The sequence below is a fragment of the Limimaricola hongkongensis DSM 17492 genome, assembly GCF_000600975.2.
GTDB classification, from domain to species: domain Bacteria; phylum Pseudomonadota; class Alphaproteobacteria; order Rhodobacterales; family Rhodobacteraceae; genus Limimaricola; species Limimaricola hongkongensis.
On the sequence record NZ_CM002676.1, the window covers coordinates 57,079 to 103,367 of the forward strand.

Annotated in this window: 41 protein-coding genes and 1 pseudogene (1 of these 42 running past the window's edge); 18 read left to right on the forward strand and 24 right to left on the reverse strand. The window is 69.7% G+C overall.

Annotation, left to right across the window (positions count from 1 at the left end):
* On the forward strand, positions 1–443 hold the 3' portion of the coding sequence (locus tag LOKHON_RS00645; protein WP_017929772.1) for an SDR family oxidoreductase. 232 nt of this gene lie to the left of the window's left edge; the window shows 443 of its 675 coding nt (coding positions 233–675); its start codon lies beyond the left edge, outside the window; its stop codon occupies positions 441–443.
* A 15-nt stretch (positions 444–458) separates the two neighbouring features.
* Here LOKHON_RS00645 and LOKHON_RS00650 read toward each other — a convergent pair whose 3' ends face one another.
* From LOKHON_RS00650 to LOKHON_RS00675, 6 genes are all read right to left on the reverse strand, one after another.
* Complete coding sequence (locus tag LOKHON_RS00650; protein WP_033315713.1) at positions 459–770, reverse strand: hypothetical protein; 312 nt, start codon at positions 768–770, stop codon at positions 459–461.
* A 140-nt stretch (positions 771–910) separates the two neighbouring features.
* Positions 911–1,384 carry a hypothetical protein gene (locus LOKHON_RS00655; protein WP_017929774.1) on the reverse strand — a complete coding sequence of 158 codons (474 nt, stop codon included), beginning with the start codon at positions 1,382–1,384 and terminating at the stop codon, positions 911–913.
* Between the two features lie 162 nt (positions 1,385–1,546).
* Complete coding sequence (locus LOKHON_RS00660) at positions 1,547–1,765, reverse strand: DUF1127 domain-containing protein (protein ID WP_017929775.1); 219 nt, start codon at positions 1,763–1,765, stop codon at positions 1,547–1,549.
* Positions 1,766–1,926: 161 nt separating this feature from the next.
* Entirely contained in the window at positions 1,927–2,961 is a 1,035-nt protein-coding gene (tdh, locus tag LOKHON_RS00665; protein ID WP_017929776.1) for an L-threonine 3-dehydrogenase, read from the reverse strand.
* Positions 2,962–2,975: 14 nt separating this feature from the next.
* The gene (locus LOKHON_RS00670; RefSeq protein WP_017929777.1) at positions 2,976–4,160 is read right to left on the reverse strand and encodes a glycine C-acetyltransferase; all 1,185 of its coding nucleotides are present in this window, start codon (positions 4,158–4,160) and stop codon (positions 2,976–2,978) included.
* A gap of 122 nt (positions 4,161–4,282) precedes the next feature.
* The gene (locus LOKHON_RS00675) at positions 4,283–5,716 is read right to left on the reverse strand and encodes a helix-turn-helix domain-containing protein (RefSeq protein WP_017929778.1); all 1,434 of its coding nucleotides are present in this window, start codon (positions 5,714–5,716) and stop codon (positions 4,283–4,285) included.
* A 159-nt stretch (positions 5,717–5,875) separates the two neighbouring features.
* Between LOKHON_RS00675 and LOKHON_RS00680 the strand changes: the two genes are divergently transcribed.
* From LOKHON_RS00680 to LOKHON_RS00690, 3 genes are all read left to right on the forward strand, one after another.
* Positions 5,876–7,399, forward strand: coding sequence for an aldolase/citrate lyase/malate synthase family protein (locus LOKHON_RS00680; protein ID WP_017929779.1), 1,524 nt, complete (start codon positions 5,876–5,878; stop codon positions 7,397–7,399).
* Positions 7,400–7,461: 62 nt separating this feature from the next.
* Positions 7,462–9,090, forward strand: a complete 1,629-nt coding sequence (locus LOKHON_RS00685; RefSeq protein WP_017929780.1) for an isocitrate lyase — start codon at positions 7,462–7,464, stop codon at positions 9,088–9,090.
* Between the two features lie 307 nt (positions 9,091–9,397).
* Entirely contained in the window at positions 9,398–9,811 is a 414-nt protein-coding gene (locus tag LOKHON_RS00690) for a hypothetical protein (protein WP_060490106.1), read from the forward strand.
* A 23-nt stretch (positions 9,812–9,834) separates the two neighbouring features.
* On the opposite strand, the gene LOKHON_RS00695 is transcribed toward LOKHON_RS00690, so the two are convergent.
* Positions 9,835–10,518 carry a hypothetical protein gene (locus LOKHON_RS00695; protein WP_017929782.1) on the reverse strand — a complete coding sequence of 228 codons (684 nt, stop codon included), beginning with the start codon at positions 10,516–10,518 and terminating at the stop codon, positions 9,835–9,837.
* 127 nt (positions 10,519–10,645) lie between these two features.
* On the reverse strand, positions 10,646–11,815 hold the full coding sequence (locus LOKHON_RS00700; RefSeq protein WP_017929783.1) for an acetyl-CoA acetyltransferase: 1,170 nt from the start codon (positions 11,813–11,815) through the stop codon (positions 10,646–10,648).
* Positions 11,816–12,103: 288 nt separating this feature from the next.
* Between LOKHON_RS00700 and LOKHON_RS00705 the strand changes: the two genes are divergently transcribed.
* Positions 12,104–14,281: a DEAD/DEAH box helicase gene (locus LOKHON_RS00705; protein WP_017929784.1), complete on the forward strand. Its 2,178-nt coding sequence runs from the start codon at positions 12,104–12,106 to the stop codon at positions 14,279–14,281.
* Between the two features lie 83 nt (positions 14,282–14,364).
* Here the strand turns inward: LOKHON_RS00705 and LOKHON_RS00710 are convergent, their stop codons facing one another.
* Positions 14,365–14,793, reverse strand: coding sequence for an Lrp/AsnC family transcriptional regulator (locus LOKHON_RS00710; protein ID WP_017929785.1), 429 nt, complete (start codon positions 14,791–14,793; stop codon positions 14,365–14,367).
* A 123-nt stretch (positions 14,794–14,916) separates the two neighbouring features.
* On the opposite strand from LOKHON_RS00710, the gene LOKHON_RS00715 reads away from it, so the two are divergent.
* On the forward strand, positions 14,917–15,972 hold the full coding sequence (locus LOKHON_RS00715) for an ornithine cyclodeaminase (protein WP_017929786.1): 1,056 nt from the start codon (positions 14,917–14,919) through the stop codon (positions 15,970–15,972).
* Positions 15,973–16,066: 94 nt separating this feature from the next.
* Here the strand turns inward: LOKHON_RS00715 and LOKHON_RS00720 are convergent, their stop codons facing one another.
* Together LOKHON_RS00720 and LOKHON_RS00725 are read right to left on the reverse strand one after the other, a co-directional pair.
* Positions 16,067–17,299, reverse strand: coding sequence for a urate hydroxylase PuuD (locus tag LOKHON_RS00720; protein ID WP_017929787.1), 1,233 nt, complete (start codon positions 17,297–17,299; stop codon positions 16,067–16,069).
* 103 nt (positions 17,300–17,402) lie between these two features.
* Positions 17,403–18,437, reverse strand: a complete 1,035-nt coding sequence (locus LOKHON_RS00725) for an NAD-dependent epimerase/dehydratase family protein (RefSeq protein WP_017929788.1) — start codon at positions 18,435–18,437, stop codon at positions 17,403–17,405.
* Positions 18,438–18,574: 137 nt separating this feature from the next.
* Between LOKHON_RS00725 and LOKHON_RS00730 the strand changes: the two genes are divergently transcribed.
* Both LOKHON_RS00730 and LOKHON_RS00735 read left to right on the forward strand, forming a co-directional pair.
* Positions 18,575–19,342, forward strand: coding sequence for a DUF2793 domain-containing protein (locus LOKHON_RS00730; RefSeq protein WP_051059671.1), 768 nt, complete (start codon positions 18,575–18,577; stop codon positions 19,340–19,342).
* Positions 19,297–19,920, forward strand: coding sequence for a pyocin knob domain-containing protein (locus LOKHON_RS00735; RefSeq protein ID WP_017929789.1), 624 nt, complete (start codon positions 19,297–19,299; stop codon positions 19,918–19,920). The genes LOKHON_RS00730 and LOKHON_RS00735 overlap by 46 nt, the downstream gene beginning before the upstream one ends.
* Here LOKHON_RS00735 and LOKHON_RS00740 read toward each other — a convergent pair.
* From LOKHON_RS00740 to LOKHON_RS00750, 3 genes are all read right to left on the reverse strand, one after another.
* Positions 19,917–21,038: a polysaccharide biosynthesis/export family protein gene (locus tag LOKHON_RS00740; RefSeq protein WP_026147626.1), complete on the reverse strand. Its 1,122-nt coding sequence runs from the start codon at positions 21,036–21,038 to the stop codon at positions 19,917–19,919. The genes LOKHON_RS00735 and LOKHON_RS00740 overlap by 4 nt on opposite strands.
* 77 nt (positions 21,039–21,115) lie before the next feature.
* Positions 21,116–21,607 carry a metal-dependent hydrolase gene (locus LOKHON_RS00745; RefSeq protein WP_162561743.1) on the reverse strand — a complete coding sequence of 164 codons (492 nt, stop codon included), beginning with the start codon at positions 21,605–21,607 and terminating at the stop codon, positions 21,116–21,118.
* Between the two features lie 93 nt (positions 21,608–21,700).
* Positions 21,701–22,411: a hypothetical protein gene (locus LOKHON_RS00750; RefSeq protein ID WP_017929792.1), complete on the reverse strand. Its 711-nt coding sequence runs from the start codon at positions 22,409–22,411 to the stop codon at positions 21,701–21,703.
* 134 nt (positions 22,412–22,545) lie between these two features.
* Here LOKHON_RS00750 and LOKHON_RS00755 point away from each other — a divergent pair, with 134 nt between their 5' ends.
* The 3 genes from LOKHON_RS00755 (at position 22,546) to LOKHON_RS00765 (ending at position 25,124) form a co-directional block, all read left to right on the forward strand.
* The gene (locus LOKHON_RS00755) at positions 22,546–23,946 is read left to right on the forward strand and encodes a phosphomannomutase (protein WP_017929793.1); all 1,401 of its coding nucleotides are present in this window, start codon (positions 22,546–22,548) and stop codon (positions 23,944–23,946) included.
* A gap of 98 nt (positions 23,947–24,044) precedes the next feature.
* Positions 24,045–24,512: a preQ(1) synthase gene (gene queF / locus LOKHON_RS00760; RefSeq protein ID WP_017929794.1), complete on the forward strand. Its 468-nt coding sequence runs from the start codon at positions 24,045–24,047 to the stop codon at positions 24,510–24,512.
* A 234-nt stretch (positions 24,513–24,746) separates the two neighbouring features.
* Positions 24,747–25,124: a DUF2934 domain-containing protein gene (locus tag LOKHON_RS00765; RefSeq protein ID WP_017929795.1), complete on the forward strand. Its 378-nt coding sequence runs from the start codon at positions 24,747–24,749 to the stop codon at positions 25,122–25,124.
* 63 nt (positions 25,125–25,187) lie between these two features.
* Here the strand turns inward: LOKHON_RS00765 and LOKHON_RS00770 are convergent, their stop codons facing one another.
* Positions 25,188–26,297: a ParB/RepB/Spo0J family partition protein gene (locus tag LOKHON_RS00770; protein ID WP_017929796.1), complete on the reverse strand. Its 1,110-nt coding sequence runs from the start codon at positions 26,295–26,297 to the stop codon at positions 25,188–25,190.
* Positions 26,298–26,302: 5 nt separating this feature from the next.
* A complete protein-coding gene (locus tag LOKHON_RS00775) occupies positions 26,303–27,598 on the reverse strand; it encodes an AAA family ATPase (protein WP_017929797.1) in 1,296 nt (431 codons plus the stop codon).
* A gap of 520 nt (positions 27,599–28,118) precedes the next feature.
* Between LOKHON_RS00775 and LOKHON_RS00780 the strand changes: the two genes are divergently transcribed.
* On the forward strand, positions 28,119–28,805 hold the full coding sequence (locus LOKHON_RS00780) for a hypothetical protein (RefSeq protein ID WP_026147627.1): 687 nt from the start codon (positions 28,119–28,121) through the stop codon (positions 28,803–28,805).
* Between the two features lies 1 nt (position 28,806).
* Here LOKHON_RS00780 and LOKHON_RS00785 read toward each other — a convergent pair whose 3' ends face one another.
* Positions 28,807–29,148, reverse strand: a complete 342-nt coding sequence (locus tag LOKHON_RS00785; RefSeq protein WP_017929799.1) for a hypothetical protein — start codon at positions 29,146–29,148, stop codon at positions 28,807–28,809.
* A gap of 171 nt (positions 29,149–29,319) precedes the next feature.
* Between LOKHON_RS00785 and LOKHON_RS00790 the strand changes: the two genes are divergently transcribed.
* Positions 29,320–31,638: an FdhF/YdeP family oxidoreductase gene (locus LOKHON_RS00790; protein WP_036082229.1), complete on the forward strand. Its 2,319-nt coding sequence runs from the start codon at positions 29,320–29,322 to the stop codon at positions 31,636–31,638.
* Here the strand turns inward: LOKHON_RS00790 and LOKHON_RS00795 are convergent.
* Both LOKHON_RS00795 and LOKHON_RS00800 read right to left on the reverse strand, forming a co-directional pair.
* Positions 31,622–32,347: a metallophosphoesterase gene (locus LOKHON_RS00795; protein ID WP_033315699.1), complete on the reverse strand. Its 726-nt coding sequence runs from the start codon at positions 32,345–32,347 to the stop codon at positions 31,622–31,624. The two genes, LOKHON_RS00790 and LOKHON_RS00795, sit on opposite strands and share 17 nt — an antisense overlap.
* A gap of 133 nt (positions 32,348–32,480) precedes the next feature.
* Complete coding sequence (locus LOKHON_RS00800) at positions 32,481–32,753, reverse strand: hypothetical protein (protein ID WP_017929802.1); 273 nt, start codon at positions 32,751–32,753, stop codon at positions 32,481–32,483.
* 156 nt (positions 32,754–32,909) lie between these two features.
* Between LOKHON_RS00800 and purU the strand changes: the two genes are divergently transcribed.
* On the forward strand, positions 32,910–33,767 hold the full coding sequence (purU, locus tag LOKHON_RS00805) for a formyltetrahydrofolate deformylase (protein ID WP_017929803.1): 858 nt from the start codon (positions 32,910–32,912) through the stop codon (positions 33,765–33,767).
* On the opposite strand, the gene LOKHON_RS00810 is transcribed toward purU, so the two are convergent.
* The 5 genes from LOKHON_RS00810 to LOKHON_RS00830 all read right to left on the reverse strand — a co-directional run bounded on the left by LOKHON_RS00810 (position 33,768) and on the right by LOKHON_RS00830 (position 40,258).
* Complete coding sequence (locus tag LOKHON_RS00810; RefSeq protein WP_017929804.1) at positions 33,768–35,036, reverse strand: AI-2E family transporter; 1,269 nt, start codon at positions 35,034–35,036, stop codon at positions 33,768–33,770.
* Complete coding sequence (locus LOKHON_RS00815; RefSeq protein WP_017929805.1) at positions 35,017–35,796, reverse strand: SDR family NAD(P)-dependent oxidoreductase; 780 nt, start codon at positions 35,794–35,796, stop codon at positions 35,017–35,019. The genes LOKHON_RS00810 and LOKHON_RS00815 overlap by 20 nt, the downstream gene beginning before the upstream one ends.
* An 88-nt stretch (positions 35,797–35,884) precedes the next feature.
* Positions 35,885–37,327, reverse strand: coding sequence for a mannose-1-phosphate guanylyltransferase/mannose-6-phosphate isomerase (locus LOKHON_RS00820; RefSeq protein WP_017929806.1), 1,443 nt, complete (start codon positions 37,325–37,327; stop codon positions 35,885–35,887).
* Between the two features lie 159 nt (positions 37,328–37,486).
* Positions 37,487–39,097, reverse strand: a complete 1,611-nt coding sequence (locus LOKHON_RS00825) for a GMC oxidoreductase (protein WP_017929807.1) — start codon at positions 39,095–39,097, stop codon at positions 37,487–37,489.
* A 9-nt stretch (positions 39,098–39,106) separates the two neighbouring features.
* Positions 39,107–40,258 (reverse strand): DegT/DnrJ/EryC1/StrS family aminotransferase, encoded by a 1,152-nt coding sequence (locus tag LOKHON_RS00830; protein WP_017929808.1) that lies wholly within the window; start codon positions 40,256–40,258, stop codon positions 39,107–39,109.
* 524 nt (positions 40,259–40,782) lie between these two features.
* Between LOKHON_RS00830 and LOKHON_RS00835 the strand changes: the two genes are divergently transcribed.
* The 4 genes and pseudogenes from LOKHON_RS00835 to xrtE all read left to right on the forward strand — a co-directional run.
* A complete protein-coding gene (locus LOKHON_RS00835) occupies positions 40,783–42,090 on the forward strand; it encodes a UDP-glucose dehydrogenase family protein (protein ID WP_017929809.1) in 1,308 nt (435 codons plus the stop codon).
* Positions 42,091–42,345: 255 nt separating this feature from the next.
* Positions 42,346–44,628 carry an SdrD B-like domain-containing protein gene (locus LOKHON_RS00840; RefSeq protein WP_026147628.1) on the forward strand — a complete coding sequence of 761 codons (2,283 nt, stop codon included), beginning with the start codon at positions 42,346–42,348 and terminating at the stop codon, positions 44,626–44,628.
* 161 nt (positions 44,629–44,789) lie between these two features.
* Positions 44,790–44,972, forward strand: a complete 183-nt coding sequence (locus tag LOKHON_RS16025; RefSeq protein WP_017929810.1) for a VPEID-CTERM sorting domain-containing protein — start codon at positions 44,790–44,792, stop codon at positions 44,970–44,972.
* Positions 44,973–45,171: 199 nt separating this feature from the next.
* Positions 45,172–46,272 (forward strand): annotated as a pseudogene (gene xrtE, locus LOKHON_RS00420) (exosortase E/protease, VPEID-CTERM system); the annotation flags it as partial.
* Positions 46,273–46,289 lie beyond the last annotated feature (17 nt).

Consider the following 46,289-nt stretch of genomic DNA (forward strand, 5'->3'; position numbering starts at 1 on the left):
TCGACGCGGCCTTTGCCAATGCCGGGACCGGGCTCGACACGCCCGGCACGGTGGAGGGCGATCCCGAGGAATGGCGCAAGATGGTGGATCTGAACATCATGGCGCTGCTCTACACCGCGCGCGCCGCGCTGCCCGAGCTGAAAAAGCGCAAGGGGCATCTCGTGCTGACCGGGTCGGCGGCGGGCAAGCGGCACATCGCGGGTTCGATCTACGGCGCGACCAAGTGGTTCGTGCACGGCTATGCCGGCAACATGAGCGAGGAGATGCGCGACTGGGGCGGGCGTTGCACGGTGATCGCGCCGGGCATGGTCGACACGCCGTTCTTCTCCGAGCCCAAGCCCGGCAAGATCCGGCCCGAGGACATCGCCCGCGCGGTGGTCTTCGCGCTCGACCAGTCCGAGACCGCCGACCTGCGCGAGATGTTCATCATGCCGACCGGCTGATCCGGTGCCCCGGTTTCAGCCCAGCTCCCCATCGGGCGGGGCCGCGACGGTATGGAATTCGGAGCCGTAGCCGACAATGCAGCTGATCCCCGCCGGGTCGGTGAGCAGCACGGTATAGCTGCCGTTTTCCGGGTTGGACCAGATTTCGAGCATCCGCTGCCGCGTCTCGACCGTGGTTTCGAGACCGGCGGCGGTCAGCGCCTCGGAGTAGCGATCCTTGAGCCTCTCGACGATGTGATCGCGCGGGGCGCAGCCCATCGCCGCCGCCGGGGGCGCGGTCGCCGCCATGCCGAACAACAGCGCCGTGGTCACCAGCCGTTTGAACATCAGATCCTCCATGGTTCCACAACTGCGGATCGAGGAGGAGATGCTGTGGAGACAAACGCCCCCTCATACCAAATATGGAGCGGGCAGCCGCAAGGTCCAAAACAAGTCCGATCAACAGATGCGGAACCGCCCAGTATCCGTCAGGGCATCGTGACTTCGCCGGTCACCATGTTGGTGTAGTCGCCGCCCTCGCCGCCGGCGTCGAACGTGCCGCCGCCTTCGGCTTCGGCCCATTTGCCGGTGCCGCCCCGCACCATCCAGTCGCCGGTGATCCGGCCCTCCTCGCCCATCCCCGTGACCGTCCATTCCATCACCGCCATGTCGCCATCGGCGTCGGAATAGTGGCAATAGCCACTGCCCTGCATCGCGCCGACATCGACCAGCGCGGCGCCGAAGCACGGGCCGGACAGGCTGGCGAAGGGGCTATCGGGATCGGTGGTCTCGAAGCCGTCATATTCGACCTGGTTGTGCACGACCATCATGCCTTCGCCCACCGGCATCTGCATGCTGTTGGGCGTGCCCTTGCCGACGCCCTCGACGCTGATGGTCTCGGCCTGTGCCGTCCCCACCCCGACGGCACCGACAAGCGCCGCGCTCATGACAAACATCTTCATCGTTACACCTCCTGCTGGGCGGACCACGGCAGGCGGACCGCCTGGCCCCAGCTTAACACGAACCGGCCCCGAAACGGGCGCAAACGCAAAACGGCGGCCGTCCCGTGCCGGGACGACCGCCGTTTCGGCGCCCCGTCGGTGACGGGGCAGGTCCATGCGCGATCAGGCGGCGCGGGCCGCGTCGCGGGCGATGGTGTTGATCATGCCGCGGGCGATGCCGAGATCGGCAAGATCGCGGTCGCTCAGCTGGCCCAGCTCGCGCTGGGTCTGGCGGTACACCCGGTTGCGCTCGATCGCGGCCTTGAAGCGCGCGGTGATCGCGGTCAGGCCGAAGGTTTCGGTGTTGAAGGTGGTGCGCTGGTCGATGGTGGCGGTGGCCATGTCAGTATCCTTGGTTCGGGTCCGTTATGCGGCCCTTGTCGCGGGCCTGATCGGCGTGGCGCGTATCGCCGCGTCGTTGACCCCAAATTGGTAGCGGTAACGGCGAATGAAAACCCCTGCCCGCCGTAGACCCGCCATGCATCCCGTGCATGGGCGCGGTCTCAGCGCGCGGCGGTCCAGTCGAGCACCACCTTGCCCGACGATCCGCCGCGCATCGCCTCGAAACCCGCGACGTAATCGGCCACCGGCATCCGGTGGGTGATGACACCCCGCACGTCGAGCCCGTTCTCCAGCATCGCGATCATCTTGTACCAGGTCTCGAAGATCTCGCGGCCATAGACGCCCTTGATGGTGATCGCCTTGAACACGATGCGGCTCCAGTCGACCGGCGATTTGCCCGGCGGGATGCCGAGCATGGCGATCCGCCCGCCCATCACCAGCCGCTCGACCATCTGGTCGAGCGCGCGCTGGTTGCCCGACATCTCCAGCCCGATGTCGAAGCCCTGCTTCATGCCCAGACGCGGCACCACCTCGGCCAGATCCTCCTGCGCCACGTTGACCGGCACCACGTCGGCCACCTGTGCTGCGAGCGCGAGCCGGTCGGGGTTGATGTCGGTGATGACGACATGGCGCGCGCCGACATGGCGGGCGACGGCGGCGGCCATGATGCCGATCGGGCCCGCGCCGGTGATCAGCACGTCCTCGCCCACCAGATCGAAGGACAGCGCGGTGTGCACGGCATTGCCGAGCGGATCGAGGATCGCGCCGATCTCGTCGTCGATGGCATCGGGCAGCGGCACCACGTTGAAGGCCGGAAGCCGCAGGTACTCGGCAAAGGCGCCCTGTTCGTTGACGCCGATGCCGCGCGTCTCGGGGTCGAGGTGGAACTTGCCCGAGCGGCTCTGGCGCGACTGCTTGCCGATCAGGTGCCCTTCGCCCGAGCAGCGCTGGCCGATGGCGAGATCGGTGACGTTGGACCCCAACTCGACGATCTCGCCCGCGAATTCATGCCCCGTCACCAGCGGCACCGGCACGGTGCCCTGCGCCCAGTCGTCCCAGTTCCAGATGTGGACGTCGGTGCCGCAGATCCCGGTCTTGTTGACCCGGATCAGCACGTCGTCGGGGCCGATCTCGGGCACCGGGACGGTCTGCTGCCACAGCCCCTCTTCCGGCTTGGCCTTGACCAGCGCGGTCATGCCGTTGGGGCGGCTCACGAGATCACGCCCAGCTCGCGGCCCGCCTGCCCGAAGGCCGAAAGCGCCGCGTCGAGATCCGCGCGCGTGAGCGCGGCGTTCATCTGGGTGCGGATGCGGGCCTTGCCCTTGGGGACCACGGGAAAGAAGAAGGCCGAGACATAGACGCCCAGCTCGTCGAGCCTCGCGGCCATCTTCTGCGCCAGCTTGGCGTCGTGCAGCATCACGGGAATGATCGGATGCTCGCCCGGCAGGATCTCGAAGCCGAGATCGGTCAGGCCCTTGCGCCAGTATTCGGCGTTCTCGAAGAGCCGCGCGCGCAGATCGTCGCTCTGCTCGACGAGGTGCAGCGCCTCGAGCCCGGCGGCGCAGACCATCGGCGGCAGCGCGTTGGAAAAGAGATAAGGCCGCGCGCGCTGGCGCAGCAGGTCGATGACGGGCTGCGGCCCCGCGATATAGCCGCCGATGGCGCCGCCAAGCGCCTTGCCCAGCGTGCCGGTCAGCAGGTCGGCCTTGACGCCGAAATGCGCGGGCGTGCCCGCCCCCTTGGGCCCCATGAAGCCGGTGGCGTGGCAGTCGTCGACCATCATCAGCGCCTCGTACTTGTCCGCGAGCGCGCGGATCTCGTCGAGCTTGGCGAGATAGCCGTCCATCGAGAAGACGCCATCGGTGGCGATCATCACGTGGCGCGCACCGGCCTCGCGCGCCTCCTTCAGCTTGGCTTCAAGGTCGGCCATGTCGGAATTGGCAAAGCGGTAGCGCTTGGCCTTGCACAGGCGGATGCCGTCGATGATCGAGGCGTGGTTGAGCGCGTCGGAGATCACCGCGTCCTCGGGGCCGAGGAGCGGTTCGAACAGCGCGCCGTTGGCGTCGAAGCAGGCGGCGAAGAGGATGGTGTCGTCATGGCCGAGATACTCGGCCAGGCGTTTCTCCAGCTTGCGGTGCAAATCCTGCGTGCCGCAGATGAATCGCACCGAGGCCATGCCATAGCCGTGCCGGTCGAGCGATTCCTTGGCGGCGTGGATCAGGTCGGGGTGGTCGGCGAGGCCGAGATAATTGTTGGCGCACAGGTTGATGACCTCGCGCCCGGCGAGATCGACCCGCCCGCCCTGCGGCGAGGTGATCTCGCGCTCGGTCTTCCAAAGCCCTTCCTCGCGGATCTCCCCGAGCCGGGTTTCGATGTCGTGCAGGAAGCGGGTCATGAAGGGTCCTTTCCGGGCGCTGTAGATGCCAGAGTCTATGCCCGCGCGCGCCGCTTGCAAGCTCTGCCGCCACGGCAGGGCCTGGGCGGGCGGATCGGCGCGAAAGCCAAGCCTGCAAAGGCTCAGCCTTCGCCCTCGAAGCGGTAGATCGCCAGCCCGCGCTCGCTCTCGTCGATCTCCAGACGGCGGTTGACCGGGGCATGGGCGCGGCTGGCGCAGTTGGGGCGTTCGCACAGGTAGCAGTTGATGCCGATGCCGGTCGGCGTGATCCGGTCGAGATCGAGCCCCTCGGCATGGGCCAGCCGCGGCGCGTAGGCGACGTCGCAGCCCAGCCCGATCGCCAGCCGCGTCGCGGGCTGGCCCAGCGTGCCGCCATGCCGCGTCACGGTGCGCGCGATCGAGAAATACCGCGCCCCGTCGGGCATGGCGATCGCCTGCGTGTGCACCCGGTCGGGCGCCTCGAAGGCGGCGTGGATGTTCCACAGCGGGCAGGTGCCGCCAAAGGAGGAGAACGGAAACCGACCGGCGCTGAACCGCTTGGAGATGTTGCCCGCCTGATCGACCCGCACGAAGAAGAAGGGCACGCCGCGCGCGCCGTCGCGCTGCAGCGTGGTCAGCCGGTGCGCGACCTGTTCGTAGCTGGTGCCGAAACGGTGGCTCAGAAGCTCCACGTCGTAGCGCGCCGCCTCGCAGGCGGCGAGGAACCGCGCATAGGGCATCAGCAGCGCGGCGGCGAAGTAGTTGGCAAGGCTGACCCGCGCCAGCGCCAGCGCCGAGGGGTCCGTCAGCCCCGACCCCGCGATCTCGTCGGCGATCTCCTGTCCGAATTCCATCCGCGCCAGCAGCACCGCCATCTGGAACCGGCGGCTCGGCTGGCTCAGAAGCTCGGACAGGCGCAGCTCGCCGCGATGCGCGACATGCTGCCGGAGCCGCCCGGCCATCACGTCGGGCGGCAGGATGCGCACCCGGATGCCGTGCCCGCGCAGCCGCTCGGTCAGCGCGATATGCGGCTCGCTGCGGTGCAGAGACATCTCGTCGGCCATGGCCTCGGCGGCGCGGTCGAGCGCGTCGACATGGTTGCGCCGCTCGAACAGCCAGGCGCGCACCGCCTGCACCGCGCGGCTGCCCTCCTCGAGCACCTCGACCTTGTCGCGATCGGCGAGCGGGTTGGTCTCGGACTGGCGGCTCAGGATCATCTGGCGGTAGCGGTCATGCAGCCGCACCAGCGCCGCCGCGACGTTCGGCGCCGCCGACAGCGCCTGTTCGATCTCGACCCGGCCGACGCGCGCCTCGAGCGCCGGATCCTTGAGCGCCGCCGCGAGATCGGCGGCGAGCTGCGCGTCGGTTTCCGGGGCCAGCTCGCTGACATTGATGTCAAAGGCTTCGGCCAGCCGCATCAGGAGCTTGGCCGAGGCCGGGCGCTGGTTGCCCTCCATCAGCGTCACGTAGCTGGCCGAGACGCCGAGCCGCGCCGCCATGTCGGCCTGCGTCAGCCCGAGCGAGACGCGCAAGGTTTTCAATCGCGGGCCGATCAGCAGCTTTTCCCGGTGTTCCACCACGACATACCTAACAATGTTTCATCATTATTGGTTACATAACTTACAAGATTACCCGCTCGCAACTTAATTATGCTGCAACTGCGTCATGACCCTACTAACCTTACAGACAGCAAGACGCCGTTCCGTCGCGGCGTCCCCAACAGGAAGGTTTCGCAGATGCCCCTCGATCTCGTCCCCGCCCCCGCCGCGCCCAAGCCGGTTCTGCTGCGCGACGTGCCCGGCGCCTCTGCCGTCCTCACCGAAGAGGCGCTGGCGCTGGCCGCCGAATTGCAGACCCGTTTCGCGCCCCGGATGCAGGCGCTCGACGTCGCCCGCGCCCGCCGGCAGGAGCGCGCCGATGCCGGCCGCCTGCCCGACTATCTCGAAGAGACCACCGCCACCCGCAAGGGGATCTGGAGCTGCGCCCCGGCGCCCGAGGCGCTGCGCGACCGCAGGCTCTGTCTCGTCACCGGGGCCGAGGCGGGCGCGCTGGCCACGGCGCGCGGTGCGGGCGCCTCGGCGATGATCGTCGATCTCGACGAGGCGACGGCGCCGGGTTTCGCCAATCTCGTCGCCGGGATCGCCGCGCTGACGGCGACCGCCGACGACCCGCTGCCGATGCTGATCCGCCCGCGCCCGCTGGAGCGCGACGAGCCGGCGCTGCTCATCGGCGGGCACCCGGTGTCCGCGGGGCTGTTCGATCTGGCGCTGATCGTCACCCATCTCGCCGCGCCGCTGTCGGCGCGCGGCATGGGGCCGTGGCTGCAGATCGGCGGCATCGACAGCCACCGCGAGGCGCGGCTGTGGTCCGAGATCCTCGCGATCTGCGAAACGCGGGCCGAACTGGCGCCGAACACGCTGCGCGCCGAAGTGGCGATCGAGACGGTCAATGCCGGCTTCGAGATGGACGAGATCCTGTGGGAGCTGCGCGACCGCGCGGTCGGGTTGACCTCGCGCGCCGCCCCGCTGGCGGCGTCGTATCTGCGGCTGATGCGCGCGCATGAAGCGGCGCTCTTGCCCGCGACGCTCGATCCGCAGGCGGCGTTTCTGGGGACCTGCGCCGCGCGCATGGTCAAGGTCGCGCATCGCCGCGGCACCCATGCCATCGCCGAGGCCCCCGCAGGCACCGATCCGGCGCTCCTGCGCGGCCCGCTCGACGAGGGTTGCGACGGGCTGCGGCTCGATGCGCCCGACCGGATCGCGCCGGCCCGCGCGGCGGTGGAGCGCGCCCTGCCCGGCGCGCACCAGATCGGCCGCCCGCGCCAGTATTTCCGCATCAGCCCCGAGATGCTGCTCAAGCCGCAGGCCGGACCGGTCACCGAAGCGGGGCTGCGCGGCACCGTCCATATCGCCATCGCCGCACTCGCCGCCTGGATCGCCGGGCGCGGCCCGGTGCGGATCGAGGACGGTCTGCACGGGCTCGCCTCCGCCGATCTCGCCCGGGCGCGGCTTGGCCAGTGGCTCGCCCATGGCGCGGCGGTCGAGATGGAGGCGGGCGACAGCCGCCGCATGACCGCCGACTGGCTGGCCGCGCTGATCCACGAGGAAATCGTGGCGCTGGTCGAATGGCTGGGCCCGCACAGCTTCCATCGCGGCCGCTACGCCTCGGCGGCGCGGATCGTGCAGGAAGCGGCCTGCGCCAGCCCGCAGCCGGACCATGTCGTCCGCCTCGCGGCGCCGCTGCTCGACACGCTCGACTGATCATCGCCGGGGGGCGCCATGCCCCCCGCCCCACCCACACCCATCCCGAAGGACCACAGGACATGACCGACACCACCCCGCCGCGCCGCCAGAGCTATGCCGCGCGCCGCGCCGCCCTCCAGAGCCGTTTCCCGGACGGCACCGCCCCCGGCGGCGTCGGGCTCGACGACATCGTGCAACTGCAGATGCAAAACAGCTACGACACCCATCTCGACATCGCCCGCGACATGGCGCGCGTGATGCGCGCCGACATGGCCGCCTATGACGCCGACCCCGAGCATTTCACGCAAAGTCTGGGCTGCTGGTCGGGCTTTCACGCCCAGCAGATGATCCGGTCGGTCAAGCGGCTGCGCGGCACCACCAAGGGCGCCTATGTCTATCTTTCGGGCTGGATGGTCGCGGGCCTGCGCAACCGCTGGGGCCACCTGCCTGACCAGTCGATGCATGAAAAGACCGCCGTGGCCGACCTGATCGAGGAGATCTACGTCTCGCTGCGGCAGGCCGACGAGGTCGAGATGAACGACCTGTTCCGCGCGCTGAGCGCCGCGCGCAAGGCGGGCGACGCGCAGGCCGAGCGCGAGGCCATCGCCGCCATCGACGGCTTCGAAAGCCACGTCGTGCCGATCATCGCCGATATCGACGCGGGCTTTGGCAACGAGCACGCGACCTATCTTCTGGCGCGCGAGCTGATCCGCGCCGGGGCCTGCTGCCTGCAGATCGAGAACCAGGTCTCGGACGCCAAGCAATGCGGCCACCAGGACGGCAAGGTGACCGTCCCGCGCGAGGATTTCATCGAAAAGCTGCGCGCCTGCCGGCTGGCCTTCGAGGAGCTGGGCGTCACCGACGGCGTGATCGTCGCGCGCACCGACAGTCTCGGCGCCGGGCTGACCCAGAAGCTCCCGGTGAGCCGGGCCCCCGGCGACCACGCGGCCGAATACCTCAAATGGGTCGAAACCGAGAGCTTCGCGGACCAGCCCGCCGAGGGCGAGATCGCGCTGTGGCGCGATGGCGGCTGGCAGCAGCCCGCCCGCCTGCCCAACGGGCTGGTGCGCTTCAAGGAAAACACGGGCCGGGCCCGCGTGATCGAGGATTGCGTGGCCTCTCTCAATGATGGCGGCGCGGATCTCATCTGGATCGAGACCGACACGCCCAACGTCGCCGAGATCGCCAGCATGGTCGACGAGATCCGGCGCGCGGCCCCGCACGCCAAGCTGGTCTACAACAACTCGCCCTCGTTCAACTGGACTTTGAACCTGCGCAAGCAGGTCCGCGCGGACTGGATCGCCGAAGGCCGGATCGCCGAGGCCGATTATCCCGACGGCACCGCGCTGATGAAGGCCGAATTCGACGCGACCGATCTGGGCCGCGAGGCCGATGCCCGGCTCAGGCGGTTCCAGCACGACATCTCGACCAAGGCGGGGGTGTTCCACAACCTGATCACCCTGCCGACCTTCCACCTGACCGCGAAATCGGTGGACGAGCTGTCGCGCGGCTATTTCGGCGAAGACCGGATGCTGGCCTATGTCGCCACCGTGCAGCGCGAGGAGATCCGCCGCGGCATTTCGGCGGTCAGGCACCAGCACGAGGTCGGCTCGGATCTCGGCGACAGCTTCAAGGAGATGGTCGGCGGCGAACGCGCGCTCAAGGCCGGGGGGCACGCCAACACCATGAACCAGTTCGCCGCCGAATGAGGTGTCGGCCCGGTCGGGCCTGACCGGGCGATGCTCTCGGACGCCGCTCCCCCGCTCGGGGGGGGCGGCGTCGTCCTGCGCGCGATCCGAATCGTTCCTGCCCCGCCCCTGCCGCCTTTCGGTCGCACCGGGGCGACAGCCCCGCCACACCGCCGCAGGACCGCTTCGAAAGCGGGCAGGCGCCCTGAAACCGGGCAGGCGCATGCGCTGTTTCAAGCCGAAACCCCGCCGCTTGATGCAGGTCATGGATCGCGGGCCAAAGACCTGTCACGCTGCCATCGTGTCGATCTCGCATGGGAGGCTTGAGATGACCGACAGACCCGCCGACACCGACCCCGCCGCCGAGGCGGCGCCGAAGGCCCTGGCCGCGCCGCAGATGCAGCATGTCCTCACGGCCCAGACCCGGATTCTCGATGAAACCGGCAGCTTCGCGGCTGCGTGGTTCAGGCGGCGGCACGTGATGGCCGAGGCTCTCGGCGGTCTCGCCGCCGAGATCGCGGGCGCGGGCGGCGATCCCGCGCGGATCACCGACGCCGTGGCGCGCTGGCAGGAGGGGGCGCGCGACCGCCTGACCGCGGATATGCGCGACTGGCTGGCGCTGTGCACCAGCTGCACCGGGCACCTGGTGCGCGAGGTGAACGAGGCCGAAGGCGAAATCCTTGAAACCACGGTCGATTTCACCCGGCGCGCCGGACGGACGAAGCACGCCACGCCTGTCTGACGGGCTGGCCCGCCGGGCCGGTCTCAGCCGGCCATGCTGAGACGGTGCCCGCCCGTTTCGGGCGGCGCGGCGGCGGCGCGATAGGCCGCATGCGCGGCCTGCCCCGGTTGCAGCGAGTCGACCGCGGTGTCGGCGGCGCCAGCCCCGGCGCCGCCGGGGCCGATCGCGGAGATCAGGTTTTCGAGCTTCATCCTGCCTCGCAGCGCGATCGCCGCGGCCCGCGCCGCGTCGACAGTCTCCGGAACGGGGCGTCCGGCCGATGCGGGGGCACGGTCCGCCACCCCGAGCAGGCTGGCCCCGAGATCGGCGAGCGCGGCGCGCCCCGCCGCCAAGCTGTCATCGGCCGCGACGCTCGGCGTTCGGGTGGCGACATCGGCGACCGGACTGGCCGGTTCCCGTGTGGCGGGCGCCTCGGGCGTTTGCGCCGCCGCGCCGACCGGGGTTGTGGCCGTGGCCGTGGCCGTAGCCGGGGCTGTGGCTTCGGCGGGCGGCACGACAGGTGCGGCGGTCGGCGCAGTGGGCGGCACGAGCGCGACGGGCTCCGGGACATCGACGACGATGGCGGGCGCGGCGGCGACGGGGGCCGGCTTGGCGGCGGGCTCCGGGCTGGCCGAAGTTCTGGCCGCGCCGTCGCGGGCCTCGCGGAGCGCGGCGATGATGTCCTTCCAGGAAAAACCGCCGGGCTGGGCGTTGAATGAAAGCGGCATGCCTGACCTCCTGAGGTTGAACAGGGACCAGTTGGCGCCTCGATTAAGGCAAAATCCGCGCCATTCCGCGACAATACGATAGCGTATGCAAATACGCTTTGGGATAGGTCGACCGGCGCGAACCGCCTCAGCCGACCCGTTCGAGCAGCGAGACATAGCTCGCCACCGCCGCGCCGCCCATGTTGAACACCCCCGCAAGCCGCGCGTCCGGCACCTGCATGCCGCCCGCCTCGCCCATCAGCTGCATCGCCGCCATCACATGCATCGACACGCCGGTCGCGCCGATCGGGTGGCCCTTGGATTTCAGGCCGCCCGACGGGTTCACCGGCAGCCGCCCGCCCTTGAGCGTGACGCCCTCCTCGATCACCCGGTGCCCCTGCCCCGGCGCCGCGAGGCCCATCGCTTCGTATTCCAGAAGCTCGGCGATGGTGAAGCAGTCATGCGTCTCCACCAGATCGAGATCGTCGAGCGTCAGCCCGCCCATCTCCAGCGCCTTGGCCCAGGCCCGCTTCGGCCCCTCGAAGGCCAGCACGTCGCGGCGGCTCATGGCGAGGATGTCGTTGACCTGCGCGCGGGCCCGCACGGCGATGGCACGGCGCATCGTCCTCGCCGTCTCGGCATCCGCCAGCACCAGCGCCGCCGCCCCGTCCGACACCAGCGAGCAGTCGGTGCGGCGCAGCGGGGCCGCGACGTAAGGATTGCGGTCGCTCACCGCGTTGCAGGCCTCAAAGCCGAGATCCTTGCGCATGTGGGCATAGGGGTTCTCGACGCCGTTGGCGTGGTTCTTGGCCGCGATCCGGGCCAGCGCCTCGGAGCGGTCGCCATAGGTCTGGAAATAGCCCTGGGCGATCCGCCCGAAGATCCCGGCAAAGCCGCCGGGCGTGTCGCCTTCCTCCTCGCGCCACGAGCAGCCCAGCAGGATGTCGCCCACCTCCGGCCCCGGCGTGGCGGTCATCTTCTCGGCCCCCACCACCAGCGCGATCCGGCCCCGGCCCGCGGCGATGAAATCCATCGCGCCGTTGAGCGCCGCCGAACCGGTGGCACAGGCGTTCTCGTAACGCGTGGCGGGCGCGTGGCGCAGCCCGTCCTCGCCCATCGCCACCAGCGAGGCCTGGAAATCCTGCCGCGAAAAGCCGTTGTTGAACACGCCCGCGAAAACCCCGTCGACCTCCCCGGCGCCGATCCCGGCATGATCGAGCGCCGGTCCCGTGACCTCCGCCATCAAGGCCGCCGTGTCCGGCGCCTCGCTCTTTCCGAAGACGCTGTGCGCCCAGCCCACGATCTGCGCCTCGGCCATGGCCCGCTCCCTTTTGTCCTGCGCCGCCCTCCCGCGGCGCGGCCATGCTCTGCGCCCGCACGGGCGGGCGCAAGCCCCGCGCCGGAACTTCTGCGCGACTCTTCGCCTGCCGGTCCTCGCCTGTCAGCGCGGGCGCGGATCGGCGGCGCGCCCGCGCAGGGCGGGATTGCGCCGAAAGCCGCTATACAACGCCGCGTTTTGCGCGTAAGGGTCCGCCTTTGACGTGGCCCGACGGGCCGCCCCCGGCCCGATATGGGCCGCCTTCCAGACCAACGGACCTTTTCTGACATGATGCAGACCCTCAGGGACGCGCTCGACGCGCGCGGCTACGACACGCTCACCCCGGTGCAGGAGGCCGTCACCGCAGCGGAGCTTGCCGAGCGCGACCTGCTGGTCTCGGCGCAGACCGGCTCGGGCAAGACGGTGGGCTTCGGGCTCGCCATCGGCCCGACCATCCTCGACGATGACGGCCAGCTCGGCCGCGCCGCCGCCCCCGTGGCGCTCGCCATCGCGCCGACCCGCGAACTGGCCAGCCAGGTGATGCGCGAGCTCGAATGGCTCTATCGCGGCGCCGGGGCCCGCATCGCCACCGCCATCGGCGGCATGGAAATCCGCGACGAGCGCCGCGCGCTCGACCGCGGCGCGCATTTCGTCGTGGCCACGCCGGGCCGTCTTGCCGATTACGTGCGCCGCGGCGCGATCGACCTGTCGGACATCCGCGCCGTCGTGCTCGACGAGGCCGACGAGATGCTCGATCTCGGTTTCCGCGAGGATCTCGAATTCATCCTCTCGGCCTGCCCCGAAAGCCGCCGCACGCTGCTCTTCTCGGCCACCGTGCCCGCGGCGATCGCCAAGCTCGCCAAGGATTTCCAGAACGACGCCGAGCGCGTCGTCGTCGCCACCAAGGGCGGCCAGCATGCCGACATCTCCTACAAGGCGATGCAGGTGGCCCAGGGCGACGAAGAGGCCGCGATCATCAACGTGCTGCGCCACCAGGACGCGACCAACGCCATCGTGTTCGCCAACACCCGCGCCATGGTCGCGCGCCTCACCGCGCGGCTGTCGAACCGCGGCTTTTCGGTGGTGTCGCTGTCGGGCGAGCTGACCCAGAACGAGCGCACCCACGCGCTGCAGGCGATGCGCGACGGGCGGGCCCGGATCTGCGTGGCGACCGACGTGGCCGCGCGCGGCATCGACCTGCCGGACCTGGAGCTGGTCATCCATGCCGAGCTGCCCTCGAACTCCGAGACGCTGCTGCACCGCTCGGGCCGCACGGGCCGCGCGGGGCGCAAGGGCGTCAGCGCGCTGATCGTGCCGATGAAGGCGCGGAAGAAGGCCGAGCGTCTCCTGGGCACCGCCAAGCTCTCGGCCGACTGGACCGTGCCGCCCTCGGCCGAGGACATCCTCGCCGCCGACGAGGCGCGGCTGCTCGACGATCCGATCTGGGGCGCCGAGGTGGCCGAGGACGCCAAGGTCTTTGCCGCCAAGCTGCTCCAGCGCCACGCGCCCGAAACCATCGCCGCGGCCTATCTCGCGCTCTACCGCGCCCGCCGCTCGGCCCCCGAGGAGCTGCTGCCGCCCGACACCAAACCGCAAAAGCGCCCCGCCGCTGCCTTCGGGCCGGGCAAGTGGTTCTCGCTGTCGGTGGGCCGCGCCGAGCGGGCCGAGGCGCGTTGGCTGCTGCCGCTTCTGTGCCGCGCCGGTGACATCTCCAAGGACGCGATCGGCGCGATCCGCATTCAGGACAACGAGACCTTCGTGGAGATCGCCGAGGCGTCGGTGCCGGGCTTTTTGCGCGCCATCGGCCCCGACATGTCGCCCGAAGAGGGCCTGAAGATGACCGCGCTCGACGCCGCGCCGGACCTGTCGCGCGGTCCCCGGCCCGAGCGCGGCCCCCGGCCCGAACGCGGGCCGCGGCCCGACCGTGGCCCCCGCCCGGATCGCGGCCCCCGCCCCGACCACGCGCCCCGGTCCGAAACCGGTGACGCGCCCGCGCGCCCGGCCCCCGACGCCCCGGCGCCGCAGGCCGCGCCCTCCGACGACCGCCCGCCGCGCAAGCCGCGCGCCGACAAGCCCGCCGGTGAGCGCCCCTACAAGAAGGCCGAGGGCGCGCCCGCCGACAAGCCGTGGAAAAAGCGCGACGCGCCCGCAGGCGACAAGGGCGGCGACAAGCCGTGGAAGAAGAAGGACACGAAACCCTTCGACCGCAGCCGCGACGGCGCCGTCTCGGATCGGCCCGGCAAGCCCACTGGGAAGCCGGGCGGCAAACCCGGTGCGAAGCCCGCGGGCAAGCCCTTCGCGAAACCGGGCGCCAAGCCCGGCCCGCGCGCGGCCAGATCCGACGGCCCGGCCAAACCGCGCGGCGCTTCCGACACCTCGCGCCGCTTCACGCCGCCGGGCAAGCCGGGCGTCAAATCCGACAAGCCCCGCAAGGGCGGCTACGACACCCCCAAGCGCGGCAAGTAAACCGCCCCCCGAGGGGCTTTGAATTGGGCGCCCGTCCGGCCGGACGGGCGCCCTTTCGCGTTCGGGGCACCGCCGCGCGCGGCCTAGCCCGCCCGGTTCAGCAGCAGGCAGGTCTCCGAGTTGAGCACGCCGGGGATCTCGCGGATGTCGCCCAGCACGCGGTCGAATTCCGACAGCGACGCCGCCTCGATCCGCGCCACGAGATCCCACGCGCCATTGGTCGAATGCAGCTCCGACACCTGCCGCATCCGCCGCAGCCTTGCCGCGACGCCGCGCGCCTGCGGGCCCTGAAGCTCGATCAGCATCACCGCGCGGATCAGGTCATCGGCATCCGGCGCGCCCAGCTCGACCGTGAAGCGGCGGATCGCGCCGGTGCCGCGCAGCCGGTCGATCCGCGCGCTCACCGTGGCGCGCGACAGCCCCAGCTCGGCGGCCAGCGCCACGACGGGCATCCGGGCGTCCTGCTGCAACAGCGCCAGCAGGCGGCGGTCGGTCGGATCGAGCTGGGTCATGTGCATTCCGTCGGTTGACTGCGCAGAATGTAAGAAGAACCATGCGTCATGCGCAATCCGCCCCCTCCCCATGCGCGTGGGAATGCGACAGGATCGGGCAAAACCGCCGCACAGGAGTGACAGATGACCGACGCCCCCGCCCCGTCCAAGCTTGCCATGGTCCCCTTCGTCTCGGTGGCGCAGATGATGGAAATGGTGAACAGCATCGGGCCGCGCCGGATGATGGCCGAGCTGGCCGAGTACATCGAGGCCGATTTCCGCCGCTGGGAGCTGTTCGACAAGACGCCGCGCGTGGCCAGCCATTCGCCCGAGGGGGTGATCGAGCTGATGCCGACCTCGGATGGCGAGACCTACGGCTTCAAATACGTCAACGGCCACCCGTCGAACCTCAAGCGCGGCTTCCAGACCGTCACCGCCTTCGGCGTGCTGGCCCGGGTCGACAATGGCTACCCGATCCTGCTGTCGGAAATGACGGTGCTGACCGCCTTGCGCACCGCCGCCACCTCCGCCGTCGCGGCGCGCCATCTCGCGCCCAAGGGCGCCAGGACGCTCGCCCTGATCGGCGCGGGCGCGCAATGCGAGTTCCAAGCGCTGGCCTTCCAGGAGATGCTCGGCATCGAGAAGATCCGCATCTACGACATCGACCCGGCGGCGACCCGCAAGGCCGCGGCCAACCTCGCCGAGAGCGGGCTCGACATCACCACCTGCGAGACCGGCGAAGAGGCGGTCGCGGGGGCCGAGATCATCACCACCTGCACCGCCGACAAGCAATACGCGACGATCCTGACCGACAACATGGTCGGGCGCGGCGTCCACATCAACGCCATCGGCGGCGACTGCCCCGGCAAGACCGAGCTGCATCGCGACATCCTGCTGCGCTCGGACATCTTCGTCGAATACCCCGAGCAGACCCGGATCGAGGGCGAGATCCAGCAGCTCGACCCGGACCACCCCGTGACCGAGCTGTGGGAGGTCATCACCGGCAAGAAGGAGGGCCGCCGCGGCGCCGACCAGATCACGCTGTTCGACAGCGTCGGCTTCGCGACCGAGGATTTCTCGGCGCTGCGCTACATCCGCGACCAGCTCGACCGCACCGGGCATTATGCGATGCTCGACCTTCTGGCCGACCCCGACGACACGCGCGACCTGTTCGGCATGGTGCGCCGCGCCAAGGGGTGAGGCGACGGGCGGCGACGGAAACGAAAAGGGGCGCGGTCCGATCGGACCGCGCCCCTTTTTCTTCGGCGCCCCCCGGAAGCGGCGGGCTTGGATCTCAGGCCCCCTGCCCGGCCTTGAACCACCGCACCAGCGCGCGGCGGTCCTCATCCGAGATATCGGTGATGTTGGCGGGCGGCATGGCGTGGCTGACGCCAGCCTGCAGGTAGATCGCCCGCGCATTCTGCGCGATGTCCTGCGGCGTCTCCAGAACCACCCCCTTGGGCGCCCAGCGAATGCCGTCCCAGACCGGCTCGCGCGCGTGGCACATCGAACAGCGGCCCACCACGATCCGCTCCGCCTCGTGGAACCCCTCGGCTTGCGCAAAGCGCTGCTCATAGGCGGTCATCGGGCGCGCCTCGGCCTCCTCAAAGGAGCCCCACATCGGCGCGGTCGAGAGCCATGCGAGGATCAGGAACAGGATGACGGTGACGCCCCATGTCCAATGCGGGCCGCGGCCCGTCGCGTGCATGGTGTTGAAGTAATGCCGGATCGTCACCCCCATCAGGAAGACCAGCGCCGCGATGATCCAACTATACTCGGTGGCGAAGGCGAGCGGGTAATGGTTCGACAGCATCAGGAACACGACCGGCAGGGTCAGGTAGTTGTTGTGGGTCGAACGCAGCTTGGCGATCTTGCCGTATTTCGGATCGGGCTTGCGCCCCGCCTTGAGGTCCGCCACCACGATCCGCTGGTTCGGCATGATGATCAGGAACACGTTCGCGGTCATGATCGTCGCGGTGAAGGCGCCCAGATGCAAAAGCGCCGCGCGCCCGGTAAAGACCTGGTTGTAGCCCCAGCTCATCGCGACCAAGAGCGCGAAGAGCAGCACCATCAAGAGCGTCGGGCGATTGCCCAGGCCCGATTTGCAAAGCCGGTCATAGACCAGCCAGCCGATGGTGAGCGATCCGGCCGAAAGCGCGATCGCCTGCCACACCGCGAGATCGGCGCGCGACGGGTCGATCAGATACAGCTCCGCCCCGACCCAGTAGACGATCATCAGGAGCGCCGCGCCCGACAGCCACGTCGCGTAGCTTTCCCATTTGAACCATGTCAGGTGCTCGGGCATCGCGTCTGGCGCCACGAGGAACTTGCGGATGTGGTAAAAGCCGCCGCCATGCACCTGCCACTCCTCGCCATGCGCGCCGGGCGGCAGGTCGGGGGCCTTGCGCAGGCCGAGATCGAGCGCGACGAAGTAAAAGCTCGACCCGATCCAGGCGATGGCGGTGATGACGTGAAGCCAGCGCACGGCAAAGCCGGCCCAGTCCCACAGGATTGCGAAATCGTGCATCTTTCTCCCTCGTATTGGCGATGCCCACCCTAGCGGCGCGCCGCCGCCGCCGCCAAGCCGCGCCGCGGCAGAGCAGTTTCAAACGAAACCCGACAATCAAGGATCAGGCCGCGTAATGCGCCCTGTACCACGCGACGAAGCGCGCCACGCCTTGCGCCATCGGCGTCTTGGGCAGCTTGCCGATCAGCGCCTCCTGCAGCGCGGTGTCGGCCCATGTCGCGGGCACGTCGCCGGGCTGGATCGGCATCAGGTTGCGCCGTGCCTCGCGCCCCGTCGCCGTCTCGATCGCGGCGATGAAATCGTCGAGCCGTTGCGGCGCGCCATGGCCGAGATTGACGACCCGCCACGGCGCCACCGGCGACAGGCTGTCGCCGGGGGTGGCCGCGCCGCGCGCCTTCGGTGCCTGCGGCGCGCGGTCGGCCAGCCGCACCAGCCCCTCGACCAGATCGTCGACATAGGTGAAGTCGCGCCGCATTTCGCCGTGGTTGTAGACGTCGATCGGCCGGTCTTCGAGGATCGCGGAGGTGAACTTGAACAGCGCCATGTCGGGCCGCCCCCATGGCCCGTAGACGGTAAAGAAGCGGAACATCGTGGTCGGGATGCCGTAAAGATGCGCATAGCTGTGCGCCATCGCCTCGTTCGCCTTCTTAGTGGCGGCATAGAACGACATCGGCAGGTTCGCGGCCATGTCCTCGCGATACGGCATCTCGGTCTCGGCGCCATAGGCCGACGAGGTCGAGGCCATCATCAAATGGCGGCAGGGATGGCGGCGCAGCGCCTCGATCAGGCGAAAGCTGCCGATCAGGTTGGCCTCGACATAGCTTTCGGGCGCCTCGATCGAATGCCGCACGCCCGCCTGCGCGGCCAGATGCACGACGATCTCGGGCCGCGCGCGCGCGATCAGATCGTCGAGCAGGCCGGGGGTTTCGACCCGCCCCTCATGGGCGGTGAAGTTCGGACCTTCGAGCCGCGCATGACGCGCCCGCTTCAGGGCGACGTCGTAGTAATCGGTGAAGGCGTCGAGCCCGGTCACCCGGTGGCCCGTCTCCAGAAGCCGGGCGCACAGGTGATAGCCGATGAACCCGGCGGAGCCGGTGACAAGCACCCGCGGGGCCTGCGCGTCGTCGCGATCCATCATCTCGGCTCTCCCGGCTCGGTCCACTGCATTGGAGCGCCAATGTGCCATCCATGCAAGAAATGCAACGCGCGCCCCGCTCACCGGGTCTTTGCCGGTCGGTCCTATCCTCGCCATGTCGCACCGCCCAAGAGGATCCCATGACCCAGATTTCGGCCATCCTGTCGCTGCCCTACATCCAGCCCGGACAGGCGCAAAAGCACGTCACCCACAACGAGGCGATCTGCCGGCTCGACGCGCTGGTGCAGCCCGTCGTCGCGGATCGCGACCGGGCCGCCCCGCCGGACGCCCCCGCAACCGGCGCGCGCCACATCGTCGCCGCTGGCGCCGGGGGCGACTGGGCCGGCCATGACGGCGAGATCGCGGTCCGGGAGAACGGCGCTTGGGGGTTCGAGACGCCCCTGCCCGGCTGGCGGGCGCATTGCCTCGCCGAGGACGCGGAGCTGAGCTTCGGCGCGCAGGGCTGGCAGGCGCCGGGCGACCGGCCGCTGCGCGCCGCGCGGATCGGGATCAACGCCACGCCCGATGCCACCGACCGGCTCAGCCTGTCGGCGGATGCGACGCTGCTGAACCATGACGGCGCGGGGCACCGGCTCAAGCTGAACCGCGCGGGCGTCGGCGACACCGCGTCTTTGCTGTTCCACACCGGGTTTTCGGGCGGCGCCGAGATGGGGCTGGCGGGCGAGGCGGATTTCTCGATCAAGACCAGCGCCGATGGCGCGGGCTGGACCACGGCGCTGCGGCTGTCGGCCTTGGATGGGCGCGCCACCGGCGCGGCGGTGCAGTCGGATGCGCGCGACGCGACGCCGGGGCGGCTCATGGCGGTGGGGGATTCGGCATCGGCGCGGGCGCGGCGCCGGAGGTGGCGGATGCCGACACGGCGCTGGCGGGCGGGATCTATGCGATGACGCTGCCCGCGCCCGGCGCGCCGGCGGGCACCGGCGGCGCGGCGGTCCTTTGGGTCGCGGCGCAGGCGCCGGGCGAGGTGGCGCAGCGATTGTGCGAAACCGCCACGGGCCGGGCCTGGCGGCGGGCGCGGTCGGGCGGCGTCTGGCAGGGCTGGCGCCGCGAGATCGGGCAGGCGGACCTGCTCGGGCCGGTGGCGTTCGAGGCCGGGCTGCCGAGCGGGGCGGTGTTCGAAAGCGGGACGACGGCGGCGGGCCGCTATTTGCGGCTTGCCGACGGCACGCAGATCGCCTGGGCCGAGGCGGCGCTGTTCGCGCAGGTCTCGGCCGACCGGCTGGAGCATGTCTGGAGCTTTCCCGCGCCGTTTTCGGACACGCCGCAGGTCGGCGCCACGCTGCCCGGCGCCGAGACGGGCTATACCGGCGCCGGGCCCGGCGATCTCGGCGGGCTGATGCAGGAGACGGGGGCGGCCTCGGCGGCGCTGCGGCTGCCAAGGGTGGCGGGCGCGCCCGCTTTCGCGGCGGGCGCGCAGGTGGCGGGCGTGCGCCTGATGGCCGTCGGGCGCTGGAGCGCGGTTTAGAGACCGGCGCCGACCCGGCTCGCCAGGCCGAGGCTGGTGCCCAGGATCGAGAAGATCGTCTGCGCCGAGGTCACCGGGCTTTCGGTGGCATAGACCAGGTCGCCGGGCAGGATCTCGAACTCGCCGGCGCTGAACAGCCCATCGGCCGAGGTCAGGTCGATGGTGAAGACCACGCGCGGCTGGTCCGGGCCGCCCGCCCCCGGCGTCACCGCCCCCGCCGGGTAACGGCGCAGCACGAGGATGCCGCCGGGATCGGCGCGGCTGTCGGAAACGCCGCCGATGATCGCCATCGCCTCCAGCGCGTCGAGCCGGTCCTCGGTGAAGTAATGCACGCTTTCGCTGCCGGCGGCGCCGAGCGACAGGAACTTGCGGTCATCGGCCTCGACATGGATCTTGTCGCCGCCGCGCAGCGTGGTGTCGAGCCGCGGGTTGTCGAGCAGCCGCTCGACCGAGGTGCCGAAGATGCGCCCGTCGCGGACCAGCCGGATCTGCGGGTTGCGCAGACCCTTGTCGATGCCGCCGCCCTCGGCGATCAGCCCCATGACCGTGAAATCATTGTCGGGCAACGGAAAGCTGCCGGGCTGCGCCACCCCGGCCACGAGGCTGACGGTGTTCTGGCGGCCCTCGCTGAAATCGAGCTGCACCTGCGCCGACGGGGTCACTTCGGCGTATTCCGCCTCGACCCGGTCGCGCGCGGTCTCGGGGCTCATGCCCGACAGCTTGATCGTGCCGACATAGGGCAGGAACACGGTGCCGCCCGCGCCGACGCGCTGTTCGGGCAGCGCCACGAAGCGTTGGCCCGGCGCGGTCAGAAGGCCGTTTTCCTCGGTGCTCCAGATGGTGATCGCAAGGCTGTCGCCGGGCGCGATGATCCGGGTGTCGGGCTGGTCGACCCGTTCGATCCACGAATGCCCCGTGCCGCCCGCGCCGGGCCAGGCCGCATAGACCGGCAAGAGCGCCCGCGTCACCGGCGCGACTTCGAAATCGCGCGCCGCCGTGTCGCCGATGGCCTGGGTCTGCAGGATCTCGCTGCGCAAGGCCGCGCCGCGTGGCAAGGAGCCACACGCCGCCAGCAAGAGAGCCATCCCGAGCAGAACGGGAAGTCGCGTAGATGCCATGCCGATGATCCGCTGCCTGCGTTGTTTTGCGCCAACCTACCGCAGCGGCGGCGGCAAGGAAACACCAGCCCGCACCGTCAGATCAGCGCCCAGCCGATCTGTGCCGCGTAAAGCGCCATCCATGGCAGGATCACGAGGTTTTCGAGCGCGCCGTTCACCTTGACCAGCCGCAGCCCGGTCTTGCGGTCGCTCAGCGGCCACAGCAGCGGCACGCCCGCGCCGCGCGCGGTGAACCGCGTGCCATGCCCGTAGCTGATCGCATCCGCCGCCAGATGGGTCAGGATCCCCGCCCCGAGCGCCAGCGCCACCGGCGGCGACACCAGCCACATCAGCGCCGTCGCCAGCAGCACGAACGCCGCCGAATGCGTGCCGCCGCGATGGCCGAAGACCTGCAGCACCAGCCGCGACAACGGCCACAGCCTGCGGCCGAGCTTGCTGTAGGGGGTGTCGACATCCGGCAGGATCGCCCCGAACAGCGCCGCCGCCATGATCGGCAGGCCGAGCCCCGGCGTCTGCGCCGCAAGCTGCACCCCCGCCACCGCGCCGAGCGCCAGATGCGTCCGTCCCATCATCGCCGCCAATTCCCCTTTCGTTCCATCGGGACGCCCCATGTAACGGCTCTCGCGCCGAAGGCCAGAGCCAAGGGGGCGGGCGGCGTGGCGTCAGCGGGCGGATTTGGGAATGAATTCGTAATAGAACGGGTCGCTGTCGATGAAGCGGTAGAGCGCATCGGCCCCGGCCTCGTTCTGCACCGGGAAATTGCGTCCCCCCTTGCGCGCCGCGGCCAGAAGCGACCGAACCGCCGCCGCGCTGTCGGCGCCCCAGATCCCGTCCACCGCCCCCGACAGGAACCCCGCGTCGCGCAGCCGGCCCTGCACGTTGCGGCGGCGATACTCCGGCAACCGCGCGAATGCCTCTGCCGCGCCCTGCGCCCGCTTTTCGGCGCGGCTGTCATCGTTCCCGCCACCGGTGTCGGGCGTCGCGGCGGGCGCCTGTCCAAGCGCCGTGCGCAAATCGCGCAGCGCCGCGTCCCCCGCCTCCGGGCTGTTGGCCGACGCGGCGCGGGCCTCGGCGCGGAAGATCCCGATCGAGGTCAGCAATTGCCGCTCGATGCAGGCGGTGTCGCCGTCGCAGGCCTGGCGGCGTTCGAGCTGGCGGTCGGCGATGGAGCGCGCTTTGGTCTCGCCGATGCGGTCGGCCAGATCGTCATAGACCTCGGTCATGCGCAGCTCCAGCGAGGCGAGCCCGGAGGAGGCGCAGATCGCGCGCTCGGTCGCGGTGCGGGCGTCGTCGCAATCGAAGGAGGGCTGTGCCGACGCGGCGGCGGGGGCCAGCGCCGCGAGGGCGCAGGACAGGATGATCGCTCGGGGCATGGCGGCGTTCCTCGTCATTCGGATATGCCGTCTCAATCGCCGGACCCGGGTGGCTGTTCCCCGGCGCCGCGCTTGCCGCGTTGCAAGGCGGCTGACATAAACCGCGCGACAATCGCTGCACGAACAGGACGCCCATGCCCCCCAAATTCGGAACCAGCGGCCTGCGCGGCCTCGTCACCGATCTTAGCGACGATCTCGTCCATGGCTATGTCCGGGCCTTCATCGCCGCCTGTCCGCATGGCGGCGCCGTGCATGTCGGGCGCGACCTGCGCGACAGCTCGCCGCGCATCGCGGCCACGGTGATCGCGGCGGTGCGCGGCGCCGGGCTGCGTGCGGTCGATTGCGGCGCGGTGCCGACGCCCGCGCTCGCCATGGCGGCGATGGCGCGCGGCCACGCGGCGGTGATGGTGACCGGCAGCCACATCCCCGCCGATCGCAACGGGCTCAAGTTCTACCTGCCCAGCGGCGAGATCGCCAAGCCCGACGAGACGGCGATCCTCGCCGCGCGCGATGCGGGCGGCGCGCCGGACGCGCCCCAAGGCGCGTTCGAGCGCGACGAGGCCTGCGCCGCGCGCTACGTCGCGCGCTATGCCGAGGCGTTCGGGCCACGGGCGCTCGCCGGGCTGCGCATCGGCGTCTTTGAGCACAGCTCGGTCGCGCGCGACACGCTGGCCGAGGTGATCGCCGCGCTTGGCGGTGACGTGGTGCGGATTGCCCGCTCCGACCGATTCATCCCCGTCGACACCGAAGCGGTGGACCCCGACATGCGCGCGGCGCTGGCGGGCTGGGCCGCCGCGCACCGGCTCGACGCGATCGTGTCGACCGATGGCGATGCCGACCGGCCGATGGTGACGGATGCGCATGGCGCGATGATCCCCGGCGACCTTCTCGGCCCGCTCACCGCGCGGCACTTGGGGGCGCGGGTGGTGGTGACGCCGGTGTCGTCGAACACGCTGGTCGAGGCGATGGAGGGCTTTGCGCTGCGCAGGACCCGGATCGGATCGCCCTTCGTGATCGCGGGGATGGAGGCGGCGTTGCAGGAGGACGCGCGCGCGCGGGTGATCGGTTACGAGGCCAATGGCGGTTTCCTGCTCGGTTTTGCGGCGCAGGGCCCCGAAGGCAAGATCGCGCCGCTGATGACCCGCGACGCGGTGCTGCCGATCGTCGCGCCGCTTGCGGCGGCGCGGGCCAAGGGGGTGGGCCTGGCCGAGCTGGCGGCGCGGCTGCCGCCGCGCTTCACCGCCGCCGACCGGTTGCAGGGGGTGGCGTCCGAGCGGTCCATGGCGCTGATCGACGCGCTGCGCGCCGACCCGCAGGCGCGCGCGGCCTTCTTCGACACCGGCAGCGCCGAGACCGGGATCGACGAGACCGACGGGCTCAGGGTCAGCTTCGCCGACGGGGCGGTGGTGCATCTGCGCCCGTCCGGCAACGCGCCCGAATGCAGGCTCTATACCGAGGCCGACAGCGCCGGGCGGGCGCAGGATCTTCTCGCGCGGCATCTGGAGCGGCTGGCCGCGCGGCTGTCGGCGGCGTGAGCTTTTGCGGCGGGGTCTTGCCGGGCCCTGCCGCGCGCGGCATTAGGCGGACCGCCCCCTGCCCCCATATCGTGGGCGTGACGCGCCAGGAGATCCCCATGTCCGAAAAATCCATCTATGACGACCTGACCATGCTCGGCGGCCAGACCGTGCAGCCGCAATCGCCCGAGGAGGCGGTGCTCGAGCGGGTGCCCAACCCGCAGGCCGATGTCGATTATGCCGTGCGCTTCACCGCGCCGGAGTTCACCTCGCTCTGCCCGCTGACCGGCCAGCCCGATTTCGCGCATCTGGTGATCGACTACGTGCCCGGCGACTGGCTGGTCGAGAGCAAGTCGCTGAAGCTGTTCCTGACGAGCTTTCGCAACCACGGCGCCTTTCACGAGGATTGCACCGTGTCGATCGCGCGGCGGCTGGTCGACACGCTCGACCCGAAATGGCTGCGGCTTGGCGGCTACTGGTACCCGCGCGGTGGTATTCCGATCGACGTGTTCTACCAGACCGGAGAGCCGCCGCGCGGTGTCTGGATCCCCGAGACCGGCGTGCCGGGCTATCGCGGGCGCGGTTGATCGCCCGTACGGTTCCGTACATAATTGACGCTGCGTCAGCCGGCTCTGGCATTCCGCCGGCACTCGGGCGACGGTTATCTCGCAGGCGCGGCATGACCCGGACCCCGGAGGCCTCCGCGGCCTGCCGGGGCGGCCCCTGCGCGGCTCCGAACCAGATGTTTCCCCGCGCGCTCCGGCCTCGCCGGACGGGCGCGGAGGACGGCAAGATGCGGCTCTGTGAAAGGGAGTATGACAATGGCTGACGATCGCGAAGAGCGGATCCGCAAGCGCGCCTACGAGATGTGGCAGCGCGACGGATCCCCCGAGGGACAGCACCACGCGCATTGGCAGGAGGCGGAAGCCGAGATCGATGCGGAGATGGCCGCCGAGGCGGGCAACGGCGCGGCCGCGCCGGACGCGCAAGATGCGCAAGATGCGCAAGACGCGCCCAAGCCAAAGGCGAAGGCCAAGCCGGCGCGCAGCCGCAAGGCTGCCGCCGAAACGGCCGGCACCGAGACATCCACCACCGGCAAGACCGCCGCGAAGGCGCGGGCGACCAAGGCCGCGCCGAAGACCGCCACAACCCGAAAACCACGGGCCAAGAAAGCGGCCAAGCCGCCCAGCGACGGCTAGGACCCGCCCCGAAATGGGGCGTTCGATCCGGCAGGCCGGTTCCCCGCGGGGAACCGGCCTTTTTCATTCGCCGTCCAGCGCCCCGAAGAACGCTTCGAAGGCGCGTTGCAGCCGGGCCCGGTCGAGCGCCGAGAAATCGCGCGGCAGCCGCAGTTCCACCCGCCCGTCCGACGCCGCGATCCGCGCCTCGCCCTCGGGGCGCGGCAGGCGCAGCATCGTCTTCGACACCGATTTCGGACGCGGTTTGACGATCTTCGGCGCCCGGTGCACGAAATCCTTGAGCACCGCGATCTCGGCCTCGGCGTCGCGCTCGGGCGCGCGGTTCAGCATGTCGACCAGCTCGTCGCCGAGCGCGGGGTCGGCATCGAGGATCTTGAACAGGTCGAGCCCGAGCGCCCGCGGCATCGCCTCCGGGTGCCGGATCGCGCCCCGCGCGCTTTCCAGAACGCGGGTGAAGCTGCGGATATAGCTGCGCTTTTGCTTGAGTGCCGAGGCATAGAGCTCGGAGACGGCGTCATGCGGCGCGATCCCGGTCTGCTCGGCATAGCTCAGCGCGAGCTGCGCCATTTCGCCGAACGAGATGTCCTTGCGCACGAGATTCTCGTCGACCATCTTGCGGTAGAGATCGCGCACCGGTTCCCCGCGGGGAACCATCGCCGCCGGGATCCTGGCATAGCGTTGATCGCCGGTCTGCTCCAGAAGCTCGCGAAACGCCGAAAGACGGCGATAGCCCTGGATCAGCTCGTAGCCGCCCTGCCCGTCCTGTTCGACCCGGATCGGGTTCGACAAGCCGATGGCCTGGATCGAAAGCTTCAGCTCCTCCAGCTCGGGGTCGCGGTTATGGGCTCGGTCGCGCACCAGCTTGGAACTGCGAACCGCGTCGATCGCGATCAAATCGGTGATCAGGCCCAGCTTCTTGAGCCGCACATGTTCATGCGCCAGATCGTCGTTCTCGGCCCGGATCGCGGCCTCGGCCTCGGCCCGGCCACGCGCGGCTTCGGCGGTTTCGGTGATCGCCGAGGCCATCGGGCCGCGGCGCGCCGGGGGGGTTTCGGGCGCCGCGCGCTCCGGCGCGGGGTTCCCCGCGGGGAACCGCTCCGGCGCCGCGGGCGCGGCGGGGGCGACCTCGTCGGGGGTGAAGTCGATGTCGAAGACGCTGCGTTTCTTGGCCATCTATCTCAATCCTCCAGCTGGTCCCACGCCGCCACGAGCGTGGCGCGGAATTCGTCATAGGCGCGGTCGAACGAGGCGCGGGCGCGGCGCCATGTCTCGCGGGTCATGTTGCGGTAATCGATCTCGTAGACCGAGGAGAGAAACCGCCCCGACTGTTCGACCGCGCGGGTCATCTCGATCGGGTGCTCGGCCACATGCGGGCCGAACACCTTGTGGAATGCCTGCTGCATGGCGCGGTGCAGGTCGTTGTTCGGCTCGAACCGGGTCAGCAGGAACCGGATGTCGGCGAAATGCTTTTCCGGCTCGGTGCCCGGCGGCACCGCGCCCCGGAACCGGCCCAGATCCTCGAGCGCCTCGGCCAGCTGGCCGATGAAGGAGGTGGTGCTGTCATATTCCCAGTAGCCGGGGCCCGACGGGATATAAAGCACGTCGGCGGCGAACACCGCGTTCATCGACTGGTATCCGATGGCGGGCGGGCAATCGAACAGAATGATGTCATAGGTGTCTTCGGGCAGGTGATCGAGATAGCGGTCGACCGCGGCGAAGAAGGACCATTCGGGGTTCAGGTGCCGGTACTGCGCGCTGGCGAATTCGACGAAGGCGGCGTTGGCGCAGGAGGGGACGAGATCGATGGTCGGCCAGGAGGTCGGCTTGATGAAATCGGTGACGCGCAGATCGTCGAGCCCCATGCCGGTGACCGAGGCCGGCAGCTTGCGCTCGGGCAGGGCGGTGCCGGTTTCGGCACCGCGCCCGGCGGCGTTCATCCGCGCGGTCTCGCGGATCAGGTCGCGCGCCATGATGCCCCAGACGGTGTATTCCTCGGCCACGTCGCTGAGCCCCATGGAATGCGACAGGGTGGCCTGCGGGTCGAAATCGACGCAGAGCACGCGGTAGCCGTCGAGCGCCGCGGCATGGGCGAAATGCAGCGCCACGGTCGATTTGCCCGCGCCGCCCTTGAAGTTGGCGACGGCGGCGCGGATCGCGCGTTTGCCGGCCGGGCGGGGCGGCAGCAGCGGCTTGCCCTTATGGCGCAGCTTGCGGCGCAGCTCGTTGATCTCCTCGAGCGCGTACCAGCGCTGGCGGCCATCCTCCTCGACCCGCCCCTGCGGCAGAGACGGGTCGGCGGCGAGACGGCCACGGAAGGTCGACGGGTTCAGCCCGAGGATCAGCTCGGCCACCTCCCAGCTTGAAAAGCGGCGCAGGTTCTTTTCGCTCTCGGGCGAGAAGGTCTGCTGCCGGATGAAGCCCTGCATCTTGAGCGACTGCGATTGCAGCCGGGCCAGGTCGGTGTGCGTGAACATGCGGTGTCTGCCCTCCGGTTCCCCGCGGGGAACCGGAAACCGGCAAACGCGGGAACGCTAATTCTTGTGATAAACCGATCTACGCCGGATTTGGCGATGAAGAAAAGTCCTTTATCGTGAAAACCGGGATTCTCGAAAAATCGCGGATCGCCAGTGCCGCAAGGGCCACGGCGATTCGCAGCGCCCCGGCGTCAGCCGCGCGAGAGCGGGCCGGGCAGGGCCCGAATTGGGGGACACGTCGCGCCGCGCCGGACCCGGAATAGGGGACATTTTCGGCGAAATAGGGGACGCCTTGGATGTCCCCCAATACCTATACATACCGATTTTCTATCGAAAATGGTTGGGGGCCAGAGACCCCGAACCGGGACTCGACTTGACAGAATCGTGCAAAGGGACGCAAATCAGCCAAGAGATGGGAAAGGCGTTGCGAAGACGGGCCACCCTGCGAACGGTGCAACAAGCCACCGTTTACCCAAGGCAGTGAGAATACCATCCCAGAGGTGGCAGGACGAGGCGCGCCATGTTGAGGACAAAGCCCGTGGGCCGGGGTGCGGCGGCCCGCAAATACGATCTCCTCACCGCGCTCGGCGCGCATGCGCTGTCGCAGGACCGGACCGAACAGGTGCTGGCGCTGCGGCTGATGACGTTGATCACCGCGCGCTACAATTGGGGCCGCGACGAGCTGGCCGTCGGCGTGCGCGAAATCGCGCGGCTCTGGTCGGTGGACGAGCGCACGGTCAAGCGCGAGATGGCCAAGCTCCGGGCGCGCGGCTGGGTCGAGCTGACCCGCGCCGGGGCGAGGGGGCGGGTCGCGGAATACGCGCTGGGGATCGAACGGCTGATGCAGGACACGCGTCCGGGCTGGGAGCGGGTCGGCCCGGATTTCGCCTGCAGGCTCGACGCCGGGGAGGCCGACGACAAGGTCGTGCCGCTGCCGATCCGCGGCGAGGTGCCGCCGCCCGATCTCTCTGGCGGGAGCGAATGGGCGCTGGCGCAGGCGCTGCTGCACGCGGAAGAGCCGGGGCTCTATGCATCTTGGCTGCGCGCGCTCACCCGCGACAGCCGCGCGGGCGGGCGGCTGGTTCTGGCCGCGCCGTCGCGCTTTCACGCGGCCTATGTGCAGACGCATCTTTCGGCCCGGCTGCTCGCCGCCTGCCGCGACGTGGATGGCGGCGTCTCCGAGGTCACGGTGATCGCCGCGGGCTAGCTCAGACGATCATCGCGATCACCGTCAGCACCACCGCCGTGCCGACCGTCACCGCGATGAGGATGGTCCGGTTCCTGGTCTCGGGCGCGGTGAGGCTGCTCTTGTGCTCGACGCTGACGGGCCGCTCCTGGCCGCTGGCCTTGGGGGCCTCGCCGCGATCGGGGTTCCTAGTCTCGGCCTCTTCGGCCATCTTCACCTGCTCTTTGGTGTTGGGATGACCCGAGGCCTCGTCATCGGTGCCCAGCGGCGAGGCGGAGGTGTCGGGAAAGCCCTTCTTGTCGCCGGCCTTGCCCTCGTCGATGTCGTGGCGCAGGCGGTCGGTGGTGTGCGGTGTCTCGGCCATGGCGTGGCTCCTTCGAAGATGTCGCCGGTCAACCGGAAGCCGGAGGGCGCGGTTCCCCGGACGCCCCCGCGCGAAGGAACCGCGCCCTCGCGTCCAAGTTGATGCCCGGTACGCGCGACGCCGGGGCCATCCGCCTTCTTCGCCGCGCAATGGCGCAGGGGAGGGCCGAGCATGACCGACCGCAAGCAAACGCATCAGCGCGATGATCTGCCGCATTACGATCAGCCGTCTGGCGGCTGGGGGTCGCTGTCGAGCGTGGCGCGGCACATGGGACAGGACCATCCCTCGCCCGGCGTGATCGACACGCTGCGCCGCCAGAACAAGCCCGGCGGCCACATGTGCACCTCCTGCGCCTGGACCAAGCCGCCGAACCCGCATGTCGCCGAATTCTGCGAAAACGGCGCCAAGGCGACGATCTGGGATTTGACCCGCGACCGCTGCGGGCCCGACTTCTTTGCCCGCCACACCGTGAGCGAGCTGCGCGGATGGCCCGATTACGAGCTGGAGATCCAGGGACGGCTGACGCATCCGATGCGCTACGATCCCGCCAGCGACAAATATGTCGAGGCGACGTGGGACGAGGCGTTCGAGGGTATCGGCGCGACGCTGCGCGAGATCCGCGCGAAAAACCCCAAATCGGTGGTGTTCTACGCCTCGGGCCGCGCCAGCCTCGAAACATCTTATCTCTACGCGCTGCTGGCCCGGCTCTATGGCAACAACAACCTGCCAGACAGCTCCAACATGTGCCACGAGACGACGAGCGTCGGGCTCAAGAAGGTGACGGGTTCGCCGGTGGGCACCTGCGTGCTGTCGGATTTCGATCATTGCGACATGATCATCTTCATGGGCCAGAACACCGGCACCAACAGCCCGCGCTTCCTGCATCCCCTGCGCGCCGCGAAGAAGCGCGGCTGCAAGATCGTCACCTTCAACCCGGTGCGCGAGGCCGGTCTCGTCACCTTTCGCGATCCGCAGAACCCGGTGGAGATGCTGGCGGGCAAGGAGACGGTGATCTCGGATCGCTATCTCCAGCTCAAGCCGGGCAGCGACGTCGCCGTGCTGGCGGGGCTGTGCAAGCGGGTGTTCGAGATCGACGACGAACAGGGCGGCGGCGTGATCGACCGCCAGTTCGTGGCCCAGCACACCAGCGGCTGGCCCGCATTCGAGGCGGCGATCCGCGCCACCGAATGGGCCGAGATCGAGCGCATCACCGGCCTGCGCCGCGACGACATCGCCGAGGTGGGCGAGATGTACTGCAATTCCGACAAGGTGATCGGCATCTATGGCATGGGGCTGACCCAGCACGTGCATGGCAGCCTCAACATCGCGATGTATGTGAACCTGCTTCTGATGCGCGGCAATATCGGGCGCGAGGGGGCGGGGATCTCGCCTGTCAGGGGCCATTCCAACGTGCAGGGGCAGCGCACCGTCGGCATCTCCGAAAAACCCGAGCTGGTGCCGCTCGACCGGATCGACGAGATGTTCGGCTTTGAAAGCCCGCGCGACACCGGCACCACCACGATCGAGGCGGTGCAGGGCGTGCTCGACGGGTCGGTGCGGGGCTTTGTCGGCCTCGGCGGCAATTTCGCCCGCGCGATCCCCGATCAGGGCCGCACCGACCCGGCCTGGCAGAAGCTCGATCTCAACGTGCAGATCGCGACCAAGCTGAACCGCAGCCACACGCTGGTCGGGCGCGAGGCGTGGCTGCTGCCCTGCCTCGTGCGCGCGGAGATGGACATGCAGGCGACCGGGCCGCAGGCGGTGTCGATGGAGGACAGCCTGTCGATGATCCATGGCAGCCAGGGGCGGCGCGAGCCGGCCTCGAAGATGCTGCGCTCGGAGCCCTTCATCGTCGCGGGCATCGCCAAGGCCACGCTCGACCCCAACCCCAAGGTCAAATGGGACGACTGGGTCGGCGACTATGCCCTGATCCGCGACCTGATCGAGGCAACCTATCCCGACAAGTTCGAACGCTTCAACGACCGGCTGTTCCAGCCCGGCGGGTTCCACAAGGGCAACCCCGCGCGCGAGCGGCAATGGCAGACCGAGACGGGCCGCGCGATCTTTACCGCGCCGGACACGCTGTCGGCGCTGGGGCAGGCGCCGGACGCGCAGAGCTACACGCTCGTCACGGTGCGCTCGAACGACCAGTTCAACACCACGATCTACGGCTTTCACGACCGGCTGCGCGGGCTGGAGACCGACCGGCAGGTGGTGATGATGAACCCCGAGATGATCGCGAGAGCGGGGCTGCGCGAAGGGCAGGAGGTGACGCTTTGCTGCGCCGTCGAGGATGGCGAGACGCGTGAGGTCGGCGGGCTCAGGGTCATCGCCTATGACCTGCCCGACGACACGGTGCTGGCCTATTATCCCGAAACCAACCCTCTGGTGCCGCTCGGCTATCACGACAGGCTGTCGAAGACCCCGGCCTACAAGGGGGTGCCGGTGCGGATCCGGGGGCTGAGCCGCCGGATCAGCCGTCATTGGTGACGAAATCGACCGCCCCCTCCGCGATCCGTGCCGCCGTCAGGCGGCCGGTGAACCACGCCCCGGTGTCGACCGCGATCCGTCCGCCTTCGGCCGATGGCGCGTCCTGCACCACGTGCCCGTGCACGACCCAAAGCCCGTCGCGGCGCGGCGTGCCGGCAAAGCGCGGATGCCCCCAGAGCAGGGTCTTTTCGTCCTGCATGCCGGGCGGGCGCGCGGGGTCGAGCGCGGCATGCACCGCCACGACATTGCCGCTGCTCCAGCGCAGCGGCAGGCCGCGCAGCCAGTTCTCCATCGGCCCCAGCGCGCGCGACAGCGCCGCGGCGCATTCGGCGGCGGCGCCGGGCGTGGCGAGATCGGGCGGCGCGATGCCAAAGCTCCCCAGGCTCTCCGTCCCGCCATTGCGCAGCCAGAGCGCGGCGCGCCGGACCGGGTCGGCCAGAAAGCCGAGCATCATCGCCTCGTGGTTCCCGGCGAGACAGACGAGCTGTTCGTGCCGCCAGTGATGCAGCAGCCGCAGCACGCCCGCGCTGTCGGGGCCGCGGTCGATCATGTCGCCGAGCACCACGATCGGGTGGTCGCTGCCGCGCCGCGCGATGCGCCGCAGCAGCGGCGCCAGCAGGTCGAGCCGCCCATGCACGTCGCCGATGGCGTGAAACGGCGTGGCCGGGGCAGGGGGCGGGAACGGGTGTCGGAACAAAGGCAGGCGCATCCGGCGAAACTAGACCGCGCCGCCGGGCTGCGCCAGCCGCGGCGGGGCAGGGGGCGCCTTTGCCGGGCCGGGCAGCGGGGGAGAGGCGAGCCACGCCCGCGGCGGCGCATCGGCGCCCCGGGCGCGGCCTGCCTCAGTCGCGGCTGATCAGCTTGTTGAACCGGCTGGCCGCGCCGTCGGCGGCGCGGTCCTGATGCAGAAAGGCCAGGCCGCTCTCCTCGAAGGTGGCGAACCAGTCGCTCCACGAAATCCGCTCCAGCCCGTCGGCCTGCGGTTCGAAATCGATGCGCAGGAGGCCCGCCCCGCCGTCATCGCCGGTGTCGCGCACCCGCGCCGGGTGGCCGCCGCGCGCCTCGACCCAATCGCGGATCTCGTCGTGGTCGGTCGTCGTCTTCGCCTCGCTCATGTCGTGCTCCTATCGGAAACCTCTGTTCCCCAACGCGGCAGCGGGGGCCGGGTTTCGCGCGGCAATGTCGCCAAACCGCGCCGGAGCGGCGCGGGCGTGCTGGCATCCCGCCGCCGGGCGCGCGAAAACGGCCGCAAGCCCCAGACGAGAGATGCCATGACCACCCATATCCTGACGCTCACCTGCCGCAACCGACCCGGCATCGTCGCCGCCGTCGCCACCGCGCTCGCCGAGACCGGCGGCGACATCACCGAGGCGCGGCAGTTCGACGACATCCAGACCGGCACCTTCTTCATGCGCGTGGCCTTCCGGCTGCCGCAGGAGGTGGGCGGCGATGGCGGGTTCCGGGCCAAGATGGACGGCATCGGCACCGCCTTCGGCATGACCTGGCAGCTCGCGGCGCAGGATTACCGGCCCAAGGTGCTGATCCTCGTGTCGAAATTCGACCACTGCCTCGCCGACCTGCTGTACCGGCAGCGGATCGGAGAGATGCCGATGGATCTGGTGGCGGTGGCGGGCAACCACCCCGAGACCGCGCTCAGCCTGACGCTGCCCAAGGGCGTGCCCTATCACCACCTGCCGATCACCAAGGAGACCAAGCCGCAGCAGGAGGCCGAGATCCGCGCGCTGGTCGAACAGACCGGGGCGGAGCTGGTCGTGCTGGCGCGTTACATGCAGATCCTCAGCGACGAGATGTCGGCCTGGCTGTCGGGGCGCTGCATCAACATCCACCATTCCTTCCTGCCCGGCTTCAAGGGCGCCAAGCCCTATCATCAGGCGCATGCCCGCGGCGTGAAGATGATCGGCGCCACCGCGCATTACGTGACCGAGGATCTCGACGAGGGGCCGATCATCTCCCAGGACGTCGAGCACGTCACCCATGCCGACACGCCAGACGATCTCGTGGCCAAGGGGCGCGACATCGAACGCCGGGTGCTGGCGCGGGCCGTGGCGCTGCATCTGGACCGGCGGGTGCTGGTCAATGGCGGCCGCACGGTGGTGTTCGGCAAATGATCAGCGGCGCGCCCCGGCCGGGTCCGGGGCGCCGAGCCGCGCTTCGATCCCGGCGTAATCCGTCTCGTCCGACAGGGCGAGCGCGATCCAGCGCAGCGGCGGGACATGGGCGCAGACCACCATCACCGCCATGGTGATCGGCACCGCGAGGATCGCGCCCGCCACGCCCCAGATCCAGCCCCAGAACAGCAGCGCCGAAAGGATCACCAGCGCCGAGATCGACAGCTGCCGGCCCTGCACGCGCGGATCGACGTAATTGCCCATCACCTGCTCGATCACCAACAGCCCCGCGCCGATCAGCACCGCCGTGCCGGGCTCCTTGATCGCAAAGGCATAGATCACCGCAAGGACGCCCGAGATCAGCGAGCCGACCGAGGGCACGAAGTTCAGCACGAAGGCCAGCAGCGCCCAGACCAGCAGAAGGTCGACCCCGAACAGCCACAGCCAGCCCGCATAGAGCGCCCCGGTGAGCAGCCCCAGAACCAGCCGCACCCCGAGATAGCGGCGGATCTTGCCGGCGACCACATCGACCGCGCCGAGCACCTCGTCACGGGTGTCCGACCGCGTCATGGCCGACAGCTTGCGCTGCCAGCGCGGCGCCTCGATCAGCATCAGCAGGGTCAGGAAAAAGATCAGCACCAGCGCCAGGAGGATGCCCGAGATCATCGACACCACCGTCGTGGCGAGGCCCGAGGCCCGTTCGACCAGCGTGCCGCCGATGCCGCCATCGGCCATGCCGCGGATCTGCGCGACCAGGCTCTCCGAGCTGCCGGTGTCGTCGGATCGGCTTGGCGCGCTGCCCGGATCGATCCCGGCCCCCGGCGTGGCCTGGATCGCGCTTTCGACCGCCGCGCCCGTGGCCTCGGAGGCGACCTGCCCCGTGGCGCGGCCCGCGCCGTCGGGCGCCTGCGACAGCTGGTCGATCGCCTGCTGCGCCTCCTGGGCCGGGAACCGGACGAGGAATTGTTGCGCCGAGAGCCACAGCACGGCGAGAAACACCGCGAGCGCCGCGCCGAGCGCCGCCATCGCCGCGACATGGCCGACCCAGCGCCGCCCGCCCGCCAGCCGCGCGGCGCCGCGCTGCACCGGCGCCAGGAGCAGCGCGAGAAACAGCGCGAAGGTGATCGGCAGGAAGACCGGCCGCATCGCATGCAGCGCCCAGCCCGCGATGACCAGCGCGATCAGCGCCAGCAGCCCGAGCGCGGGATGCGCCAGCCGTTGCGGCACCGAGGCCGCGCGGTTTTCCGTTTCAGGCGCCTTGTCCGACATTCAGCGACAAGCCTCCGTCGATGGTGAATGTCTGGCCGGTGACGTAATCGGCCTCGGGCGAGGCGAGGTAGACCGCCAGATGCGCGACCTCCTCGGGCTGGCCAGGGCGGCGCCACGGGATGTTGCGCACCTGCCGCTCCAGCTGCTCGGGGTCGTCCATCGCCGCCTGGTTCATCGCGGTGAGGATCATGCCCGGCGCGATGTTGTTGACCGCGATCCGGTCGGGCGCGAGTTCGAGGCAGAGCGTCCGCGTGAGGTTGCGCAAGCCGCCCTTGGCGGCGTCGTAGGCGGCCGAGCCGATGCGCGGGATCTCCTCGTGCACCGAGGAGATGTTGACGATCCGCCCGCCGCCGCCCGCGGCGCGGCGCGCCCGGATGAAGGCGCGGGCGCACAGGAACGGGCCGAAGAGGTCGGTCCTGAGCATGGTCTCCCATGTCTCGTCGGGCATCTCGGCCGCCTCGATGCCCGGCGCGTCGCGTCCCGCCGCGCTCACCAATATGTCGGGCGGGCCGAAGGCGTCCGCCGCGGCGGCAAACAGCCGCTCCACGTCGCCGGGCAAAGTATGGTCGCATTGCACGCTGACCGCGGCGCGGCCGGTGGCGCGCACCGCGCGGGCCGTTTCGTCCACGGCATCGGCATCCTCGAGATAGGCCAGCACCAGATCGGCCCCCGCCTTGGCAAAGGCGATGGCCGTGGCCTGCCCGATCCCGGATTCCGCGCCGGTGACGATGGCGATCCTGTCCTGTAACCGTCCGGTCATGTGCCCCCCGCTGACGTCGCGGGGCCGCCGCGCGGGCCCCGTCAGGGGGGCAACTGTCCGCGGCGGGCCGGGTTCCGGCCTGCCGCGATCAGCCGCGGGCGTAGACGTCCTCGTAGCGGATGATGTCGTCCTCGCCGACATAGGCGCCGGTCTGCACCTCGATCAGCACCATCGGCAGCTTGCCGGGGTTTTCCATCCGGTGCACCGCGCCGAGCGGGATATAGACCGACTGGTTCTCGGTCACGAGCGTGACCGCGTCATCCACCGTCACCCGCGCCGTGCCCTCGACCACGATCCAGTGCTCGGAGCGGTGGTGGTGGCTTTGCAGGCTGAGCGCCGCGCCGGGATGCACGAGGATGCGCTTGACCTGGAACCGGCCGCCGATCACGAGGCTTTCGAACCAGCCCCAGGGCCGGTGCACCTTGGGAAAGGAGGTGGCCTGGGGGGCCTGCTTGGCCTTGAGCGCCGCGACCGCCAGCTTCACGTCCTGCGCGCGGCGCATGTCGGCCACCAGCACCGCGTCGCCGGTGGCGATCGCCATGATGTTGTCGAGCCCGATCCCGACGATTTCGAGCCGGTCGCTGTCCGAGCGCAGCAGCGTGTCGCGGCAATCGATCGCCGTGGCCCCGTCCGTGGCCACCACGCCATGCGCGTCGGGGCCGCTTTCGCGCCAGACCGCGTCCCAGCCGCCCAGATCCGACCAGGCGGCGGCAAAGGGCACCACCGACAGGTTTCCGGCCTTTTCCATCACCGCGTAATCGACCGAGATGTCGGGCGCCGCCGCCCAGGCCGCCGGGTCGAGCCGCAAAAACCCCAGATCGGCCCGGGCGCGGTCGAGCGCCGCCTCGACCGGGGCGCACAGATCGGGGGCGTGGTGGCGGAACGCCGCGGCCATGTCGGCGGCGCGGGCCATGAAGATGCCCGCGTTCCACAAAAAGGCGCCGGAGCCGAACATCGCCTCGGCCCGCGCGGCGTCGGGCTTTTCGACGAAGCGCACCAGATCCTGCGGCGCGCCATCGGCGACCGGCGCCGCGATCTCGAGATAGCCATACCCCGTTTCGGCCCGGTCGGGTGTGATCCCGAATGTGACGAGGCGGCCTTCGGAAACCGGGCCGAGACCGCGCTCGATCGCGGCGTGAAAGGCGGGCGCGTCGGGCACGACATGGTCCGAGGGCGCGACCAGCATCACCGCCTCGGGGTCGGTGGCGGCGAGGTGCAGCGCCGCGGCGAGGATCGGGGCGGCGGTGTTGCGTCCCTCGGGTTCGATCAGCACCGCGCCGGGATCGATGCCCGCCTGGCCGAGCTGTTCGGCGACGATGAAGCGGAACTCGGCATTGGTCAGCACCACGGGGGCCGCGAAGCCGAGCCCGCCCGCGCCGAGCCCCGTGCCATGCAGCCGCCGGGCCGAGGCCTGGAACAGCGTCTCTTCGCCCACCAGGGGCACGAACTGCTTGGGATAGCTCTTGCGCGACAGCGGCCATAGCCGCGTGCCGGAGCCGCCGCACAGAAGAACCGGGGTGATCGTGACCATGGGGCCTCCATTCGTCGACAGGGCGCGGATGGCACCGGGGTATCGCAGGCGCCCGTACAACCGAAGGGGAAATCGGGGCGAAATAAAGGAGACATTGCGGCAACTGGGGGTGCGGCGGGTCGGGGAACGGTGGTCGCGACCTCCGCCCGGCGGGGTCGTTCATGCCGTGGCGCGGATGTGGAAGTCGCAGGCGCGGGCGGTGAGCGCCATCATGGTCAGGGTCGGGTTCTGGATGCCGATGGCCGGGAAGGCCGCGCCGTCGGTGACGTAGAGCCCCTTGACCCCCCAGGGCCGGTTGCGCGCATCGAGCACCGAAGCGGACGGGTCCGTGCCCATGCGCGCGCCGCCGCATTCATGGATCGACGCGCCCGGCACCGACGGGGCGAGATCCGAGATGTCGGTCTCGATGTCGAACAGCTCGACGAGCTCGCGCAGCGCCTCGACCTGTTGGCCGAACACCGCCGCGTCGCGCGCACCGTGGCGGCAGTCGATGCGCAGCGCCGGGATGTTCCAGCGGTCGCGCCGTTCGGACAGCACCAGCCGGTTGGTGTCGCGCGGCTCCAGCTCCGCATCCGAAACGGCGACGAAATGGCAGGTGCCGCGGCCCCCGCCGAACAGGTACATGCGCAGGCCGAAGCCCCCCGATGAGACGCCTTGCGCGGCGGTGCGCGTGTCGAAGCGCGGCAGGCAGATGCAATGTTCGGGCTCGGTCCTGATCCTGACCCCGGCGACGCGCCGGTCCCGAAGCGTGCCCTCGATCTTGGCCGAGATGTGATCGGTGATGTAGCGGCCGAGCGCCGGGGAGGGCGCAGGGAACCGCGTGCTGTGCCGCTCGGCGCTCGAATTCATCAGGATGCGCGTGCTTTCGAAGGCCGAGGCGCAGAGGAACACCGCCGATGCGGGCGCGAAGATCTCGGCGCCCGAACGGGCATCGACGAAATTGACCCCGGCCACCGCCCCGGCTTCGGTCAGCTGCAGGCTGCGCACGACCGCGCCCTTGCGCAGGCCGAGCAGGCCGGTCCGGGCCGCGATCTCGACCGAGGGCCGCGGCAGGGCGTGGCGCCCCAGGATCGGCGTGTAGGACGGGTAGCGTTCGGCCAGCCGGTCGAGCAGGATCGATTGCAGCGGGTTCGGCGCGATCGTCGTCTCGATCCGGCTGTCGGGAATCCAGCGGGAGGATTCGCGCCGGCCCGACAGGCCCAGCTTGCGCTCGACCAGGTCGTACCAGGGCGCGATTTCGTCATAATCGACCGGCCAGCCCGGCGCGTCGGGGGGCGAGAAATCGACCTCGGAATGCCGGTAATACTGCTTGCCATGGGCGGGCACGATCATCCGTCCACCCAGCTGGCGCACGCGCACCCAGCGATAGGGCTGTCGCGGCGGCGTCTCGTAGGGGTTGTCGATGTCGTCCACGAAGGCGTCCGGCGCGCTCGGCCAGGCATAGCATTGCGACTGGACCGGTTGGCGGAAACGGGCCGCGCCGCGCAGGACCTTCTGCCCGAGCACGAGCGCGCGATAGGGCAGCGCGCGCTGCAGCGCGGGCCGCGCGGCCAGCCGGGTGAAGCCCGACACGATGCGCCCCACCGGCGCCTCGCCGAGCGGCTTGCGGTAGCCCGCATCCAGCAGCAGGACCCGTCGCCCGGCTTCGGTCAGCTGTTCGGCGGCGAGCCCGCCGGTGGCGCCGCCGCCGATCACGACGGCATCATAGCCGGTCCCGGCCCGCACCTCGTCGAGGCTGGCCTCCCGGCAGGGGGGGTCAGCGAGGTTCATCTGTGCGTCTCAGGCGGTCCATGACTGCGCCGCCTTCCGGTATTTCCGCCGCAGCATGGGGTGGGGAAGCCGGAACGGCGTTTCCATCAGGCAGGTGCGGGCGAGATGCGCCATCGTCGGCTGGAACGCCGCGACGTCGTAATCGACGTCGCGCTCGGCCCAGTTGCGCGGGTTGAGCCGCGGGTCCGCCGCGGTCCGATCGAGGATCGGCTTCCAGGTGGTGAAGATATGGCGCCCGCTGTCGATGGCGCGCGAGGTCCGGTCCATCCGGCCCGCAAAGGCGGCGGCGGCGTCGGCGTCCGGCAGCCGGATGGCGAGGCCGACCGCGTTTTCGGGGTCGTTATGCGGGGCGGGCTCGGCGCCGGGAATGTTCTTGAGCGCCGACAGCACGGTCTCGCGCCGCGCCCGCAGGTTCCTGACGATGCCGTCCAGCCGCTGAAGCTGGGTGTAGAGCACCGCCGCCGTAAGCTCGGAGACCCGCATGTTCATCGAGGCGAAGACGATCTGGTTGTGCAGGTTGGCCCCCTCGCGGGTGGAGGCGCCGATGTCGTGATACATCAGCGCCCGGGCATAGATCTTTTCGTTGTTCGTGAGCAGCGCGCCGCCTTCGCCCGCGGTGATGTTCTTGAACTGGTTGAAGCTGAACACGCCGGCATCGCCGATGGCGCCCACGGCCTTGCCCTTGTAGCTGAGCCCGACGGCCTGGCTCGCATCCTCGACGACCGCGACGTTGCGCCGCCGCGCGATGTCCATGATCCGGTCCATGTCGCAGACGAGGTTGTTCATGTGGACCGGGATGATGGCCCGCGTGTTGCGGGTGATCCGGCGTTCGATGTCGTCGGGATCGATGGTCAGGCTGGCATCGACGTTGCACAGCACCGGCGTGGCCCCGACCGCCGTGGCGGCCACCGCCGTCGCCATCCAGGTATAGGCGGGCACGATCACCTCGTCGCCGGGGCCGATCTCCAGCCCGACCAGCGCGGCGATCAACGCGCTGGTGCCGCTGTTGACCGCCAGCGCGTGCCGGACATCGCAGCGATCCCGGAGCCCGGCCTCGAACCGGTCGGCATAGCCGTTCTCGCCGCCACGATACCGCATGAGCTGACGGCGGGAGACGACATTGCACAGCGCAAGCATCTCCCTGACCCCGATCTGATACATTCTCCAGCCACCCCTTTGTCCGATCGGCCACCGGCATGGCGATGGCGCGTGGCGCTCCCGGAGCCGGGCGCGCGGCCCTCGAACGGGCCACGCTGCGCCATCCGGTTGACGATACGTCATTAGCACGTGAAGCCCCGCCACAGGGCAAGAACAAAAACGCGCATTTTTCCCGTAATTGCGCTCTCATGCGATGTGCAAAGCCGGCGGCGTGCCGGATCCGCCCCCAATTCGCCCTTGGCGAAAGGGGCCGAGACGAGACGCCGCCATTCACCTCTTCATGTCGCGCCGGCCTTCGCCTTGGCCGCCTGCGGGCGCGCATGAAGACGACGGTGCCGGCCCAGATGCCAGCCCGGCGCCATTCCGGGCGCGACATCTGCGCGACGTCAAATCCAGCGCGGGGGTGTGGTCGCCGCCCGGTGCGGGACGCGCGGATCGCGCCGGCGCTTAAAGATTGCCTGAAACGGCGGCTGTCGGCATTCTGACCCGGACGGCATCCGGGGTTGCGGGCATATGGGAGCGGCTGCATGAAGATCGCGATGATTGGCGCAGGATATGTCGGGCTGGTGTCCGGGGTCTGCTTTTCCGATTTCGGCCACGAGGTCGTCTGCGTCGACAACAACCCCGACAAGATCGACCGCCTCGCCCGCGGCGAGGTGCCGATCTACGAGCCGGGGCTCGACGTGCTTCTGGCCCGAAACGTCGAAGCCGGGCGGTTGTCCTTCACCGACGATCTTCTGGCGGCGGTGCGCGGCGCCGAGGCGGTGTTCATCGCCGTGGGCACGCCGACCCGCCGGGGCGATGGCCACGCGGATCTTAGCTACGTGATGGCCGCCGCCGAGGCGATCGCGAAGGCCGCCGACGGGTATCTGGTGGTCATCACCAAGTCGACCGTGCCCGTCGGCGCGAACCGGCAGGTCAAGGAGGTGATCGCGGGCACCAATCCGGGGCTGGAGTTCGACGTGGTCTCGAACCCGGAATTCCTGCGCGAAGGCGCGGCGATCGACGATTTCATGAAGCCCGACCGGGTCATCGTCGGCGTCGAGACCGAGCGCGCCGCCGCCGTGATGGCCGAGATCTACCGCCCGCTCTACCTGCGCGATTTCCCGATCATTACCACCGACCTGGAGTCGGCGGAGATGATCAAATACGCCGCCAACGCCTTTCTGGCGACCAAGATCACCTTCATCAACGAGATCGCGGCCCTGTGCGAACGCGCCGGGGCCGACGTGAAGCAGGTCGCCAAGGGCATGGGGCTCGATGGCCGGATCGGCAACAAGTTCCTGCATGCCGGTCCGGGCTATGGCGGGTCGTGCTTTCCCAAGGACACCCGCGCGCTGGCCCGGATCGGGCAGGAGCACGCCATGCCGCTGTCGATCGTCGAGGCGGTGATCCGCGCCAACGAAGAGACCAAGCGGCGGATGATCGACAAGCTGCAGACCCTCGCCGACGGCACGTTCCGCGACAAGATCGTGGCCGTGCTCGGCGTGACCTTCAAGCCCAACACCGACGACATGCGCGACGCACCGGCGCTGACCATCGTGCCGGCGCTGGTCGGCGGCGGGGCGCATGTGCGCGTGGTCGATCCGCAGGGCCGCCGCGAGGGGCAGACGCTGTTGCCGAACGTCGAATGGGCCGAGGATCCCTATTTGGCCGCCGAGGGCGCCGATCTTCTGGTCATCCTGACGGAATGGAACGAATTCCGCGCGCTCGACCTCAGGGAATTGGCAAGCCGGATGGCGGTTCCGCGCATGGCCGATCTGCGCAACATCTATCATCCGGCGCAGGCGCGGGATGCCGGTTTCACGGCGTATGAAGGCGTGGGGCGGATTTGAATTCCGCGGGAGAACGCGTTTCCTTTATCGTCGGCGGGGCACCGGATTTGCGACCCCTGGCGCAATGCGGACCATCGCCGATGGCGCCGGGAATAATGTAATGCCTTGACTCATGCGGATTGGCGGGCATGATGCTGGCTTTAGTATTCGTGGTATTTTCGAAATCGATGTTCTCGATTTCAGCCGGGGGTGTTCCCCTCTGTTCTGCGCGCCTTTTTTGATTTGTTTCGTTTTGATCAGTGCTCCGGGTGGCCCATGACCTATCAGAAATACGACTATCACAACGCTCCGACAATTCGCGAATTCACGGCCCTGTCGCTTGGAGATCTTCAGGACAATGGCCTGTCCGGCGGCGTCGATTGCGGCGACCGGTTCGAGATGCCGGCCAATGCCGGCCTGTGCGTCAAGGTGCGCGATGACGATCCCTACCTGTCCGGCGACAGGTCCTATTGCAACGACAAGGCCGCCGACCGCAGCTACCAGACCGCGCGGATCTGCGACGGGCCGGACGGCGCGGATATCGGCAATGGCGGCCGGATCTATGCCGAGAAGTATTTCCAGGTGCGCGACGCGCAGGGCAACCGCTATGTGATGATCGAGTTCGAGCAGGAGGGCTCGGGCGCGAATTACTACACTTTCCATTCGGCCTATGGCGTGCCGCAGGCGGGGGCCCGGCTCACCGTCGGCAAGAGCTGCGATCTGAACGGCAACATCAAGCTGGGCTACGACCAGCTCGATGCCGGCGATTGCAAACCCTCCGCCCCGCCGGGCGACTGCCTCGTGATCGAGGCCGAGGACATGCAGCTTTACAACTACAAGATCCATGCCCTCGACGGCGCCTCCGGCGGCGAGGTGATCAAGACCACCAGCTGCGATCCCTCCTATGCCAAGACCGTGTTCCAGGGCGAGACCGGCACCTATGACCTGAAGCTCTGCGTCGTCGACGAGAATGACGGTCAGGGCCTGATCAAGATCTATGTCGGCAGCCGGCTGCTCAAGAGCGTCCGGCTCGACGAGGACACCGGCGGAGCTTATGGCGAAACCGGCGTGTTCCGCGAGATCACGCTGGACGATGTCGCGCTGAGCGCAGGTGACCGGATCACCATCGTGGGCGTGCGCGACGGCAATGAATTCGCCCGCATCGACAAGCTCGAGATCTGCAAGGACGACACGCCCCTGCCCGCGGCGCTGGGGGATTTCGTCTGGTTCGACGCCGATCGCGACGGGGTGCAGGACGCGGACGAGGCCGGCGTGGCCGGGGTCACGGTGCATCTCAAGGACGAGAGCGGCACCATCATCGACACGACCACCACCGACGCGCAGGGCAGGTATCTCTTCGACGACCTGGCGGCGGGCCGCTACGCGGTCGCGTTCGAGCCGACCGACGAGTTCGAGTTCACCACGGCGAACCAGGGCGACGATGCGACCGACAGCGACGCCGACCCCGGCACCGGCATGACCGGGCTTTATGATCTGGCGGCGGGGCAGACCGACCTGTCGGCGGATGCGGGGCTGGTGCGGCGCAACCACGCGCCGGAGCCGCAGGACGACAGCGGCAAGGTCTGCGCGACCGAAACCACCGTGATCGACGTGCTGGGCAATGACGGCGACCCCGATGGCGACCCGGTCGAGGTGGCGCATGTCGCGGGCGTGGCGGTGGCCATCGGCGACAGCGTCACGCTGGCCTCCGGCGCGACGGTGACGCTGAACGCCGACTTCACGCTGTCCTATGACAGCTCCGGCGCGAGTTATGACGGCGTCGCGGCCGCCGACCTGCTGATCGGCGAAACCGCCTCCGACAGCTTTGGCTATTCGATCACCGATGGCGATCTGGAGGCCACGGCCGAGGTCGACATGACGATCTGCGGGGCGAAGAACACGCTCGCGACGATCAATGCCAGCCTGCCGCAGGGCGAGGTCTGCTTCCAGATGCAGCAAAGCTACGAGCCGCTGATCAATGCCGACGCGATCACGCTGAAGCTGTCGGGCACCGGCGACGCCCGCTTCGACGGCATGGTCTATGAAGAGGCCTATTGCCTGTCGGGCTACGAGGACACGCTCGATGTCGACGCCAATGGCGACATCGATCTCGCGCCGGTGGTCAAGGGCCAGATGACGGTGGCCGTCGCCGCGAACGTGCCGGCGGGCGAATTGGAGACGGTCGGGATCAACGGCCAGACCGCCAGGGACAACCTCGACCTCGTCAACTGGATCCTCAACCAGGGCTTCGGCGACACCGACAACGGCGACGGCACGGGAGAGACCTATAACGACATGGAGATCCAGGGCGCGATCTGGGGGCTCACCGACGGCCCGCTGCCCGATGGTTCCTTGTTCGCGCCGATCGGGACATCCGAGAATGCGCGCGAAATCCTCGATGCGGCCATCGCCAATGGCGAGGGGTTCGAGGCGGGGGAGGGCGACATCGTCGGCCTGCTGATCACCCCGACGGCGCAAGCGCAGCAGCAAGGCCATGACCAGCCGCTGATCATCGGCGTCGCCTTCGAGGCGCTGGCGCAGGACTGCCTTTGCGTCTGAGAAACGGTTCGGGACCGGTTCGGCGCCTGGCCGCCGAAGTCGCACCGCCCTTGCCGGGAGGGATGGGGCGGTGCGCGCGGGGTCCGCTTCGAGCGGCCCCGCATGTCTCAGTGTCCGCCGTGGGGTCAGGGATCGCGGCGCGTTTCAGGAGGGCTCCGTTCATGAGCAAACGACTTCTCGTTCTCGCCACCGCCGCCGTGATGGCCGCGGGATCGGCGCAGGCCGGTTTCCTGCCACCACCGCCGACGCAGGTGCCGGAGATCGACATCACGAGCGGCATGGCCGCTTGCGCGGCGATCCTCGGGGCCGTGGCGCTGTTCTGGGAGCGGCGCCGGCGCGCCTGAACCCGCTTCGGCGCCGTATGCGCCTGTCACGGGCGAAAGATCGGGCGCCCCCTCCCCGCAGGGACGGGGCGCCCCAGCCATCAGCCATCGCGGGGGCCGCATGACCAGATCCATGACCCGGCCCGGCGGGCAAGCCGGGCGGCGTTTGCGGGCGGGGCACGGCATCGCGGCCATGGGCCTTGCCCTGGCGCTCGCCGCGATGGCCCCGACCTTCGACGTGCTGTTCAAGCAAGGCTGCACCGATCTCGCGCGGTGGCGCTTTTGCGTCTTTGCCGAGAAGATCGACGAGCGCGCCATCGCGGCGCTGGTGCTCGGGGTGATCTACGCCGTGGCCCGGCCACGGCTGAGCGCGCCGCTTTTGCGGCAGGCCGCCCCGTCGGCGCGCAGCGTGCCGCCGCTGGTGGCGCTGGTATTCGGCGTGGTGCTGACGCTGTTGCCATGGGGGCTGATCGGGACGGAGCCCGGTTCCGGGTCGTCGGCCGCGCGGCTCGCGCTGGCCAGCTGGACCATCGGCAGCCTTTTGTCCGGCGCGGCGATCTTGCGCCTGCTCGCGCCCTGGACGGCCTGGGGGGCGCTGTTGCGCAATTCCGGCCCGCTGTTGCCGGCGCTGCTGGTGCTGGGGCTGATGATGCCCGAACTCGGCGACCGGCTGTTTCCGCTGTGGCATCTTCACGGCGTCACCGAGATCACCTTCGAGACGGTCAGAAGCTTCGCCGCCCTGGCGGGCATGGAGCTGGTCGCCCGGCATTCGAGCTATGTGCTGGGGCAGGGCGATTTCTTCGTCGAGGTCGGTCAAAGCTGCTCGGGCATCGAGGGCTTCGCGCTCGTGACCGTCTTTTCGCTGACCTATATCGCGCTGTTCAGGCATCAGCTCGCCTTTCCGCGGATCTTCCTGATCGTCCCGATCGGGCTCGTGCTGTCCTTTCTGCTCAACGCGGTGCGGATCACGCTGCTCTTGTGGATCGGTCTCAACGTGTCGCCCGATCTCGCGGTGGACGGGTTTCACTCCAATGCCGGGTGGCTGATGTTCGCGGCACTGACCTTCGGCGGGATGCTGGCGGTGCACGCCACGCCGTGGCTGCAGCGCGCGCCCGCCGGCGCCGCCGCCCGCCCCGACGCCGCCGCCCCGGCCCTGCCGCCGCTGCGCGACGACTGGAACGTGGCGCGGATCCTGCCCTTCATGGTCTTCATGGGCTCGGCCGTGGTGGCGTCGAGCTTCTTTGCCGACCCCGAAACCGCCTATCCGCTGCGGGTCGCGGCGATGGTGGCGGCGCTGTGGTTCTGCCGGCGTCCGATCCTGCGGCTCGGCTGGGGGCT

Bases quoted from the DNA above. Each gene is read 5' to 3' on its own strand.
- LOKHON_RS00660 (WP_017929775.1), bottom strand. From the start codon at position 1,765: ATGGCCACCGCCACCATCGACCAGCGCACCACCTTCAACACCGAAACC.
- LOKHON_RS00705 (WP_017929784.1), top strand. From the start codon at position 12,104: ATGATGCAGACCCTCAGGGACGCGCTCGACGCGCGCGGCTACGACACG.
- LOKHON_RS00730 (WP_051059671.1), top strand. From the start codon at position 18,575: ATGACCCAGATTTCGGCCATCCTGTCGCTGCCCTACATCCAGCCCGGA.
- LOKHON_RS00835 (WP_017929809.1), top strand. From the start codon at position 40,783: ATGAAGATCGCGATGATTGGCGCAGGATATGTCGGGCTGGTGTCCGGG.
- LOKHON_RS16025 (WP_017929810.1), top strand. From the start codon at position 44,790: ATGAGCAAACGACTTCTCGTTCTCGCCACCGCCGCCGTGATGGCCGCG.
- LOKHON_RS00725 (WP_017929788.1), bottom strand. From the start codon at position 18,437: ATGATGGATCGCGACGACGCGCAGGCCCCGCGGGTGCTTGTCACCGGC.
- LOKHON_RS00800 (WP_017929802.1), bottom strand. From the start codon at position 32,753: ATGAGCGAGGCGAAGACGACGACCGACCACGACGAGATCCGCGATTGG.
- queF (WP_017929794.1), top strand. From the start codon at position 24,045: ATGTCCGAAAAATCCATCTATGACGACCTGACCATGCTCGGCGGCCAG.
- LOKHON_RS00710 (WP_017929785.1), bottom strand. From the start codon at position 14,793: ATGACCCAGCTCGATCCGACCGACCGCCGCCTGCTGGCGCTGTTGCAG.
- LOKHON_RS00785 (WP_017929799.1), bottom strand. From the start codon at position 29,148: ATGGCCGAGACACCGCACACCACCGACCGCCTGCGCCACGACATCGAC.
- LOKHON_RS00795 (WP_033315699.1), bottom strand. From the start codon at position 32,347: ATGCGCCTGCCTTTGTTCCGACACCCGTTCCCGCCCCCTGCCCCGGCC.
- LOKHON_RS00750 (WP_017929792.1), bottom strand. From the start codon at position 22,411: ATGCCCCGAGCGATCATCCTGTCCTGCGCCCTCGCGGCGCTGGCCCCC.
- LOKHON_RS00700 (WP_017929783.1), bottom strand. From the start codon at position 11,815: ATGGCCGAGGCGCAGATCGTGGGCTGGGCGCACAGCGTCTTCGGAAAG.
- LOKHON_RS00720 (WP_017929787.1), bottom strand. From the start codon at position 17,299: ATGCACGATTTCGCAATCCTGTGGGACTGGGCCGGCTTTGCCGTGCGC.
- LOKHON_RS00830 (WP_017929808.1), bottom strand. From the start codon at position 40,258: ATGTATCAGATCGGGGTCAGGGAGATGCTTGCGCTGTGCAATGTCGTC.
- LOKHON_RS00690 (WP_060490106.1), top strand. From the start codon at position 9,398: ATGACCGACAGACCCGCCGACACCGACCCCGCCGCCGAGGCGGCGCCG.
- LOKHON_RS00745 (WP_162561743.1), bottom strand. From the start codon at position 21,607: ATGGGACGGACGCATCTGGCGCTCGGCGCGGTGGCGGGGGTGCAGCTT.
- LOKHON_RS00780 (WP_026147627.1), top strand. From the start codon at position 28,119: ATGTTGAGGACAAAGCCCGTGGGCCGGGGTGCGGCGGCCCGCAAATAC.
- LOKHON_RS00680 (WP_017929779.1), top strand. From the start codon at position 5,876: ATGCCCCTCGATCTCGTCCCCGCCCCCGCCGCGCCCAAGCCGGTTCTG.
- LOKHON_RS00825 (WP_017929807.1), bottom strand. From the start codon at position 39,097: ATGAACCTCGCTGACCCCCCCTGCCGGGAGGCCAGCCTCGACGAGGTG.
- LOKHON_RS00840 (WP_026147628.1), top strand. From the start codon at position 42,346: ATGACCTATCAGAAATACGACTATCACAACGCTCCGACAATTCGCGAA.
- LOKHON_RS00755 (WP_017929793.1), top strand. From the start codon at position 22,546: ATGCCCCCCAAATTCGGAACCAGCGGCCTGCGCGGCCTCGTCACCGAT.
- LOKHON_RS00655 (WP_017929774.1), bottom strand. From the start codon at position 1,384: ATGAAGATGTTTGTCATGAGCGCGGCGCTTGTCGGTGCCGTCGGGGTG.
- LOKHON_RS00670 (WP_017929777.1), bottom strand. From the start codon at position 4,160: ATGACCCGCTTCCTGCACGACATCGAAACCCGGCTCGGGGAGATCCGC.
- LOKHON_RS00790 (WP_036082229.1), top strand. From the start codon at position 29,320: ATGACCGACCGCAAGCAAACGCATCAGCGCGATGATCTGCCGCATTAC.
- tdh (WP_017929776.1), bottom strand. From the start codon at position 2,961: ATGACCGCGCTGGTCAAGGCCAAGCCGGAAGAGGGGCTGTGGCAGCAG.
- purU (WP_017929803.1), top strand. From the start codon at position 32,910: ATGACCACCCATATCCTGACGCTCACCTGCCGCAACCGACCCGGCATC.
- LOKHON_RS00715 (WP_017929786.1), top strand. From the start codon at position 14,917: ATGACCGACGCCCCCGCCCCGTCCAAGCTTGCCATGGTCCCCTTCGTC.
- LOKHON_RS00810 (WP_017929804.1), bottom strand. From the start codon at position 35,036: ATGTCGGACAAGGCGCCTGAAACGGAAAACCGCGCGGCCTCGGTGCCG.
- LOKHON_RS00770 (WP_017929796.1), bottom strand. From the start codon at position 26,297: ATGGCCAAGAAACGCAGCGTCTTCGACATCGACTTCACCCCCGACGAG.
- LOKHON_RS00815 (WP_017929805.1), bottom strand. From the start codon at position 35,796: ATGACCGGACGGTTACAGGACAGGATCGCCATCGTCACCGGCGCGGAA.
- LOKHON_RS00685 (WP_017929780.1), top strand. From the start codon at position 7,462: ATGACCGACACCACCCCGCCGCGCCGCCAGAGCTATGCCGCGCGCCGC.
- LOKHON_RS00650 (WP_033315713.1), bottom strand. From the start codon at position 770: ATGTTCAAACGGCTGGTGACCACGGCGCTGTTGTTCGGCATGGCGGCG.
- LOKHON_RS00820 (WP_017929806.1), bottom strand. From the start codon at position 37,327: ATGGTCACGATCACCCCGGTTCTTCTGTGCGGCGGCTCCGGCACGCGG.
- LOKHON_RS00740 (WP_026147626.1), bottom strand. From the start codon at position 21,038: ATGGCATCTACGCGACTTCCCGTTCTGCTCGGGATGGCTCTCTTGCTG.
- LOKHON_RS00765 (WP_017929795.1), top strand. From the start codon at position 24,747: ATGGCTGACGATCGCGAAGAGCGGATCCGCAAGCGCGCCTACGAGATG.
- LOKHON_RS00695 (WP_017929782.1), bottom strand. From the start codon at position 10,518: ATGCCGCTTTCATTCAACGCCCAGCCCGGCGGTTTTTCCTGGAAGGAC.
- LOKHON_RS00775 (WP_017929797.1), bottom strand. From the start codon at position 27,598: ATGTTCACGCACACCGACCTGGCCCGGCTGCAATCGCAGTCGCTCAAG.